Raw genomic sequence first — 53282 nt, forward strand, 5'->3', positions numbered from 1 at the left:
CGGACACCTCGTCGCCACCATAGAACCCGACGAATGCTCAAACTACTTCAACAACGCCGGATACGCTTCCGTCAAAACCTGAAACGCTCTAGTCCCCGGCGATTGCGGTCGAAGCTGCCGGCCGGGATCAATCCGCCGGGAAAAAGGCGGGGCCGACCACCCGCACCCGCCGCGATCCGACCGGCCCGGTCGGCGTCTGGCCCTCCGCCGCACCTGCATCGGCTGCGGCCGCATGGACCTCGGCATCAGCGTCCGAGGGCGATGGAATATCCGAAACCGTGCCGAGATCGGGCTTTGCCGTCGGCAGCGGGATTATGGCGTTTTGCATGTTGCCCGGGGTCACGGTGCGCGCCCTGAGCTCGGCCACGCGCTGATAGTAGCGCTTGAGATCGCAAGACTTGAAATTGGCGTCGTCGCGATACCGGAAAGCGGCTGGAAGCTCGGTGTACGGCTTGCGCGTCTCGACAGCAACCATCTGGTCGGTCTCGAGGTTCGGATCGCTCAGCGTGTAGAGGTCGACGCCCGGATCGTCGCAGATATAGCGGCACTGATCGACCGTGTCCTTGAGATCGGCGCCTCGCGCGAATTGCGAGTTCGGCGCCGGGAAGAAGTAGCCGTCCGAAAGGCGCACACAAAACAGCATCGCATTGCCGCCGAACGTCGTGCCGGAAGATTGCATCGGCGCTGGTTCCGCCGACTGCCGCTTGGGCGCGGACTGGCAGGCCAGCGCGACATATCTCGCCTGCGGGTCGTCGCGGCCCGGGCTGCCGATGGAGGCGATCCGGCGCTGCACTTCGGCCCTGCTCCTGGCAAGGTCGGCGCAGGCATTGAAGAAGCCGCCCATCGCGCTGCTGGCGGTGCAGCGGCGCTGCCTCTCGATGCCCTGGATCGCGGCGAGCTGGCGCCGCAGTTGGGCAAGCTCGGGATTGGCCGAGCCGCGCCCGCCGGCAAGCATCTGGCTTTTGAGCGCGCTGCAAACGTCAGCGTAGGAAACTGTTGCCAATGCCAGCAACGCAGTAACAGCCAAGAGAGAGACCTTGAGGAACCGCAGACACATCATTGGTTGCCGAAATTCTAAAACTCATCCAAGCTCTAAGCATACATAAGCCTTGGCTAAATGAGTTTATCGTCACGTCTTAAAAGGTAAAGCGCCCAACACAGCTTTGCACTATGAGTGTTATTCTCGGTTTTGTAAAATGAATATTACACTTTCATTTCAAGATTGAGACAGTGGCCGAAAAGCCATCGAATCGATCGACGTCTCGTATCGACGTCCGGCCGCGCTCGATCGCGGACTGCCGATGAAACCTTTGACCGGCATCTGACGTTATTCTCGCAGCACCGAGGAGGCTGAAGATGTCTTTTCACTTCACCGTCTCTGGCCTGACCAGGAACCTGATCCATTCGCTTGGACTGGATCACGAGCGGGCGCCGAGGCATCTGACACCGGAGCAAAATCTGCTGCTGGAATGCTATCTGGCCGGGCAGGTTCCGGAATCGGCCTGGAACGACTATGTCTTCGAGATGCCGGAACTGGAAAAGCACGCAAATGCGCGGCGGCCGCGCAATGCGGCGTAGTGCGGTTCCCTATAAAAGCATAACGGCTTTCGGTTCGGAATTGCGCAAAGCTAAATTGAGCCGTTCGGCAATTCTATTGCTGGACTGCTTTGGCGTTATCTTTTGGCGAATTGAACTGAAGTGTAAAGACCTTTCCCGGAATTCCCTGCGCCAGTGCCGGCGAGAAGCTGAGCGGCAGGCAATTGCGCAAGGCGGCCGTCGCCGCGTCGACAAAGGCCTGACGCGCCTTGTCATCGCCGCTGACCTTGATGGCGGTTGGCTTCGGCGGGCCGATCAGCGTGCCGTCGCGCTTGAAGCTGAAGCTCAAGGTGACCGAGGAATTCCCGGAATTGGCAGGCGGGGTCCAGCACGCCTGCAGGGCGGCGCCGACCTCATTCATGGTGTTGAGCGGCGCGGCATTCGCCGGAAGGGGCAGCGCAAGCAGCGCGCCGACAATCGCCGAATATCTTGCCATGCCTCTCATCGCTGATCCTCCTCGCGTTCGCCCATTCGCCCCATTCGCTTGGCGGCATGGTACGATCAACGAGGAGGATGACAATAGGATTTCAACCCGGTTGACCCCGGCAAAATCATGTTGTCGTGATGCCGGCACGACCGTCGCCGAAAAGCAAAAGGCCGGCAATGAGCCGACCTTTCCCTAGCCTCGGCGTCGCGCCAGTACATCCGTGGTCGCGGCGAGGACTGAGACACTAGACGGGCTTTGGTTAACGAACCCCTAACCCGCGGGTTTCTCAAGCCGCGGCCTGCGATTTCACATGGGCGATGTAGCCGCGCACGTCGCCGGCCGGCTCTGCATAGGCATTGCCGAGCTTCTTCTCGATCGCGGCCATATAGTCCTTCGCCCATTTGGGCAGCGCGTAGTCGATGACGGCCAGGAATTCGAGCGTCGCCGCCAGCCGGATGTCTGCGATCGACGGGTTGGCACCGCCGATGAAGGGCTTGCCGTCCCTGAAGAAGGAGTGAAACACCTCCAGCGGCTCGGCGATCGCCGCGGCAGCCGCCTTCTGCGCCTCCGATTTCCTGTCGGGGTGGGCGTCGCTATGGCCGACCTCGCCGGCATATTGCGGAAAGCCGAGCGCCGGATAGGTGGCTCTGGCCACATAGGGATAGAGCGTGCCGACCAGGTAGAACATGGCGCTGTCGACCATTGCCCGCTTGGCCGGCGCCTTCGGATAGAATTTGTCGAGCCCGTGCTTGTTGGCGAGATACTGCATGATGGCGCAGCTCTCCCAGAGCACGCCCCTGGGAAGACCTTTGTCCTCGATCATCGGCGTCAGATGCGCCGGGTTGCGCGCCAGGAATTCAGGCGTGCGCGTCAGTCCCCAGGCGTCGGTCTCGGAATGGTCGAGGCCTGCCGCGCGCGTGAACACCCTGACCGTCATGTTGTTGACGCTCGGCCTCAGCATGCTGAGTTTCACGCCAGCTTTCTTGGCTGGCTTCGCTTTAGGCGCGGCCTTTGCCATAGCCTTCGCCGCAGGCTTGGCTACCTTGGCCGCCCCCTTGGCGGCGGTGGTTGCCTTTGCCGTGGCTTTGGCCGCCGGCTTCGCTGCTGGTTTGGCCGTTACCTTCTTGGTTCCTTTTGTGGCTGTCTTTGCCATCTTGGTCCTCCCTCTGACCTGTTCAGTATGGATTCTTCGCCGCCCGGTTCTCGGACAATGTTTCGCGCGATCGCTCGACCAGCGCCTGGATGGCGTCGGCAAGGTGCACTTCGGCGATGTTGTAGTCGCCGCGCGCGACGCGGATCTTATGCGCCGCCATCAGCACGTCGGCATGGGTAAAACCGGCCGGCGGCTCGAAGCGGTACGAGGCGAGCTCGATCAGAAGGCCGAGCGGATCCTCGAAATAGATCGAATCCATGAAGCCGCGATCCTTGACGCCGCTGTGCTTGATGGCGCGCTCGTCGAGCCGGGCGACCGCCTGCAGGAAGGTCACCCGCGACACGGAGAACGCGATGTGGTGGACGCAGCCCGTATCGGTCGGCGTGCGCCGCTTGACTGGGCTGCGGCTCTCGTCGGTGAAGACCGTGATCAGCCGGCCGTCGCCGGGGTCGAAATAGAGGTGGCTTTCGCTCGCCTTGTCGAGATTGGGCTGCTCGAAAATGAAGGGCATGCCAAGCACGCCTTCCCAAAAATCGATCGAGGTCTGGCGATTGGCACCAACCAGCGTGATGTGATGGACGCCTTGCGATTGTAGTTTCTGCATCTGGCTCCTCCCGGACACCCCGCGCCTTGCCGCCGGTTCAGATGCCCAGTCGCATTTTGATCAGCGCTCGGCACGTGATCGCCGCCCGGCTTCGCTCCCTGCGCTCCGCATTCCGCATCCTGCAGGAATGCGGCCGGAGCTTTTGATGCGCGGATGCTAATTCAATCCGAGGCGTTGCGCCAGAAGCGCTGGTGCTTCAGGACCCAGGCGGCCCGATCGGCGATCCGTGCTTGCCGGCGCCGAAGAATGCGCGACCCTTGGATGTAAATCACATGTTCTTCATCGGCACGTCGGGATCGACATGTCCCCCATCGGCGGTGATCTTCAGCCTTGAGAGGTAGTGCTCCCATCCCTTTCGATGGCTGTCACGCTCCTTTGCGTTCGGCAGTCCGCTGTGCGTGAAGCGGATCAGTGTCCCCGCATCCCTCGCGATCAGGTCGATCTCGACATGGCTGGAGCCGGGCGGCACGGTCTCGTTGTCTTCCCAGCCAAAACTGTAGGCAAGACGGTGGACCGGGATCACCTCGGTGAACTCACCGCGCGCCATATGGCGACCACCGACATTGACGAGGAACAGGCCGCCCGGGGTTGCATCCGAATTCGCTTCGGTCCCGATCCATCGCACGATCTGGTCCGGATCCGTCAAAAGCGCGAACACGGTCGCCTGTGGCGCCGCGACCTCAATCTCTGTGTAAACCGATTCCGCCATTGCTCACTCCAGGTCACATCCGCCCAGGTCACATCCGCATCGAATGCCGTGCATGATTGAAGCGAATGTGGGGAGTTGCAAGAAGATGTTCGAGGCGTAAGCATAAGCCGGTGCCGAGTGACTTCTACCGATGCTTCTCGCAAACTCGCTTTCATTCCTTCTGGACGACGCCGCGCATATTGGCGACGGCGGGCGACTTCTATTGCAGCTCTCGACGCATTTGATGGAAGACGGCTTGCCGATCATTGCCGGCGCGCTGGCGCAGGATGCTCCCAACCCGATCATTTCACGCCGCATCTGGCTCTGGCGAGCGCCTGGCGATGAAGTGGTCGAGGCTTTGGGAATAGGCGCCGACCGCCAGAATGCCGATCCCCGGCTCGTGCTGCGGGAGTGGCTTGGCACGACGCGGGCGATCGTGTTCGACGAGGGAGCGGGCGGTGTCGCACCGACTTTGGTGTGGGCGTTCGATCACACCCCGGATGAGGCGCAGTCAGAGCTGCTGCGGCAAATCTCCCGGTTTGCCGCGGCTCCGATGACCGCACTCGCAGAACGATCTGCGAAACGCGAATTGCTCGAAGCATATTTGGGAAAGCGCAGCGCAGCACATGTGCTCAACGGTCATTCTCGTCGAGTAAAGGGAGAGACGATACGGGCTGCGCTTCTGTGCGCGGACCTTCGAGGTTTCACCGATCTATCCGAGGTTCATGATGCAGACGAGATCGTATCGGTACTTGATGCCTGGTTCGATTGCGTCGCCGGCGCGGTGCACGCATTTGGTGGCGAGGTTCTCAAGTTTATAGGTGATGGCGTCCTCGCGATTTTCCCGATTGGCGAGCGCGATGCAAGGGCCGCATGTGACGCGGCGGTACGCGCCGTGAAGGCCACGCGCGCCGGAATAGATCATCTCAACCAAACTCGCCGCCGCAATGGGGGCCCTGAGCTCGGATATGGCATTGGCCTGCATGTCGGCGAGATACTTTGGGGGAATATCGGCACTGCCGGCAGGTTGGATTTCACCGCGATCGGCAAGGCTGTAAATCTTGTTAGCCGCATCGAAGGGCTGTGCAAGCCGTTAGGACGGACGGTGCTCGCGTCGACAGTGTTCGAGGCAGAAACTACCGAGCCGATGATCGCCATGGGCAGTCATACGCTAAGAGGAATAGCAGGCGCGCAAACGCTTTTCGGCTTGCCGGAATAGAGCCCAGCCATGCGCGTCGCACGCAGCTTCGCTGGCCGGTGCTAAGGGCCGACTATTCCTGGCTTCCACCCTTCGAGGGAGAGGCGCCAACGAGCCCAATCGCGTGAGCTCGCCGAAACGATCCGTCGCCGGCAGCTTTAGCCTGAATCGGCTCCAGTCACTGGGCCGCGTTTCAGATGGTGTCTTCCCTGACGGAACCCCCTACCCGTCCGACCGTTTACGGCTCATGGCACTGGCGAACGACATCCAAATGGCGGAACGGCACGTTCTGCAAGCTGAGCGGCACATCAAGCGCCAGCGCGCGCGGATCGCTGCACTAAAGCACCGTCGGTTGCCGCGAGGGAAGGCGGCCAACTTCCTGCAGTTGCTTGAAGATGCCCAATCGATGCACCTCCAACACCTATCGCGGTTGTTGGAGCAAGCGTCCCGCGAAAAGACCGAAGCCGGCACATAGACTCGGCGCAAATCCTGAGAAAAGCTTGGTACGCCCAAGGGGAATCGAACCCCTGTTCCCGCCGTGAGAGGGCGGTGTCCTGACCGCTAGACGATGGGCGCGCTCAAGAACCGGCTACATAGGATGACGGCATCGAAAAAGCAACTGGGGTTTCGGACTGTTCCCGGACTTTGCAGACTGCCCCTGTCAACCCTGCCGTTTCGGCTCGATCAGGTCCCAGAGATTGCCGTAGAGATCGGCAAACACCGCCACTGTGCCATAGACCTCGAAGCGCGGCGCCTCGCGAAACTCGACGCCCCTGCCAAGCATCGCCTGATGGTCGCGCGCGAAGTCGTCGGTCTCGAGGAAGAGAAACACCCTGCCGCCGGTCTGGTCGCCGATGCGGCTCGCCTGCGTCTCGCCGGAAGCCTCCGCAAGCAACAGCCGCGCGCCTTGTCCATTTGCCGGCGTGACCGTCACCCAGCGCTTGCCGCCGCCGAGGTCGACATCGTCGGTCAGCACGAAGCCGAGCCGCTCGACATACCAGGCGATCGCCTCGTCATAGTTTTCGACGACGAGCGCCACCGTCGCAATGCAGCGTTTTTCGGCAAAGCCGCTCATTTGTTGCGGGCTCATTTGTTACGGATTGGGAACTGGCCGATCATGCGGCGCTCGGCAATGTCGTAGACGAAGATGGAACGGCTGCCGTCGGCAAGCTCGGCATCGATCGACAGCCGATTGCCGGACAGCGACTGGCTGACCACTCTGGCGCGGACCGGCAGCACGATGTCGCCGCTGAGCGGCGCGCCGGCCGGGGCCTGGACGTCGCCGGCGGGTGCCGATCCGGCAACCGGCGCATTGCGGGCTTTGTAGACAAGCGCCCCGATCACCACCATAAGGGCGAGGAACAGCAGGCCGAGATTGACGATCATGAAGCGGATGAGCTTCCTGCGCACCTTTTCGGCAGCGGGGTCGAGCGGCTTCTCTTCATCTTCTTCGTCGATGGGCCGGGCCATGGCTAAACAATCCGCAACGGGTTTCGATGAGCGCTCATAACGAAGAGACCCCGATTTTGATAGGGGATGAATCGACCGGGAACGAAGCCGTCATTCTGGAAGCCGGCGCGGATGCCGCAGGGCAGCGCCTCGACCAATGGCTGGCCGCAAGGCTTGGCCCCGACATTTCACGCAGCCGCGTTCAGGCCCTTATCAAGCAGGGCGCCGTCTCGATCGCCGGCAGACCGGTAGAGGAGGCCAAGCGCAAGATGGCGGTCGGCGAGCACGTCTCGGTCGTCATGCCGGAACCGCAACCGGCCGAGCCGCAGGGCGAGGCGATCCCGCTCGATATCCTCTACGAAGACGACGAGTTGATCGTTATCAACAAGCCGGCGGGTCTGGTCGTCCATCCCGGCGCCGGCAACTGGACCGGCACGCTGGTCAACGCGCTGATCCACCATTGCGGCGACAGCCTCTCCGGTATCGGCGGCGTCAGGCGGCCGGGCATCGTCCATCGCCTCGACAAGGAGACGAGCGGTGTTATGGTGGTGGCCAAGACCGATCGCGCCCACAAGGCGCTGTCGGAGGCCTTCGCCGACCATGGCCGCACCGGCGATCTCGAGCGCGCTTACCTGGCGCTGGTCTGGGGCATTCCGCAGCGGCCGAGCGGCACCGTCGACGCCGCGCTCGGCCGCGCCGCTGACCGCGTCCGCCGCGCGGTGGTTCCCGAAGGACGCGACGACGCCCGCCATGCGGTCACCCATTTCAGCGTGGTCGAACGCTTCGGCGAAGGGCAGAAGGCCTTCGCCACGGCAAGTCTGGTCGAATGCCGGCTGGAGACCGGCCGCACGCACCAGATCAGGGTCCATATGGCGCATATCGGCCATCCCGTGATCGGCGATCCGGATTACGGCCAGGCCTTCCGCACCAAGGCCAACCGGCTGCCGGAGCCGCTGAAAAGCGAGGTCACTGCATTTTCCCGGCAGGCGCTCCACGCCTGGCTCCTTGAATTCCGCCATCCGGCTACCCATCTAACGATGAGGTTCGAGGCGCCGATGCCGAGGGACATGGAGGAACTCGTCGGCGGTTTCCGCAAGCTCTGAGCCGCCATCAAGACGCTTCAAACCAGCCATCAAAAAACCTGACTGGCGTTGTTCACTTAAGCGTGACACACTGTTTTGTGTTGAACAAATGCCTGTCCTTTCTGGTTTTGTTCCTATATACACCCGCTGCCGCGGATGAGCCGATTGGCATTCGCGTCACATGCCCGCCGCGTTTCGGGGGCATCACTCCAATAGAGAGGGGGCGCTAATCATGGCCCAGTCATTACCCAGTATCGTTTCCGGTGAGGGCGGTCTCGCCCGTTACCTGGAAGAAATCCGTCGCTTTCCGATGCTGCAGCCGCAGGAAGAGTACATGCTCGCCAAGCGTTATGCCGAGCATCAGGACACTTCCGCCGCGCACAAGCTCGTCACCAGCCATTTGCGGCTCGTCGCCAAGATCGCCATGGGCTATCGCGGCTACGGCCTGCCGATCGGCGAGGTGATCTCGGAAGGCAATGTCGGCCTCATGCAGGCCGTGAAGAAATTCGAGCCGGAGCGTGGTTTCCGGCTCGCCACCTACGCTATGTGGTGGATCAAGGCCTCGATCCAGGAATACATCCTGCGCTCGTGGAGCCTGGTCAAGATGGGCACCACCGCCAACCAGAAGCGCCTGTTCTTCAACCTGCGCAAGGTGAAGGGCAGAATCCAGGCGCTCGACGACGGCGATTTGAAGCCCGACCAGATCGCCGAGATCGCCACGCGCCTCAACGTGTCCGAGGCTGAGGTGGTGTCGATGAACCGCCGCCTGTCGGGCGACGCTTCGCTCAACGCCCCGATCAGGGCGAGCGAGGGCGAGTCCGGCGAATGGCAGGACTGGCTGGTCGACGACCACGAAAGCCAGGAAGAAATGCTGATCGAGCAGGACGAGCTGGAAAACCGGCGCTCGATGCTGTCGGGCGCTCTGTCGGTGCTCAACGATCGCGAGCGGCGCATCTTCGAGGCGCGTCGCCTGGCCGAAGAACCGCTGACGCTGGAAGAGCTGTCGGCCGAGTTCGACATCAGCCGCGAGCGCGTGCGCCAGATTGAGGTGCGCGCCTTCGAGAAGGTACAGGACGCGGTCAAGGCCGCGGCCAAGCGCCAGGCCCAGGCGCTGCGCACCATCGAGGCGCAGCCGGCCGCTTAACGCACGGCATTAGGCAAAAAGCAAAACGGCGGCGCCAGGCTCTGGCGCCGCCGTTTTTTGTTGTCGTAACTGGCTGGTAAGGCGGGTTGAGATTCAGGTCAGCCCGAGCCGAAAATGGCGGCTTCCGAGAACCGGAGCGGAGCGTACTTGCAGTACGTGAGCACCGGAAGCGCAGGAAGCCACCATTTGCAGGCCGGGATCACCTGAATATCAGCCTGCCGTCGGCTGCTTGGTCTTGCGCAGATACGGCAGCACCGTCTCGTAGGCGCCGAAGCGCTTGATGGCGTCCTCGTTGGAGACGGCGGCAGTGATGATGACGTCCTCGCCCTGCTTCCAGTTCGCCGGCGTCGCCACCTGGTGCTTGGCCGTCAGCTGGATGGAATCGATGACGCGCAGGATCTCGTCGAAGTTGCGGCCCGTGGTCATCGGATAGGTCAGCACCAGCTTGATCTTCTTGTCGGGGCCGATGACGTAGACAGAGCGCACGGTGGCGTTGTCGGCCGGCGTGCGGCCTTCCGAGCTCTCGCCGGCGCCTGCCGGCAGCATCTCGTAAAGCTTGGCGACCTTGAGGTCCTTGTCGCCGATCAGCGGGTAGTTCACCGTTTGGCCGGTAGCGGTCTTGATGTCGGCCTGCCACTTGTCGTGGCTCGATACCGGATCGACGGAAATGCCGATGATCTTGACATTGCGCTTCTTGAAGTCGCCTTCCAGCCCGGCCATCGTGCCGAGCTCGGTCGTGCAGACCGGCGTGAAGTTCTTTGGATGGCTGAAAAGCACCGCCCAGCCGTCACCGATCCACTGATGGAAATTGATCGTCCCTTGCGTGGTCTCGGCCGTGAAGTCCGGCGCGATATCGTTGATACGAAGGCTCATGACGTGTTCCCTACCCTGTGACATGTCGCCGGCATGGGCCAACCCCAGCGGCGGCTCAGCCTTCTATACCGCCGGACGGCCCGGTTCAAAAGGCTTGTGTCTGCAAGCGTGATCGAAGCGGCGGAAAAATTTCGTCTTTTCCTGGAAAAGACAGCAGGAATTTCCGCGATGGACGCTAACGCATGTCTCCCGAAAGTGGGAACCGGTTTCGGGACAAAGACATGCGTAAAATCAAAAACTGACGCGCATGGAGTGAATCTGAAAGATCGCGACGCGCTTTAGGGTCCGGACGAGGCGCGCGTTAAGCCTTCTTCACCGCCAGCGTCGTCGCCAGGTCTTCCATGCGCTGGGCAAGCGCCGCGAGCGCCGTGGTCAGCACGCTGTCGCTCTTGTCGGCCTTGGTCAGCGCCTCGTCGCGCGTCTTGCGCAGCGTCAGCACTTCGCTCTCCATGCCCTTGACGCGCTTGTTGAGCTCCGAGAGCTCATCCATCACCATGATGCCGGCCATCACGGTCAGCCGCTGGTCGCCGATCTCGCCGAAGGAATCCTTCAGATGCGCGACATAGCGGTCGAAGCGCTCGGCGAGGTCGATCAGGTGCTCTTCCTGGCCCTCGTCGCAAGCCATCCGGTACTGCTTGCCGTCGATCGAAACCGTCACCTGTGCCATTGGCTTACCTGTCCAGGACCGCGCGGATGGTCTCCATGGCGGTCACCAGCCGGCGCGATACTTCCTTGTTGGCATCTTCCAGCCGTTCGGCGCGGGCCTCGGAGTTGTCGAGCTCCTGCGCCAGCCGCGAGCGGTCGGCATTCATGCGCTGCACCTCGGCCTCGGCTTCCGAATAGTCGCGCTCATGCTCGAGCCGCGCCGCCACGGCGTTTTCCAGCCCTTCCATGGCCTTGCCGAGCCTGGCGATGACTTCTTTGAGGGTCGTTTCCCCGGTCATGGCCTTCGTCCTATGCCCTGCCCGTCACCGAATCGCTCGCGTTCAGAACGCGTTATGTCGGAAAGATTAGGCGCCGGGTGAAGCGCGCGTCAATAAAGCTCTCGCGACTGTCCCCCGCTAACGCTAATGTAGCGCACCCGCCCCCTTCACAAGCCCGGCAAAAGCCGACCGGATTTGTTGACTAAAAGGCCGCGCCTGCTATGTGTCGCGGCATCCTTTCCAAGGGTTCCCCCAAGGCTCCAACCCACTTCCGGAGGAAGCATGACCTCGCGTGAACAACATGACCGGATGGCCAATGCGATCCGTTTTCTCTCCATGGACGCCGTCGAAAAGGCGAATTCGGGTCACCCCGGCCTGCCCATGGGCTGCGCCGACATCGCCACGGTGCTGTTCACCCGCTTCCTGAAATTCGACGCCAAGGCCCCGCACTGGGCCGACCGCGACCGCTTCATCCTGTCGGCCGGCCACGGCTCGATGCTGCTCTATTCGCTCTTGTACCTCACCGGCTACGAGGACATGACGATCGACCAGATCAAGAATTTCCGGCAGCTCGGATCGAAGACCGCCGGCCATCCCGAATACGGGCATGCCGCCGGCATCGAGACCACCACCGGCCCGCTCGGCCAGGGTCTTGCCAACTCGGTCGGCTTCGCGCTCGGCGAGCGCATCATGAACGCCGCCTTCGGCAACGACCTCGTCAACCACTATACCTATGTGCTGGCCGGCGACGGCTGCCTGATGGAAGGCGTCTCCCAGGAAGCCATCGCGCTTGCCGGTCACCTCAAGCTCAACAAGCTGATCGTCTTCTGGGACAACAACAACATCTCGATCGACGGCCCGGTCTCGCTCGCCGACAACACCGACCAGGTCGCCCGCTTCCAGGCCAGCGGCTGGAACGCCAGCCACATCGACGGCACCGATCCGGAAGCGATCGCCTATGCCATCGAAGCTGCACGCCATTCCGACAAGCCGACGATGATCGCGTGCAAGACGACCATCGGCTTCGGCGCCCCGACCAAGGCCGGCACCAACAAGGCGCATGGCTCGCCGCTCGGTGCCGAGGAAATCGCCGGCGCGCGCAAATTCTTCAACTGGGAGTCGCCGCCCTTCGAGGTTCCGGCCGACATCCTCGACGCCTGGCGCGCTGTCGGCACCGGCGGCGCCAAGGCGCGCGCCGATTGGGAAGGCCGCCTCGCCAAGGCAGATGCCCAGCTGAAGGGCGAGTTCGAGCGCCGCCTCGCCGGCAAGCTGCCGTCCAACTTCGATGCCGTCATCGCCGACTACAAGAAGAAGCTCTCGGCCGACAAGCCGAAGGTCGCGACCCGCAAGTCGTCGGAGATGGCGCTGGAAGTGATCAACGGCGCGGTTCCCGAAACCATCGGCGGCTCGGCCGACCTCACCGGCTCCAACAACACCAAGACCAGCCAGACCAAGAACATCACGCCGGACGACTACGGCCAGCGCTATGTCCACTACGGCATCCGCGAGCACGGCATGGCTGCCGCGATCAACGGCTTGACGCTGCATGGCGGCCTCATCGCCTATGGCGGCACCTTCCTGTGCTTCTCCGACTATGCCCGCCCCTCGATGCGCCTTGCCTCGCTGATGGGCATCCGCTCGATCTTCGTCATGACGCATGACTCGATCGGCCTCGGCGAGGACGGCCCGACCCACCAGCCGGTCGAGCATCTGGCCGCACTTCGCGCCATTCCGAACCACAATGTGTTCCGTCCGGCCGACGCGGTCGAAACCGCCGAATGCTGGCAGTTGGCCCTGGAGTCCGAAAAGACGCCGTCGACGCTGGCGCTGACCCGCCAGAACCTGCCGACCGTGCGCAACGAGTTCAGCGAGAAAAACCTCAGCGCCTCCGGCGCCTACGAGCTCGCCGCGGCAAATGGCGAGGCGGCGGTGACGATCTTTGCCACCGGATCCGAGGTCGAGATCGCGCTTGGCGCCCGCGAGCTGCTCGAGAAGCACGGCCATCCGACCCGCGTCGTCTCGGTGCCCTGCTTCGAGCTGTTCGACCGGCAGAGCGAGGACTATCGCAAGAAGACGATCGGCAACACCAAGGTGAAGGTCGCCATCGAGGCGGGCATCCGCCAGGGCTGGGACCATCTCATCGGCACTGGCGGCATCTTCGTCGGCATGCACGGCTTCGGCGCCTCCGGCTCGATCGAGCAGCTCTATCCGCATTTCGGCATCACCGCGGAGGCCGCGGCGAAGGCGGTGGAAGCGCGCCTGCACGGCGACTGAGCCGTTGCACGTCGCTCAAAAGCGCACAGCGGCTTTGAGCGACATATAGAAGCAGGAAGCCCGTCCGGCGAAGCCATTCAAGGGTTTCGCCGGGCTGGACCAACCTAATCGATTTAAATCTGGGCTCCTGCGGCTAGATTCTTGTGCCATCCGCCGCTATGAAGCTGCGGGCCCATCCGCTTTCCAGCCCCAGGGAGAGAAAAATGACCGTCAGAGTTGCCATCAACGGATTTGGCCGCATCGGCCGCAACATCCTGCGCGCCATCCATGAATCCGGTCGCAAGGACATCGACGTAGTCGCCGTCAACGACCTCGGCCCGGTCGAGACCAACGCGCACCTGCTGCGCTATGACAGCGTGCATGGCCGCTTCCCGCACGAGGTGACGGTCGACGGCGACCAGATCTCGGTCGGCAAGGAGAAGTTCAAGGTCACCGCGATCAAGGATCCGACCCAGCTGCCCTGGAAGGAGCTCGGCATCGACATCGCGCTCGAATGCACCGGCATCTTCACCGCCCGCGACAAGGCCGCCGCGCATCTGACCGCCGGCGCCAAGCGCGTCATCGTCTCGGCTCCAGCCGAAGGCGCCGACCTCACCGTCGTCTACGGCATCAACCACGACAAGCTGACCAAGGACCACGTCGTCATCTCCAACGCGTCCTGCACCACCAACTGCCTGGCGCCGCTTGCTGCCGTCCTGCACGAGACCGTCGGCATCGAGAAGGGCATGATGACGACGATCCACTCCTACACCGGCGACCAGCCGACGCTGGACACCATGCACAAGGACCTCTACCGCGCCCGCGCGGCGGCGCTCTCGCAGATCCCGACCTCGACGGGTGCTGCCAAGGCGATCGGCTTGGTGCTGCCCGACCTCAAGGGCAAGCTCGACGGCATCTCGATCCGCGTGCCGACCCCGAACGTCTCGGTCGTCGACTTCAAGTTCATCGCCAAGCGCTCGACCACCGCGCAGGAGATCAACGAAGCTCTGATCGCCGCCTCCAAGGGCAAGCTGAAGGGCATCCTGGCGGTCACCCATCACCCGAATGTCTCGATCGACTTCAACCACGATCCGCATTCCTCGATCGCGGCGCTCGACCAGACCAAGGTCATGGACGGCAACTTCGTTTCGGTGCTGTCCTGGTACGACAACGAGTGGGGCTTCTCCAACCGCATGGGCGACACGGCCGTCGCCTTCGGCAAGACCATCGCCTGATCGCAGGCTGCCTTTGATCGTGTGAAACGCCCGGCTTCGGCCGGGCGTTTTTCGTTCGACGCCAGCGGCATGGGGCAAAAAACCACGCTGCCGCCTTGCACTGGTCATGTCTTCGCCCCACTCTGCCGTAAAGCGGGAGGGACGGGGATGTGAGGGGCGATTCCGGATGGAGCATGCGATCTATCTTGTAACGCTGGTCGGCACCGCGCTTGTCGTGGCCGCCGCGTTTTCGAGCCTGATCGCCTTCCGCTTCGGCGCCCCCCTGCTGCTCCTCTTCCTCTGCATCGGGCTCGCCACCGGCGTCGACGGCCTCGGTATCGAATTCGACAATGCGCGGCTGGCTTACTTTGCCGGCTCACTGGCTCTAGCCATCATCCTGTTCGATTCCGGTTTCGGTACGCCGCTCAACGCCTTGCGCCAGGCGGCCGGGCCGGCGCTGTCGCTGGCGACCGTCGGCGTCATCCTCACCACCGGCATTTTCGGCGTCGCCGCCTTTTATCTGCTCAACCTCAGCTGGCTGGAATCTTCGCTGCTCGGCGCCGCCGTCGCCTCGACCGACGCCGCCGCCGTCTTCTTCCTGCTGCGCGCCGGCGAGATCCACCTGCGCGAGCGCGTACGTTCGACGCTCGAGGTCGAATCCGGCACCAACGACCCGATCGCCATTTTCCTCACCATCACTTTGGTCGAGATCATAGCGGCCCACGCAAATCCGCAAGCGGATGTTCTCGCCACCAACCTTGCGCTCGGCTTCGTCGTCAATATGGGGCTCGGCGCCGTCATCGGCGTGCTCGGCGGCTTCGCCATCGTGCGCCTCGTCGAGCGGCTGAATCTCGACCACGGCCTGCTGCCGATCTTCGTGCTGACGCTCTCGCTGATGGTGTTCGCGGCGGCCGGCGCCGTCGGCGGCTCCGGCTTCCTGGCCGTCTATCTCGCCGGCCTCGTCGCCGGCAATTCCGACATTCGCGCCGTCACCATCCTGAAACGCTTCCAGGACGGCATGTCGTGGCTGGCGCAGATCATCATGTTCCTGATTCTCGGCCTTTTCGCCACGCCGTCGCAGTTCCCGGCGATCATGGTGCCGGCGATTCTGCTCGGCCTTTTCCTGATCTTCGTGGCGCGGCCTTTAGCCGTCTGGCTCTGCCTGACCCCGTTCCGCTTGCCGCGCCCCGAGGTCGCCTTCGTCTCCTGGGTCGGCCTGCGCGGCGCCGTCTCGATCCTGCTTGCCATCACGCCGCTGCTCGGCGGGCTGGCGAACGGCCGCCTGATCTTCAACGTCGCCTTCATCATCGTGCTCGTGTCACTGGTGGTGCAGGGCTGGACCGTCGGACCGCTGGCCCGCCGCCTTGGCTTGATCGTGCCGGCGCGGCTCGGGCCGCTCGACAAGGTCGAGCTCGAGCTGCCGGGCTCGGCGCACCATGAGCTGCTTGCCTATCGCGTGGCGCCAGGCAGCCCGGTGGCTCGCGGCGAGCGCATCCCGCGCTGGGCGCGGCCTTCGCTGGTGCTGCGCGATGGCCGCTCCATGCGCTTCCAGGACATGGGCCGGCTGACCGCGGGCGACCAGGTCTATATCTTCGTTCCGGACCGCTATCCGCGCCTGCTCGACAAGCTTTTCGCCAGCCGCGCCGTGGTCGACCCCGAGGATGCGGATTTCTTCGGCGCCTTCGCCGTCGATCCGGCCCGCTCGGCCGGAGAGCTGGAAGCCGCCTACGCGCCAGGCCTCACCGAGGCCGAGCAGAAGCTCACCGTCGCCGCACTTGTCACCGAGCGGCTCGGCGGCCACGCCGAATATGCCGACCGCGTGATGATCGGTCCGATCGAGCTGATCGTGCGCGATGTCGACGAAAAGGGCCGCATCACCGGGCTTGGCCTGTCCTTCGAGCCGACCGCGCCGGTGGCGCGAGTGCCGGTTTTCCTGAGCGCCGGCGAGATCGCCGACCGCATCGCCGCCTTCATCCGCGACTGGCGCAAACCCGCAGAAGCGCCTGTCGCGGTGCCCTCCGCCGAGGACGCTCCGGCGCCCGACCCTGTGGCGCAAAAAGCGGCAAGCGAGAGCTGACGTCACACAACGACATCATTTTTGCGCGCGCCCTTCAATGCAGCCCTTGCATCGTCGCCGGTGCCGGGTAAGGTCCCCGCGTTTTCGCGGAAAGGAACGACCATGGCCGGCTTCAAGACACTCGACGATATCGGCGCCGTCAGCGGCAAGCGCGTTCTGGTGCGCGTCGACCTCAATGTGCCGGTAGCGGACGGCAAGGTGACCGATGCCACGCGCATCGAGCGCATCGCGCCGACCATTTCCGAGCTCTCCGGCAAGGGCGCCAAGGTGATCCTGCTCGCGCATTTCGGCCGTCCCAAGGACGGCCCCTCGGCGGAATTCTCGCTGGAGCCGATCGCCCGCGCGACGGCGCAAGTGCTTGGCCGCCCGGTCCGCTTCGCCGCCGACTGCATCGGCGACAAGGCGGCGGAAGCGGTCGCCGCCATGAAGGACGGCGACGTCCTGCTTTTGGAAAACACCCGCTTCCACAAGGCCGAAGAGAAGAACGAGCCGGCCTTCACCGAAAATCTCGCCGCCAATGGCGACATCTACGTCAACGACGCTTTTTCCGCTGCGCATCGCGCGCACGCGTCGACCGAGGGCCTGGCGCACCGGCTGCCGGCCTATGCCGGCCGCACCATGCAGGCCGAGCTCGAAGCGCTGGAAAAGGGTCTCGGCAATCCGGTGCGGCCCGTGGTGGCCATCGTCGGCGGCGCCAAGGTCTCGACCAAGATCGACCTTCTGATGAACCTGGTGAAGAAGGTCGATGCGCTGGTCATCGGCGGCGGCATGGCCAACACCTTCCTGGCCGCGCGCGGCACCGATGTCGGCAAATCGCTCTGCGAGCATGACCTGGCCGGCACCGCCAAGCAGATCATGATCGAGGCGGCGGAAGCCGGCTGCGCCATCATCCTGCCCGCCGACGGCGTCGTGGCGAAGGAATTCAAGGCCGGTGCCGCGAGCGAAACCGTCGCCATTGCGGACGTGCCGGCCGACGGCATGATCCTGGATGTCGGCGCAAAGACCGTGAAAAGCGTCACCGACTGGATCGACCGTGCCGCGACCCTGGTGTGGAACGGCCCGCTCGGCGCCTTCGAGATCGAGCCTTTCGATCACGCGACGGTGGCTGCGGCCAAGCACGCTGCGGCTCGCACCAGGGAAGGCAAGCTTGTCTCGGTCGCCGGTGGCGGCGACACGGTGGCAGCGCTCAACCATGCCGGCGTCGCCGACGACTTCACCTATGTCTCGACCGCCGGCGGCGCTTTCCTGGAATGGATGGAAGGCAAGCCGCTGCCCGGCGTCGAGGTGCTGAAGCAATAGCCTATCAACATTCGGCGAGAACGTTCGCAGCTCGAAGACTTTCAATCGATTCACGCTTTCCGGCGTCATTCCTTTGGCGGTAGTGTTCTGCTGAAGCAATTCCAGGAAAAGTGCGCAGCGGTTTTCCGTCCGGAATTGCGGGAAAACGCAGGCCTGAAGCGGTCAGCGGGCTGACCGCCCCAGGCGCGGAATGAAACCGTCAAGGAGAGCACCATGAGCGAACGCCTCGAAGACATAGCCGCCGCGATCGTGGCCGATGGCAAGGGCCTTTTGGCCGCCGATGAGAGCTCCGGCACCATCAAGAAGCGCTTCGACGTCATCGGCGTCGAATCGACCGCCGACAGCCGGCGCGACTATCGCGAGATGATGTTTCGCGCCAAGGAGGCGATGACCAAGTACATTTCCGGCGTCATCCTCTATGACGAGACGATTCGTCAGAAGGCCGCCGACGGCACGCCGCTGATCGACATCATCAAAGCCTCCGGCGCGATTCCGGGCATCAAGGTCGACCTCGGCGCCAAGCCTCTCGCCGGCTTTCCCGGCGACACCATCACCGAGGGTCTCGACGGCCTGCGCGAGCGGCTGGCGGAGTATTACAAGCTCGGCGCCCGCTTCGCCAAATGGCGCGCGGTGATCGACATCGACATCGCAAAGGAGGTGCCTTCGGCGACCTCGATCGGCTCCAACGCGCACGCGCTTGCCCGCTACGCCGCGCTTTGCCAGGAGGCCGGCATCGTGCCGATCGTCGAGCCGGAAGTGCTGATGGACGGCGCCCACTCGATCGATACCTGCTATGAGGTGAGCAAGGCGACGCTGCTGAAGCTCTATGGCGAGCTCTATGCGGCGCGCGTCGTGCTGGAAGGCACCATCCTCAAGCCCAACATGGTCATCTCCGGCAAGAAATCGGGCAAGAAGGACAATCCCGAGGAAGTCGCAGAGAAGACGATCAAACTGTTCCGCGAAACCGTGCCCGTGGCGGTGCAAGGCATTGCCTTCCTTTCCGGCGGCCAGGACGACGAGGAGGCGACGGCCAATCTCAATGCCATCAACGTGATCGGCCCGCATCCGTGGAAGCTCTCCTTCTCCTATGGCCGCGCCTTGCAGGCCGCCGCGCAGAAGGCCTGGAGCGGCAAGGCCTCGAACGTCGCCGCCGGCCAGGCGGCCTTCATCCACCGCGCCCACATGAACCATCTGGCGGCGCTGGGCAAATGGCGGCCGGCCCTCGAAAAGGCCGCCTGACACCTCGCTTTTCTCAATGCACCGAAAACCCGGACCATTGGCCCGGGTTTTGTTTTTCGCGACCGCCATCCCCACTTTTGAAGCTGCCGAAAGCGCGCAGGCCATGTCGGGTCGCGCCCATGTCGAACGTCCTTGGCAGGAGAGGACAGGAGATGGTCATGCATCGCAACACCGTGGTTTCGCGGGAGGACTGGTTCGAGGCGCATAGAAAACACCTCGAGCGCGAGAAGGAGCTGACGCGGTTGCGCGATTGCATCGCCGCCGAGCGGCGGCAGCTGCCCTGGCTCAAGCTCCGCAAGGATTATGTCTTCGAAAGCGAACAGGGACCGAAGCGTCTCGCCGAGCTGTTCGCCGGCAAGAGCCAGCTGATCGTCTACCATTTCATGATGACGCCGGGCTCCGACCACCGCTGCGAAGGCTGCTCGTTCCTGGCCGACCATATCGATGCCGCCGATCAGCATCTCAAGCACCACGACGTCTCGCTGGTCGTCATCTCGCGGGCGCCGCTGGCCGAGCTCCTGCCCTACAAGCAGCGTATGGGCTGGAAATTCGACTGGGTGTCGTCCTACGCGTCCGACTTCAACTTCGACATGCAGGTCTCCTTCACCGAAAGGCAGATCGCGGCCGGCGAGACGATCTATAATTTCGAGAAACGCCCGCTGCGATCGAAGGACCTGCCCGGCACCAGCGTCTTCTATCGCGACGAATGCGGCGACATCTTCCTCACCTTTATGTCGCGCGCCCGCGGCGGCGACGCGCTGATCGGCGCCTACCACTATCTCGACATGACGCCGAGAGGGCGCAACGAGACCGGCCCCTATCATGGCCTGATGGACTGGGTGCGCCTGCACGACGAATACCAGGACAGGACCAAGGATCGGCCGGACTGCTGGGAGTGACCTGCCTCGTTCACCTCCGTCGAAACATGCGCTAAGAGCAATTCCAGGAAAAGTGTAACGGTTTTCCGTCCGGAATTGCGTAAAAACAAATGGTTAGAGCAGTTCAGCGTTTCCGTGAAACGATGAACTGGTCTAACGCTTCCCACTATTCAATGGATTTGGCATGCAGCGCCTGCTCGCCCTCGTCACCTGGCTCGCTTTTCCGATCTATGTCTGGCAGGGCCTTGGCGTGCGCCGCCGCACCAGCCGCATGCTACCGGCGCAAGGCCCGATCTTGCATGAGATACCCGGCACGGCCCCGGGAATCGCATTGTTGGTCCTGGGCGATTCCTCCGCCGCGTCGGTTGGCATCGAACAATCGGAGCTCGGGCTCGCCGCGCAGCTAGCCGGCCTGATTGCCGAGCGCACCGGCAGCAGCGTGCGTTGGCGCGCCGCCGGCTTCAACTCGGCGACATCCGGCCAGATCCGCGATTACGTCCTGCCCAACCTGTCGGCCGATCCGTGGACGCATATCGTGCTTGCCATCGGCACCAACGACACCAAGAATTTTCATTCCGTGCCGCGCTTCAAGAAGGAGTTCGGCGGTCTGCTCTATGCGCTGCGCGCCAAGTGGCCGCAAGCGCGTGTGGTCTGGTCGCCGGTGCTGGAATTCACCCGCGCGCCGGCGATGCCGCCATTGCTCGGCAAGATCCTCGAAATCCGCGCTATCGCGATGAACCGGATGGGCGAGCGCCTCTGCAACGAGCGCGGCGCGGTTCCGGCCGCGCGCCTGCCGATCACCGATCCCCAAGCCGGTTTTGCCTCCGATGGCTTTCATGCCTCGGAAGCGGGCTATCGCGCCTGGGCCGAGCACCTGGTGGATTTTGTGCTGGGAGACGAGGTCCCCATCCCGATTTGAGGTATTCAGGCCCAATGGCCTAACACGGCCGCCAGCGAGATCGCGGCCATCGCAAGCAGCGCCAGCTTCCAGAAATCGCTGCGGCGCTTCAACCCCGGCCAGCCGAGCGGCTTGATGATCTGGATCAGCATGATGCCGATGATGACAAGGGTCAGCAGTTTCGTCATGCCGCCTTTGACCAGTATCGCCGGCGGCTGTCAAAGCCGTTCTTGGCGCTTCCGGCAGCCGCGTCGCTCCTGACAAACAGGCGGTTTCGCGGTGCTTCGCCAACCTTTCTGGCGTCTGCTCCGTCGGCCTGCCAACCTCCTGACAGACTGCTGTCAGGAGGGGTGTGAGATACTGCTCCCATCGAAAAAGAGGAGCCTGGTCATGAACGGTTTTACGCTACTGCGCAGTGTGCAGCACTATGTCGGCAAGATCCGCACCGTGCGGAATGAGATTCGCACGCAGCGCTTCCTGAACACTTTGCCGGCGGACATCCGCAAGGACATCGGTTGGCCGGACCTTTATGACGGCCGCGTGCGTAAGAACTGAAATTTTTCGGCGCACGACTTGGATAGTGACTGTGTCGCGCCCAGATGTAATGTCGGTTGAAACGCCGGATTTCAGGAAAAACATGGCTGTTGTCTGGTGGATAGGACGCAGCCTCCTGACAGTATGTTGTCAGGAGGCATGCGGTAGTTGGAGCAGCCTCGAACCTGACAGCAACGATATCGGTCCGTCCATCAGAGTGACCTTCGCATGGTGAAAAGCTGGAACGACAGGCTGAACACGCCCGGCATCAACGGCATCAAGCCGTCGCCACGCACTGTCGGCGACGTCGTCGAAGGCCAGTCGATGCTGGTGCCGACGGCGCGGCAAGTCGATGATTTCATCCGCTCGATCCCCGAAGGCGTTGAGATGGATGTGCGCACGCTGCGCACCGCTTTGGCCATCGAGCACGGCGCCGAAGTGACATGTCCTTTAACCATCGGCTATCATTTGCGCACTGTCGCCGAGGCCGCCAACGAAGATCTTGAGCGCGGCATGGCGTTGAGCGATGTCGCCCCCTTCTGGCGCGTGCTCGACGCGAAGACGCCGACGACGGGCAGATTGTCCTTCGGTGCACAATTCGTCGCCGCGCAGCGCAAGCGCGAAGGGCTGAAGCCATAAACCCCCTGGGAGAAATCGATGCGCCGCGCCGACAGACTTTTCCAGATAGTGCAGCATCTGCGCGGGGGCCGATTGGTCACTGCGCAGAAGCTCGGCACGTGGCTCGAGGTTTCCGAGCGGACCATCTACCGCGACATAGCCGACCTGCAGTCGACCGGCGTGCCGATCGACGGCGAGGCGGGTGTCGGTTACATGATGAGGGAGGGCTTCGACCTTCCGCCGCTGATGTTCACGCGTGACGAGATCGTGGCGCTGGTTGCCGGCGCCCGCATGGTGCGCGCCTTCGGCGGCGCCGCCATGGCGAGGGCCGCCGACGAGGCGCTGGTCAAGATCGGCGCCGTGCTGCCCGATACCGAAAAGGACCGCATTGCCCGCACCGAGATTCACACGCCGATGTGGGTGGTGAGCGATGCCGCGCGCGAAGCGATCGACCTGATCGAACGCGCCATCGAGAAGCGCCAGGTGCTGACCATAGACTACTCGGACGAGGCCGGCCGCGGCACCGCGCGCGACATCCGGCCCCTGGGCCTCTGGTTCTGGGGCAAGGTCTGGACCCTGGTCGCCTGGTGCGAGATGCGCGACGATTTTCGCGCCTTCCGCATCGATCGCATCGCCTCGGTGGTCATCGCCGGCCGCATCTACAAGCCGGAGCGCGGCAAGCAGCTCGCCGACTTCTATCGCGCCGTGGAGCGCAGCGAGGACTATGGCATGGCGCCCGACCGCGCGGCGCGGACCTGATCCTCCCCAGCCGCCGCCGACAAAAAAGCCCGCTCGAAGCGGGCTTTTTTGTCGGGTTTAGAGACCCTTATTCCTCTTCCTCGTCGTCTTTCTTGTCTTTCGACTTCAGCGCCGAAAGCTTGGCGAAGACGGCGTTGGCGTCGAGCTCGGCATCTTCGTCCTTCGGCTTCTCCGGCGCCGGCGTCAGCCTCTCGGTCAGCGCAGCCGGCAGCAGTGTGTCGCCGGCAACCGGCTGTGCCTGCTCGCGGCCGCGCGAGGCGCGGTTGACTTCCAGGTCGAGGTCGATCTGCGAGGTGAGACCCAGCGTCACCGGGTCCATCGGCTGCAGGTTGGCCGAGTTCCAGTGCTTGCGCTCGCGGATCTGCTCGATCGTCGACTTGGTGGTGCCGACGAGACGGGCAATCTGGGCATCCTTGAGCTCGGGGTGGTTTCGCACCAGCCACAGGATGGCGTTCGGCCGGTCCTGGCGCTTCGACAGCGGCGTATAGCGCGGACCCTTGCGCTTCGATTCCGGCACCCGCACCTTGGGGTCGGACAGCTTCAGCCGGTGGTTCGGCTCCTTCTCGCCGCGCGCGATCTCGTCGCGGGTGAGCTGGCCGGTCATGATCGGGTCCATGCCCTTGATGCCTTGCGCCGACTCGCCGTCGGCGATCGCCTTGACCTCCAGCGGATGCAGCCCGCAGAACTGCGCGATCTGCTCGAAGGAGAGCGCGGTGTTGTCGACCAGCCAGACGGCGGTCGCCTTGGGCATCAGCAGCGTATTGGCCATATCAAAAATCCTTCTCGTTCGCCCGCGTTCCCGCGCGGGCGGTGGTTTTAGAGCCACCAAAATGGGAAATTCGCGGCCTGTATAAACGCTCCGTCACGATTTCGCAATGTTTTTGGGAGGGAAGGGTCTGCGGCCCGAAAAAGACAAAACCCGCTGGACAGGATCCAGCGGGTTCGGAACCGGAGACGAGCAAGCGTCTGCGACGGCTCTGGCTTCGATGCCGCAGCCGGCCTTGCGGCCGGGTCGCGCTTGAAATCAAAGAGCCTGGCGGGCGATCTTCTCGATGTCGGCGCGGTTGATGCCGAGATCGTTCAGCTGACGGGCGTTGAGCCGGTTCAACTCACGCACGGTTTCGTTGTACATACGCCAGTTGCGGAAAGCGCGGATCGGGTTCATGTCAGTCCTCCATTCGTGGGGTTCAATTGTTTCGATGCCGTGTAAATAGGCACCCTTGCCCACAAATTGAACGGACGCTTTTGCATGGCGGCAATGCATTTTGTGCAATGCAGCATTAAGCATTGTTGAACCTGTCGCTGGCGATGCCTGAGGTCTGTTGAGATTCAGGTCAGGCCGAGCCGAGAATGGTGGCTTCCGAGAACCGGCCTACGCCGGCCGTAGCCTTCATAGAGCGGAACACTTATGAGGGCTTCGGCCGGCGAAGGCCGGAAGCGCAGGAAGTCACCGTTCGCAGGCCGGCATCACCTGAATATCGACGGACCTCAGCCGACGTCGAGCACGATCTTGCCGATATGCTCGCCCTCTTCCATCCGCTCATGCGCCCGCCAGGCTTCCGTCAGCGGAAAGATCATGTCCATGACCGGAGCGACCTTGCGGGTGCCGAGCAGCGGCCAGACCTGGGCCTCGAGAGCGGTCGCGATGGCCGCCTTGAATTCGACGGTGCGCGGGCGAAGCGTCGAGCCGGTATGGACAAGGCGCTTGACCATGAGCTTTGCGAAGTCGGCGCTGGCGACAGCGCCGGCCTGCACGGCGATCTGTACGATACGGCCCTCGATGGCGGCTGCGTCGTAGTTGCGCGCCACGTAGTCGCCACCCACCATGTCGAGGATGACGTGGGCGCCTTTGCCGCCGGTCGCGTCCTTGACCTCGGCTACAAAATCCTGCTCGCGATAATTGATCGCCCGGTCGGCGCCGAGCTTCAGGCAGGCGTCGCACTTCTCCTTGCTGCCGGCGGTGGTGACGACATAGGCGCCGAAGGCCGACGCCAGCTGTATGGCGGTAGTGCCGATGCCGGATGAGCCGCCATGAACGAGCAGGGTTTCGCCTTTCTTCAGCCCGCCCCGCTCGAACACATTATGCCAGACGGTGAAATAGTTCTCCGGCACGGCGGCGGCCTCGGAATAGGTGAAACCGGCCGGGATCGGCAGCACGCTGCCGGCATGGACCTTGACATATTCGGCATAGCCGCCGCCCGGCGTCAGCGCGCAAACCCGGTCGCCGATGCGCCAGCGCGATATCTCGTCGCCGAGCGCAGCGACTTCGCCGGCCGCCTCGAGGCCGGGCAGGTCCGAGGCGCCCGGCGGCGGCGGGTAGGCGCCCTTGCGCTGCTGCACGTCCGGCCGGTTGACGCCGGCGGCGTGCACGCGGATGAGGATTTCGCCGGGACCAGGCGCGGGCACGTCGCGCGTCTCCGGCTTCAGCACCCTGGGGCCGCCCGGCTGCGAGATCGCGACAGCCGTCATCTTTGCCGGAATCTTCTGCCCGCTTGCCATGGCTTCCCATCTCCTTGTGCCGGCATCCGAAAATCAGAATCGATTTTCGGAGAAGCGCGAAGCGCGACACAAAAACTACCTTGGCCGGTTATTTGCATCGGCGCCCCTGCCCTATGTATGCTGATTGCCAAACCAGGCAAATGGCCAATGAGGGAGGAGCGACGATGGCGATCTTCGACGACGAACCCAGGAAGAAGCCGCGCCCGCATGAGATCGGCCAGGATCTCTCGCTGCTGTCCGTCGACGAATTGTCCGAGCGCATTGCCCTGCTGCGCGAAGAGATTGCCAGGCTGGAAGCCGAACGGACGGCCAAAGGCTCCACCAAATCCGCTGCCGAGGCGCTGTTTCGCCGCGGATAATCCGGCCGGCGTGTCCGCCCGCCCCGGAAAAGCCTGAAAGCGACTGCCAGACCTGTACTCTGAAGCAGAGCTGCGCTCTGAAATTTCCAGCCGGATCAGCCCATGTTCGCAACCTACCGACCGATCCTCTCGCTGCTGCGCGGCACTGCGTTCCTGCTGGCGGCGTCGGGCCTGCACGGCTTGCTTTTGCCGCTGCGCGGCCAGGTTGAAGGGTTCTCGACCGCCTCGCTCGGCCTGATGGGCACGGCCTGGGCCGGCGGCTTCGTCACCGGCTGCTTCTTCGCGCCGCGGCTGGTGCGCCGGGCCGGCCATGTCAGGGCCTTCGGCGCCTTCGCCGCCTCGGGGGCGATCATCGCGCTGCTCACCGGCCTCATCATCGACGAGTATTTCTGGATCCTGCTGCGCGCCTTCACCGGCTTCACCATGGCCGGCGCCTTCATGGTCATCGAAAGCTGGCTGAACGAGAAGGCCACCAACGAGAACCGCGGCACCGTCTTCGGCCTCTATATGATGGTCACCTACGCTTCCATCATGGGCGGCCAGATGATCGTCGCCGGCGGCGACGTAAGATCGGCCTCGCTGTTCATGATCACCGGCATCCTGTTCTGCCTGTCGCTCATTCCGACCGCCGTCTCGACGCAGTCGCATCCCAAGCCGCTGCAGGACGTCAAGCTCGACGTCAAAGGCCTTTATGCCAATTCTCCGGTGTCGGCGGTGGCCTGCCTGCTGATCGGCATCGCCAATGGCGCCTGGGGCACGCTCGGCGCCGTCTATGGCGCCCGTATCGGCATCTCCACCGCCGAGATCGCGCTGATGATGAGCCTTGTGGTCGTCGCCGGCGCGGCCATGCAGCTTCCCGCGGGGCGGCTTTCCGACACCACCGACCGCCGCTTCGTGCTCGCCGGCGCCGCCTTCGGCGCGGCGCTGGTCGCGGTGCTGATCTTCCTGATCGAGCCGCATGCGGGCGTCTTCGTCATCGTGCTGACCGCCGCCTACGGCGCCTTCGCCTACACGCTCTATTCGATCGCCGTCGCGCATGCCAACGATCACGCGCGGGCGGAGGATTTCGTAAAAGTGTCGGGCGGCCTGCTTCTGCTTTACGGCTTCGGCACCATGATCGGGCCGCTGCTGGCCGCCGCCCTGATGGGCTGGCTGCGGCCGGAAGGGCTCTTCCTCGCAACCGCGCTCGCGCATCTTAGCCTGGCCGGCTACACGCTGCTGCGCATCCGCGCCCGTGCGCCGGTTCCGATCGAAAACCGCGATGCCTTCAAGACGCAGCCGGCCGACCGCGCCGTCACGCCCGAAGCCCTGCGGCTCGATCCGCGCACAAAGGTTGAAGCCGATAGTTGAGATTTGGAAAACTTTGCCTCACAAATAAGGCATGATGTTTTCCGACGCCTTCGTGGCGATAGCCGATCCCAACCGGCGCTATCTGTTGGAGGAGCTCCGGCGTGGCCCCAAGACGGTGAACGAATTGGCCGCCGGGTTGCCCGTTTCACGCCCGGCCGTTTCGCAGCACCTGAAAGTCCTGCTCGACGCCGGCCTGGTCAACGCCAAGGCGGAGGGCACCAGACGGGTCTATGCCGTCAGCGCCGCCGGTTTCCTCAGGCTCAACATCTGGCTCGACCAGTTCTGGGAAACAGCGCCGGGGGAATAGTCTTTGGCCGTGAATGCATGTCGCTCAGAAGTGTGCAGCGGTTCTGACACAACGACATGCATCAAAGTCGATTCCGCCATGCTAAGGTTTCCGAGCGTTCCGTAAAAACGTCACGTCCGGTTTTTCGTTGCGCCGTGCCGAGAGAGATGGGCAGTGCTTTGAAACTATGGCGCCTTTCGGCGAAGCTGACGGGGGACGACCCGACTGACACTGGTGTCGAACAGGCGCGGCTCTCTCGATGAAACCGGTGGCGACCCATAGCTTGAGAGCGCTTCAGGCGGGGTTGCTCACTGCCACGTCGGCACCATCCGAGAACCGCGAACGCGCATTCGCGCAAGATCGGAATCGTGCGTCTTTGAGGATCGAATTTCCCGATGGAGAATTGCGGACAGGCTGCGAGGAGCTAATGCAAATCGTATCGCTGGTCCAAGCGATCTACATGCCGCAAGAGCAGGCGGCCATGTCCGGTGGCAATGCCCCTGCGTACTCCCGCATCGACGAAAACCATCCGGCATAGATGTCTGGAAAGATGCGCGCCTTTCAATTCCTTCCGATCGATGGTCTGGCTCCCTATGTCGACAGGATTTGGGGATGGGAAAGTGTCGGCGGCGAGCGGGTCGACTTGCCTGTGCTGCTTCCCGGAACCGGGGCGGAACTGTATTTCCACTACCGTACGCCGTTCAGGCGATCGGTGAGTGATGGCGCGCCGGAAACCTGTTCCGTCGCCCACTTGTTCTACATTCGCCGCCGGCCGTTGGCATTGTTGCCATCAGACGACGTTGGTTTCGTCGCTGTGCGCTTCCGGGCCGGCATGATACATCGATTTGTCGACATGCCGGGCAGGGACATGATGGATCGTGCGCCTTCCGCGGAGGACCTGTGGGGTGCGGCGGGCCAAGAGTTGGCCTGGCGTGTAGCCGGCGCGGAGGCGCTGTCCACCCGGCTCCGGCTGATCCAGCGCTTCCTTGCAGAACGCCTGTCCCGAGCGGCGCCGGACTTCGTCTTCGAACGCGCAATGGGCATGCTGTATGGCGATCCTGCCAACCTTGCGATCGACCGATTGACGGACTGCATCGGACTCGGGCGTCGTCAGTTGGAACGCCGTTTCGCTAGCATTGCCGGGCAGACACCAGTCGAGATTCGTAGTCTGGGACGCTTCCAGAAGACGGTTCGCGCCCTGATGCTGAATGATAGCGCAAGGACCACAGACACGGCGCTGGCATACGGCTATTATGATCAGGCTCACTTTATCCGCCACTTCCGCGAGCTGGTTGCGGAGTCTCCGCAGCGCTACCTCAGAGAGGCTCGCGCCAGGACGCATTTTTACAATACTTCCCGCTGGGCTGGAGCGATGGTGATGGCTCCTTCACACCTCTAGGAGATTGTCATCATGCATCTTTTGCTGGCGGAATTGAGTGCCCGTCCGGCCTGTGCCGGCGAAGTCGAAGGGATTCTGCGCAAGCTAGTGGATATCGCAAGCGGCGAAGATGGGAATGTGCGCTATGCCGTGCATCGGCGGAAGGAGGATCCCAATGCCTTTGTCGTCTACGAGCTCTATCGAGACGCGGGGGCGTGTGACGCGCACCTCGCATCTCAGCCGGTGAAGGAGGCGTTGGAGCGTTTCGAGACGCTGCTGAGTGCGCCGCCGCGGCTCGTTTTCTGTGATTTGGTCGCCGCGGCGGAGTAGGACTGCTTAGCTGGACCGGCTTTCCCCATGCAGCGACGATACGCGAAGCATTTGACAGGTAGAGGGCGGCTCGCCGTTTCCGTGAAATGGTGAAACGCTCTACTGCTTCATGTCGCCAGTTCCAGTGCCGCCCCGAGCGCGTCGAGCAGTTCGCCGGTGCCGTGCTCGCGGGTGGCCGGTGAGTCGATGCCGTCGAAGAAAGCCCCCTGCTCCGTCAGGATCAGTCGCGTACCCTTACCCTCCGCGATGAGCTCGATCGTCGCGAGCGACACCGAGACGCGGGTTTCGCCGAACAACAGCTCATAGCTGTAGACGATGCGCTGGTTGGGCACGATGTCCTGATAGACCGCATTGAAGAAATGCATCTGCCCATCGCTCGGGCAACCGGCATTCATCTCCTTGCCGCCAATACGAAAGTCCATTTCATGCCGGCTCGGCATAGGATTGTCGGGATCGACGAACCAGCGCTTCTTGGCCGCCGGATCGCTTAGCGCGAAATAGACCTTTTCGGGCGCCGCCGGATAGACGCGCTCGATGACGAAGGTGGAATGGACGACGGATCGTTCGGTCATGCGGGCCCCTTCAGGTTTCGTCTTTGGTTTCAGTGAGAAAATCGCCGAGCCGATCGAGCCTACGCTCCCAGGCGAGCCGCCGCTCGTTGATCCAGCGCTCGGCGGCGCTCAACGCCTTCGGTTCGATCCGGCAGGTGCGCACCCGGCCAAGCTTCTCGGTGCTCACCAGGCCGCTCGCCTCGAGGACGTTGAGATGCTGGACGACGGCCGACAGCGACATCGCCAGCGGTTCGGCCAGCTGGCTGACCGAGGCCGGCCCGCGCGACAGCCGTTCCACCATCTGGCGCCGCGCCGGATCCGCGAGCGCCTGGAACATCAGGTCGAGCTGGGCGGGATCGTGCAGCATCGCCGGCTAGCCGTTGTTGTACGGAAAGAACTTGAAGTAAGGTCCCGCTTCCTCGATCACGCGGGCGAAGGATGGGCGTTCGAGCAGCCGGTCGTGATAGCGCCTGACGGCGGGGAACTCGTCGCCGAACGGCTCGACCTTGTTGGCGTAGAACAGCGCCGGCGAGGCCGCGCAGTCGGCCATGGTGAAGGTCTCGCCGACCGCCCAGGTCCTCGCTCTCATCTCCTGTTCGATGATGGCGTAGGAATTGCGCAACTGCGCGCGCGCCTGCTCGACCCCGAACGGATCGGTCTTGTCCTTTGGACGCAGCCGGTCGCCGACGATCTTCTGCATCGGCTCCTGCATGTAGAAGTCGTAGAAGCGGTCGGCTTGGCGGACCTTGATGGCGAGGTCGATGTCGGCGGGGACGAGCTCGACCGGCCCGGGGTAATAGGCGGCGAGATATTCGATGACGATGGTCGATTCCAGCACCGTGCGGTCCCTGGCGTCGTCGCGCAGGGCCGGCATCTTGCCGGTCGGCGAAACCTTCAGGAATGCCGCGCGCGACTGCTCATCGCCGAGATCGACGATCACCGGCCTGAAGGGCGTGCCGTTCTCGTAGAACGCGATCAGCGGCTTCCAGCAGAAGGAAGCGAGCGGATGGAAATGCAGCGTCAGGGACATTTTTTCTCCTGTCGTCGGATACAATACTGAAGTGACAACTTAACTATTTTTGTAGACCGCCGGAGTCAAGGCCGGCCCATTCGACTAGCGATGCGTCGCGATGGCTTCGATGATTTGCGGCCAGTCGTTGCGGTGCAGTTCGTGGCCGCCGCCTTGGATCCGCACCAGCCGGGCGCCGGGAACCGCCTTGCTGAGCGCCTCGCCATGCTCGATGGGGAAGATCGGATCGGCGGTGCCGTGGATGACGAGCAGCGGCACCGTCAGGTCCTTTATCCGCCGCTCCGGCCCGCCGCCTTTGAGCAGGAAATGGTTGGAGGCGCTGCCGAGACCGCCGGAACGGTCGTAATCCTCCTCGATCGCCGCGCGCGTCCGCCCCTCGTCGAATGGATGCAGGGAGCTGGCAATGGCGCGAGCGTCCTTGACCATGAAGTCGAGCACCTGATCCCGATTCGACCAGTCGACATCGGCGCCTTCGGCGGAATGCTCCTTGTAGGCCTGGCTCGTCCCCGGCAAACCGGACGTGTCGATGCCGAGCGGCGAGCTGGAGATCACGGTGAGCGCGCCGACGCGCATCGGATATTTCAGCGCCACGATCTGCGCGATCATGCCGCCCATCGACATACCGACGACATGCGCCTTGCGGATGTCGTGATCGTCGAGCACGCGGATGGCATCGTCGACCATGTCCTCGAACGCATAGGGCGGCTCGCCCGGTGTGTATTTGGTCGAGAGACCCGTATCGCGATTGTCGTAGCGGATGACGAAACGGCCGCGCTCGGCGAGCTGCCGGCAGAAGGCTTTCGGCCACCAGAGCATTGAGGCCATGGCGCCCATGATCAAAAGGATCGCCGGATCGGCCGGATTGCCGAAACTCTCCGAGACGATTTCAGGACGTGGCAAAGCGGACATCATGCTCTTCCTTCTCTCAATCCGATTGCATTTTGCAATCAGTTGCACGATAATGAAACCGATATAATAATGCAACCGGTTTTGGGAGACTGTCATGAACACCGAGCACCGCTCCGGCTGCCCGATCAATCTATCGCTCGAGGTTTTCGGCGATCGCTGGAGCCTGATCATCCTGCGCGACATGATCTTCGGCGGCCGGCGCCATTTCCGCGAACTGCTCAATGGATCGCTGGAAGGCATAGCCTCCAACATCCTGGCCGACCGACTAAGGCGGCTGATGGAACTCGGCCTGCTGACCAAGGCCGACGATCCCAGCCACAAGCAGAAAGCGATCTACAGCCTGACCGAGATGGCGATCACGCTGGTGCCGATCATGGCGCATCTCGGCGCCTGGGGGCGGGTATGGCTTCCGGTCAGCGAGGAACTGTCGATCCGCGCCGAGCTTCTCGAAAACGGCGGCCCGCCGCTGTGGGAGCAGTTCATGGACGAGCTTCGCCACGAACATCTCGGCGCGCCGGTGAGGACGCCGCCGGGCACACCGACCGTGCGCCAGCAACTGCGCGCTGCCTACGAGGCGGTGGCCGCGCGAAAGGCTGAGGCTACTGCGGATTGACCGCTTTCGTCTCGGTGGCCTTGGAGATTGGCCGAAACGTCCCTCGCGTCGTCATCCTCTGGCGGAGCACGGAGCGAAGCGACGCGGCGCAGACCATAAGATCCATTCCGTGACTTCCAAGCGTTGCAAAGGTGCAGAATTCTGCTCCGCTGCGCTCTTCGGCCAAGGTCACGGCATGGATTCCAGGGTCTCCGCGACGGAGCTTCGCTCCTGCTTCGCCCTGGAATGACGACATTGGAAGACCTAGTTCAAATTGATGTCGCGGCTCGCCGATCGCATCGACACCGAGAAGCCGGCCAGCACGTCGAACAGCGCAATGATCATCAGCGTGAAAAACACCGAGTGCGCCGCGCCCTTCACCAGCAGGAACTCGACCAGGAAGGCGACGAAGACCAGCGTCGACAAAAGATGATCCAGGATCGATGCATTGGTGGTGCGCACCGATTTTGAGATCTCGATGAACAGGAAGACCAGGCCGATCAGCACCATCAGGCCGCCGAGCGTCATCGAGAACACGCCGCCCGACATCATGCGGAAGGAAAACATCTCGGTCATCCATGGATCGTCGCCGCCGCCGAACAATCCCAGCAGTCCGAGATTGTAGAGGACGAAGGGCACGATCAGCAGCGGGATGGCACCGAACATCTGGGCAACTCCAATGAGGCACCCTTTTGTAAAATCCGCGGCAGGCGCGCCGTCAAGAATTTTCGAGCCCTGCGACGAACACGGTCTGAGACCTAATGAAATAACGATGTCAGCCGGTTGTCTTTGCTTTTCCGCAACCTCCGCGATCCACTCCGCAATCCATCAACCATGCGCCAAAAACAAAAAGACCGGCCAGGGGCCGGTCTTTTGAAGATCACAAACCGTGGAAGCTGCTCAGCTTTCCTTCGGCTCCAGAACCTGGCGGCCGCGATACATGCCGGTCTTCAGGTCGATGTGGTGCGGGCGGCGCATTTCGCCGGAATTCTTGTCCTCGACATAGGTCGGGGCCTTGAGGGCGTCGGCCGAGCGGCGCATGCCGCGCTTCGACGGAGAGGTTTTTCTTTTTGGAACGGCCATGGATATGCTCCACTACATGGTCAAAATGCCCCGGCAACCCTCGCAAAAGGGCCGCATCAAGGCCATAATCTGAGAAAGTCGGGTGCCTATACACGCCTTGCGCCGTTTTGGCCAGCGCCGCTCGCGAAATTTTTTGCGCCGGCGTCGCTTCGCCCTAACTCTTCCGCAGGACAGAGTCCGCTGGCTGCACGGTGGTTATCGGATCGGCGTGCCGATGGATGAGCTTCCAGCCGCCTTCTTCGTGGCGAAAGATGCTCGTAGCCCGAAGATACACCGGGGAGACATCCTTGCGGCCGCTCACCTTGGATTCGAGCCGCTCTACTTCGACGATGTAGGCGAGACCGGGGGTTACATATTTCGAGATGGTATCGCAGCCGACAGCATCGCCATCCCGGTAATTCGATGCTGCACGCTTCATCGTCTCAACAACTTGCGTCAATCCGCGCGCGAAAGGCCCGAAGGGGTTGCCGAGGGTGACATCGTCTTGTTCGGAGAACAGTTGCTTGGCGGGCTCGTAGTCTCCCTGCATGAACGCGCCGAGCGCCCGGTGGTATTGCTCGACGACCTGCTCGAGATCGTTGGCGGTATTCATCGATCCGCTCCTTCTGATCGCGGATAAGGCTGACGCGAGGTTCGTTATGCCACCCCGTCAGCGCTGCACGAATCCCCCTTGAGCGAATGAATGTCAACCGGCCTTAGTCAAGACAACCGACATAGGCTCCGGACCTGCCCGCGCGCCGCTCGATCAGATTGGCGAGCCGCCTCAACCCCGGGCCAGGCCTGGCCGGATTGCGCGCGATCGGGTTGGGCAGGCTGACGGCGAGAAGCGCCGCCTGCCGGCGCGACAATTGCTTGGCCGAGACGCCGAAGTGATGCTGCGCGGCGGCCTCGATGCCGTAGATGCCCGGCCCCCACTCGGCGATGTTGAGATAGATCTCCATGATCCGCCGCTTCGACATCACCGCGTCGAAATAGATGGCCAGAGGCAGCTCGACCACCTTGCGCACGCTGCCCAGCGGCCGCGACCACAGGAACAGGTTCTTCACCGTCTGCATGGTGATGGTGGAGGCGCCGCGCGTCGCCTCGCCGGCCAGCGCATCGTCGACGACGCCGCGCAATTCGCCGAGATCGACGCCACGGTGGAAGCAGAACTGCCCATCCTCCGACATGATCACCGAATGCGCCAGCACCGGCGCCACGTCGTCGATCGACACCCAGCGCCGGTCGTAGCCGGAGAAGGTCGCGAGATCCTTCAGCATCAGCGTCGAGATAGGATGCACGAAGGACGGCAGATAGAGGAAGGTGAGCACGACCGGTATCGCCGCCAGCACGATCGCCGCGACCAGGCAACGCCGGCCAAGGCGCTTGAGACCGGCGCGATTCAGGCGCCGCGGTCGCGCCATGTCCAGCCCTTCGCTTTCATGTTCGACGATCGGTTCCGTCAAGCCGCCCCACCCGTGCCACGCGCTCAACGGCATAAAGGTGCCGGGCTTCTTGCGCAATGTCTGAGTGTCGGCTACCGGTCCCGGCCATGATGAAAGACGACCAGACGGCCTTCGAAACCGCGCTTTTCGCGCACGCCGCCGCAATCGAGGTTCTGCTGCGGCAGATCCTGGATGCGCCCCTGCTTTCCGGCGAGATAGCCCGGCCGGAGCGCCTGATGGCGGCCATGCGCCATGGCGTTCTCAACGGCGGCAAGCGGCTCCGCCCTTTTCTGGTCATGGAAAGTGCTGCGCTTTTTTCCGCCGATGGCGAGCCGGCGCTGCGCATAGCTGCGGCGCTCGAATGCGTGCATTGCTATTCGCTGATCCATGACGATCTGCCGGCGATGGACGACGACGATCTGCGTCGCGGCCAGCCGACGGTGCACAAGGCCTTCGACGAGGCGACCGCGATCCTTGCCGGCGACGCGCTGTTGACCTTGGCCTTCGACATCGTCGCCGACGAGGCGACCGTGCTGCCGGCCGAGCGCCGGGCAGCACTCGTGCTGGCGCTGGCGCGCGCCGCCGGAGCGGGCGGCATGGTCGGCGGCCAGACGCTCGATCTCGAGGCCGAGCGCAAGCGGCCGGATGAGGCCGGCATCATCAGGCTGCAGGCGATGAAGACCGGCGCGCTGATCCGCTTCGCCTGCGAGGCGGGCGCCATCGTCGCCGGCGCGCCGGCTGCGGATCGTGAAAGACTGGCGGAATTCGGCTCGGCCATCGGCCTTGCCTTCCAGCTTGCCGACGACCTGCTCGATCTGACGGCCGACGAAAAGCGGATGGGCAAGGCGACGAAGAAAGACGCAGCCGCCGGCAAGGCGACGCTTGCCGCACTCAACGGCCCGGACTGGACGCGCGAGCAGCTCCACGGCCTGATCGATCAGGCGCATGCGCTGCTGGAGCCCTATGGCGAGCAGGCGGCCCTGCTCAAGGCTGCGGCGACTTTCGTGGCGACGCGCAACAGCTGAGCTGCGGCGCAGGCGGGGCGGCGATGCCGGCCAGCATCGATCCTCACAGCCTCGCCTCGGCAAAGAATGCGCGATGCCCCGCTCCAGGAGGAACGTAGCCGCGGAGCAAGCTGCCGGTTTCGCGGATCGATTGTTCGCCCTGCCTGAATACTGCTGTCGACAACCAGGTGATTATTCGGCGTCCGAGGCAATCTATATCCGCTCCGGGACAGCGAACGAAGATCGATCCGGCCGATGACGCCTCGCCGGCTTCTTCGTCCAGCGCCGTGAAAATCCAACCCGGAAGGAACCTGGAAATGCCCTTTGCCAACTTCAAGATGCCCGAGGCCGCCCTCACAAAGGCGCAGAAGGAAGACCTCGTCCACAAGACCACGCAGATGTTCGTCGACTATTTCGGCGAAGGCGTGCGTCCCCATACCATGGTGCTGATCGAAGAAGTTCCCGATGGAGGCTATGGCCGCGCCGACGAGGTCTTCATTCTTCCCGACGCCTACCGGGCCAAGGATAGCGCCTGACTTGAACCGGGCGGGTCGCTTGTCGAGCGGCTCGCCCAACTTTCCGTGTCGGAGCCGATACTCGCTTTCCCTTGGATCAGCCCCGGTTCGGCAAGCTCCGGAGGAATTCGATCATCGCGGCGTTGACCTTGTCCGGGCGCTCCTGCTGGGTCCAATGCCCGCAGCCGGGCAGCATCAGTGTATCGCGGATTTGCGGAACGAACTTCCTGAGATTGGCCAACAGTTGATCCATGCCGGGGAAGGCGATCACCAGGTCGCGGTCGCCTGCTATGTAGAGCGCGGGAACCTTGATCCGCGCGCCCGCAAAGGGCGCCATCAGCTCCCAGTTCCGATCGATGTTGCGGTACCAGTTGAGACCCCCGGCAAAACCGGTGCGCTGAAACTCGCCCGTGTAGAAATCGAGGTCGCTTTCGCTGAGCCAGTGCGGCAGGTTCGGAGGCGCCTCGACGGCTTGCAGGAGACCTCTGCCGTGCGGGACCATGCTGATTCCAGCGCCCGCTGTCGTGCTGACGGCCGAAGCATCTCCCGATGCAGCGTAAAGCATGGTGTGCACCGTGGCGCGGGGGTCCCGTTCCAGCTCTGCCTCAGCAACGCCGGGTTGTTGGAAATAAAGCTGGTAGAATTGGGAATCCGCCGTTCGCGGCATGAGGCTGGTCGGGCGCGCATTGCCGCGCGGCCGGAACGGCACGCTGAGGCCGATGACGGCGTGGAAGCGGTCCGGTCGCAGCAGCGCCGCATACCAGGCGACGACCGCGCCCCAGTCGTGGCCCACGATGACGGAGGTGGGGGCTTCAAGGGCGTCGAGAAGGCCAACCATGTCGCCGACCAGATGAAAAAGCGTGTATTGGTCGATCGCTTCCGGCCGATCGCTCTTGCCGTAGCCTCGCATGTCGGGGGCGACGGCGCGAAAGCCCGCCGCAGCAAGCGCGCCCAACTGATGGCGCCAGGAATACCAGGATTCGGGAAAGCCGTGGCACAAAAGCACCACCGGCCCTTCTCCCTGCTCCGCGACATTGAGGCGGATGCCGTTGGTCTCGACCGTTCGCTGTGTAGGTTCGCTCACGACCGCTTCCCGTGCTCGTGTTTCCACCTCCGATCAATGGCAGGCGGCCAGACGCCGCAACGGGTGGCTGGGCCGACGGAGTGCCAGGTTTCGGAAGCGCGCATCTTTTATTGACTGTCTCAGGGGCGGTCGCGGCAGTCAATGTCCGACATGGTCACCCGGCCGTCAGCGCCGCGAGGATCAAGGTCAATGGGCTTCTTTCTTCCAACCGATCCCCAACGGTGCATATTCCAATCGAAAAATCGGGCAGGCGCCCATGCATTCGAATAGTTCTGGTGATGCGCGTCCATTCGTGCAGGATCGCCGACTGAGGAAGCGGGGAACCAAATGCTTAAACTGCAAGGCTGGCTAGCCGACTATTGGGTCGTTGGCGCAGGGTTCATGGCGGCATCGCTTATCGCGGTTGCGCCAGTGATGCCGCTTTCGTGGCCGGTGTTCCTGATCTTCTTGCACAGCCCGCTTTACATGGTCCATCAGGTGGAAGAACACACCGGCGACCGATTCCGCAAGTTCGCGAACGAGAATGTTTTCGGCGGCCGTGACGCTCTTACCGTCGCCTCGGTTCTCGTCATCAATCTGCCGTTTGTCTGGGGCATCAACCTGCTGGCCCTTTACGCGGCATTCATATGGGGACCCGCTTGGGGCCTGGTCGCCCCGTATGTCATGATGGTGAACGCGCTCGCTCACCTCGTCACATCGGCGCGGCTCCGCAAATACAATCCCGGCCTCGTCACCAGCGTCACTTTGTTCTTGCCGCTGAGCGTTGCCACCATCTGGATGATTGGCCGAACGGGAGGTCTTGTCCCGCAATTGATCGGAGCAGCTCTCGCGATCCTGCTTCACCTGGCGATCATTGCGGTGGTGGCTGCTCGATACCGCTCTCTCATAGTCAACCCATAGCATCTCCGGCGAACCACCATTGCGATTTCGAGAAAGCCGATAAAACGCCAGTTGGGGCCGAACGCTCAGTTGTTGCCGATCAGAACGAGCACGGCACCAAAGCTGTCAATGACATCTGGCCACCCATCGCCAACGAAATCTTAATGTAAATCAAGCGTAATCCCGACCATTAAAATCGTGCGTATGGGTTTGGGGTTGCGCATGCCGGAATATTCCTCCTTCATCCGGTCGATCCGGATTCGTTACTTTTCGGGATTGCTCGTCTTTGCGCTGGCCTCGGCCGCCGTCATGTTCGCGCTCAACCGAGTGAATTCATACCGCCACGAGGTCGACGCTCTCAGCGGCAATTTCGTCATCTTCTCCCGCGATCTGCGCAACGCCACCAATTTCGCCGAAACGACGGGAACGGCCTGGCGGGCCGAGACCCGCGATGCGCTGGCCGCCGCCGCGCGTGGCCATTCCGAACGGCTGATGGGCGAGATCGGGATACTGAACGCGCAGCTTGCGGCGATCAGGCCGCGCCTGTCGAACAACACCCTCAACGCGCTGGAATCGGCTTCGGTGAACGGCGATCTGTTCTGGTCGACGCGCGACATGGTGCGCAACTTCAACCTGATGTCGGTGGCCCAGAAAGTCGATGAGTGGAGCTATCGCGAGATCCGCAACCAGAACGACCTTTTCGCCCAGCCGATGCTGGTGCGCGTGCGCACCGCGCTCGATGAGGAGCGGCGCCTCGCCGACGCCTCCAGCGACCGGCTGCTGTTGTGGGCGAGCGGCCTGCTGGTTGCCGTGATCGGCGTCGCCGCGGTTCTGATCTTCCGGCCGATGGAGAACGCGATCCGCCGCGCCTTCGCCGAAACCGCCGCGTCGCTGTACAAGGCGGAGGCCGCCGACCGCGCCAAGTCGGAATTCCTCGCCAATATGAGCCATGAGATCCGCACGCCGATGAACGGCGTGCTCGGCATGGCCGAGCTTCTCGCCAAGACCGAGCTGACGCCGCGCCAGAAGACGTTCACCGACGTCATCGTCAAGTCCGGCAACGCGCTGCTCACCATCATCAACGACATCCTCGATTTCTCGAAGATCAATGCCGGCCAGCTGACGCTCGACCCCGCCCCCTTCCGCCTGGCCGAAGCGGTCGAGGACGTGGCAACGCTGGTGTCGGCCCGCGTTGCCGAAAAGAACCTCGAGCTCATCGTACGCGTCGATCCGCGCCTGCCGGCCTTCGTCGTCGGCGACGCCGGGCGCTTCCGCCAGATCGTCACCAATCTGCTCGGCAACGCGGTGAAGTTCACCGAGAAGGGGCATGTGCTGATCGATGTCGGCGGCGATGTCGTCGACGGGGTGGTCCAGTTGAAGGTCCGCGTCGAGGACACCGGCATCGGCATCCCGGCCGAGAAGCTGCAAAGCGTGTTCGAGAAATTCGCCCAGGTCGACGGCTCGTCCACCCGCCGCCACGAGGGCACCGGCCTCGGCCTCGCCATCTCCGCCCGCCTCGTCGACCTGATGAGCGGCAAGATCGGCGTCGAAAGTGAGATCGGCCGCGGCTCGGTCTTCTGGTTCGCCGTGCCGCTGCCGGTGCAAAAACAACAAACGCGCGACGAGATCGTGCCGGTCGACGTCACCGGCGCGCGCGTGCTCGTCATCGACGATAACCCCGTCAACCGCGAGATCCTGCTGGAGCAGCTGAGAAGCTGGAGCTTCGACTGCGCCGCGGCCGAAAGCGGCGCCGTCGGCCTTGCCTTCCTCGATCGTGCCTGCCAGCTCGGCGCCTCGGTCGACTGCATCATCCTCGACTATCAGATGCCCGGTATGAACGGAGCCGATGTCGCGAGAGCCATTGCCGCCGACAACCGCCTTTCTTCCATTCCGGTCGTGCTGCTGACCTCGGTCGACCAGGTCGATTTCGGCAGGATGGTGATCGATTTCGGCATCGCCGCGCATCTCACCAAGCCGGCGCGTTCGGCGGTGCTGCTCGGCACCGTGATCTCCGCCATCCAGAAGGCGCGCACGCAAGGCGCCAAGGCGCAGTTCGTTCGCGAGCCGGTCGCCGCCCAGCCGGCACCTCCCGCCTTCACCGTAATCCGCGGCCCGGCTGTTCCCGTGCCCGCGGCGCCAGAATCGACCGCCACGCCGAGCGGCCCGATCGATATCCTGATCGCCGAGGACAATGACGTGAACCAGCTGGTCTTCGGTCAGATCCTCAACGGCCTTGGCTTGAGCTACCGTATCGCCGGCAATGGCCGCACCGCGGTCGAGATGTACCGCTCGCTGCGGCCGCGGCTGGTGCTGATGGACGTGTCCATGCCGGAGCTGAACGGCTATGAGGCGACGCGCGCCATCCGCGCCATCGAAGAGCAGAACGGCAGCCATACGCCGATCATCGGCGTCACCGCGCACGCGCTGAAGGGCGATCGCGAAAAATGCATCGAAGCCGGCATGGACGATTACCTGCCGAAGCCGGTCTCGCCCGACCGCCTCGGCGCCAAGATCGGCACCTGGCTCAGCGAGACGGTGGCGGCGAAGACGGCCTGAGCGTTTGCTGACTAAAGACGGGTCTCAAAAACCAACTGCCGAGTGCCCGCCACCCCCCCTCTGTCCCGCCGACATCTCCCATTTTCTTTGTGCTACCGGTTGCGCAGCACCACGCATGCCCCGCCGACGCTTTGCAGCTTGTTGCAAATGCCGTTGGCCTCGGCGCGCGAGTCGGCGCCGATCCTGACCGCGTAGATGCCGCGCCGGCCGATCGGCGTGCGCACGCGGCTCACCACCGGATCATGGCTGGCGAGCAGGGCCGGGAACCGCCCACGCACGCGCAGCCATTGGCCGATTGCGGCGGAGCGGCGGAAATTGCCGGCCACCTGCACGCCCCATGGCTTGACGTTGATCGAGGCCATGGCGACCGTCCGCGACATGATCACCGGCAGCCGGCGGCAAGCGACAGCGAAGCTCGTCTTCGGATCGAGCGGCTGGATGGCGCTGGCGTAAGCGGCGTCGGAAAACTTGTCGACCGGCTCGCCCATGACGTCGAAGACATAGCTTTCCGTCTCCATCGGCAGAAAGCCGCCGGAGGAGAGCCAACGCGACACTCGGTTCTCGCCGGCATTGTAGGCGGCCGCTGCGAGGCCGAGATTGCCGTAGCCGGCCTTCATTTCGGCAAGATATTTCGCCGACGCCGGGATGGCCTGCTCGATGTCGAAGGGATCTGCGAGACCACGCAGCTTGGCCGTGCCGGGCATGAACTGCGCGATGCCTTCGGCGCCCACCGGACTGACCGCATTGGGGTCGAAGCGGCTCTCCTTCCAGATCAGCCGGGCGAAAAAATCCTTGGGCAGGCGGTTTTGCTCGGCCTGGGTCTCGATCAAGTCGCAGACGCGGGAAATCAGCCGTTTGGCGGCCGATTGCGGCGGATCGGCCAGCGCCTGGCCGGCCGAGTTCAGCCCTAAAAGTAGGAAAAGCGTCGCCTTCAACAAACGACGCATGGGCTCATTCCGCGGCGGCTTTGCCGTGTCCGTAACGCTGCTCGATATAGTCGGCGACCATTTTCTCGAAATCCTGCGCGATCGAAGGGCCGCGCAGCGTCGCCGCCTTCTTGCCATCGATGAAGACCGGCGCCGTCGGCGTCTCGCCGGTGCCCGGCAAAGAGATGCCGATATCGGCATGCTTGGATTCGCCCGGGCCGTTGACGATGCAGCCCATCACAGCGACCTTGAGGTTCTCGACGCCGGGATATTTTTCGCGCCATACCGGCATGTTCTTGCGGATGTCGGCCTGGATGCTCTGGGCCAGTTCCTGGAACACGGTGGAGGTGGTGCGGCCGCAGCCGGGGCACGCGGCGACGATCGGCACGAACTGCCGGAAGCCCATCGTCTGCAAAAGTTCCTGCGAGACCTGCACCTCGCGCGTGCGGTCGCCGTTCGGCTCGGGCGTCAGCGAGATGCGGATCGTGTCGCCGATGCCTTGCTGCAGGAGGATGCCCATTGCAGCGGACGAGGCGACGATGCCTTTCGTGCCCATCCCGGCTTCGGTCAGGCCAAGATGCAGCGCATGGTCGGAGCGCGTCGCAAGCGCGGTATAGACGGCGATCAGGTCCTGCACGCCGCTGACCTTGGCCGACAGGATGATCTTGTCGCGGCCGAGCCCGATCTCTTCCGCCATCTCGGCCGACAGGATCGCCGACTGCACGATCGCCTCGCGGGTGACTTCCTGCGCGGTGAGTGGCGAGCCCCGGGCCTGGTTCTCGTCCATCAGCCGGGTCAGGAGCTCCTGGTCGAGGGAGCCCCAGTTGACGCCGATGCGCACCGGCTTGTCGTACCTGATCGCCATCTCGACGATCGCGGCGAACTGGCGGTCCTTCTTCTCCTTGAAGCCGACATTGCCGGGATTGATGCGGTATTTCGCCAGCGCCTCGGCGCAGGCCGGGTGATCGGCGAGCAGCTTGTGGCCGATATAGTGGAAATCGCCGACCAGCGGCACGTTGACGCCGAGCCTCAACAGCCTCTCCTGGATGCGCGGCACGGCGGCAGCGCTCTCGTCGCGATCGACGGTGATGCGCACGATCTCCGAGCCGGCGCGATTGAGCGCCGCGACCTGGGCGACGGTCTGGTCGACATCGGCGGTGTCGGTGTTGGTCATCGACTGCACGACGACCGGCGCGCCGCCGCCGACCGTCACGCCGCCGACGTCGACGCCGACTGATGCCCGGCGCGGGAAAGGAGAAGAAAAATATCCGGTCATGCCGGCCGCCTTCATCTGGAAGTTCCGGGCATGAGGTGGCGGAGCAAAGATGGCTTGTCAATGGCAAGCGGCAGCCACGGTCCGCAAATCGGCTGACCTTGATCGGCGGCCGCGCAACTCAACCAACCACATCGGGTTGCGAGACGCGCCCCGAAAATGGTCAGGTAATTTCGGTGTAAAGCACCAACCCGGCGGCATTTCTTGCCACCGGTGGGGTTGCACCACGACGGGTGCGGTGATGTTGCCTAGAGGAGCTTCAGTGTGCCGTCGGTTTCGCCTTCAGCTTTTCAATCTCGTCCTTGATTGCCAACTTGCGCCGCTTGAGATTGGCGATTTCGAGGTCGTCTACCGAAGGATGCATCATCGCATCGGTGATTTCGCGCTCGATGTCGCCGTGCTTCCGCTGCAGCTCATCAAGATGGGATGCAAGAGACATGATTGGTTCTCCCTTTCATGGTTTCCTCGATTGCAGCCGCCGCAGGCTCGTCCACCGCAGGTCGCTACTGTGACGGCACAATGACAGTCTGCCACCAACCAATCTCGATGTCGAATGCCCAGTGGTAGCATTCCACGACAATGTGAAATGTGATATCAGCGGCGCGCCGGTGACAAGACCGACAAGTCACAAACCCCACCGGCCCCGCCCAAAGGCCCATCCCTGGGCGACGCATACGCAGACGGTAGATAATGTCCGAACAGGAACAGGCTGAGATACGCCTAGAATATTCCCGGCTCAAACAGGAACACGCCGATTTCGACGCCGCCATCAACGCGATGATCGCCATGGGTTGCGACCCGCTACAGATCCAGCGCATGAAGAAGAAGAAGCTTCTGCTGAAGGACCGGCTGATGGCGCTCGAAGACCGCATCATCCCCGACATCATCGCCTAATGCATGTCGCCCAGGATTGAAGCGCGGCGCCTGGATCCATTTCAGCGCGACGCGCTTTAGCCGAAACTTTTCGCTCGTCCTACGAGATCGAAAGCCGCGCCGCGCGCTCGCGCAGCAGCGCGACCAGTTCGCCTGTCCGCTCCTGCGAGGTGTCGATCGGCACCACCAGGCACATCGTCGCCTCGACCGTGCCGGGCGCTGAAAAGACCGGCGCCGCCAGGCATTTGGTATAGGCGTCGACGAGGCCCGACGTCACGCAATAGCCGGTGACGCGGGCTTTTCCGATGTCGTCGATGAAATCCTCGAGCTCGATCTTGCGGCCGTCGGGCAGCACGAGATCGTCCTCGCAGATCATGGCTTCGATCCGATTGCGTTCGAGGCCGGCGAGCAGCAGCCGGCCGGAAGCTGTCCAGGGCAGCGGTATCTGCAGGCCGGTGGCGGAGCTGATACGGAACGGCCGGGTGCCTGGGCTCGAATGGACGATCGTGTAGCGGCCGCTCTGCAGCATGCAGAGCTCCGAGGTCTCGCCCGTCTCGCGCGACAGCGCGTCGACCTCCTGCCGTCCGCGCCGCAACAGGTCGTTGCCGCGCATATAGGCCATTCCATAGAGGTAGAGCTTCTTGCCGAAATAGACGCGATTGCCGTCGCCGGCCATCTCCAGCAGGCCGGCATCGACCAGCTCGCGCACCAGCGTGTAGGTCGTCGAACGCGGCGCGTTGAGCCCCTTGGCCAGCTCGCCGATGCCGATCGCGCGCTGCGTGGCATGCAGGAACTCCAGAATGTGCAGCACGCGGTTGAGGCCCTTTTCGCGCGAGTTCGCGGGCTTCTCTTCGTCGGTGCCAATAGCTGGCCATTCGCTGAGCGTTTCGCCGTCTTGCATTGTCGATTCCTAATGCTAGTATCTGTCTTGTACAGGATACATGCGTCTCTTATAAGAGACAATACCTATCGACCATCGGCGCATGCATCGCTGCTTCATTGGGGAATAACCATCAAAGGAGGTCGCCGTGAACGACACATCCGGCAGACGTGATTTTCTGAAATTGGGCATGGCAGGATTGGCCACCGCCGGCGCGCTCACCGCAGTCAGCGCCGAAAAGGCGGCCGCGCAGGCCGCATCCGACAGCGTGCTGCGCACCGCGCTCGATCGCGGCAAGCTCATCGTCGGCACCGGCAGCACCAATGCGCCCTGGCATTTCGAGAACGATGCCGGCGAGCTGGTCGGCATGGACATCACCATGGGCCGCATCCTCGCCAAGGGCCTCTTCGACGATCCGACCAAGGTCGAGTTCGTCATGCAGGACCCGGCGCAGCGCATCCCGAACGTGACCACCAACAAGGTCGACATTACCATCCAGTTCATGACCATGACCGCGCAGCGCTCGCAGCTGATCCACTTCTCGCGGCCCTACTATGTCGAAGGTGTCGCGCTGCTGACGCTGCCCGGCTCCGAGAACAAGACCTTTGACAAGCTGCTTGCCGGAGGCTCGGCCACACGCATCTCGATCCTACAGAATGTCGATGCCGAAAGCTCGGTCCATTTTGCCCTGCCGCAGGCGCAGGTGATGCAGATCGACACCCAGGCCAACGTCCTGCAGGCACTGGAATCGAAGCGCGTTGACGCCGCCGCGGTCGACCTCTCCACCGTGCGCTGGCTCGCCTCGCGCAATCCGGACAAATATTTCGACGCCGGCAAGAGCTGGTACTCGATGCTTTACGGCGCGGCGGTCCGCCAGGGCGATCTCGACTGGCTGACCTATGTCAACCAGACCTTCACCATCGCCATGTTCGGCCACGAGACGGCGCTCTACGACGCCGCCTTCAAGGAATATTTCGGCCAGGAGCCGCCGCCACGTCACCCGGGCTTCCCGGTCATCTGACCAGGCCCGTCAGACAAAGTCGGCGGAAGGGCGCGGCAAACGCTCTTCCGCCTGTTTCTCCTCGACACGGGCCACGCGGAGGACGAATGCTGTGTTCGTCACCGCGGGCCATTGAGACGGACGCATGGGCTACACGCTCAATTTCAACCTGATCTGGCGGCATTTCGACAAGCTTTCGGGCGGCCTGCTGCTCAGCCTCGAGCTTGCCTTGATCTCGATCGCCATCGGCATCGTCATCGGCCTGGTGCTGGCGGTCTGGTACGTCTCGGCCGGGCGCGTCGCGCGCGCCATCATCGCGGCTTACGTCGAATTCATCCGCAACGTGCCGCTGATCCTGCTTGTCTATCTGGTCTTCTACGGCCTGCCGACCGTCATCGACGTCGCCTACAGCGCGCAGACCTCATTCGTTGCGACGCTTGCGCTCTACAGCGGCGCCTATCTGGTCGAGGTGTTTCGCTCCGGTCTCGAGGCCGTGCCGCGCGGCCAGATCGACGCCGGCAAGGCGATCGGCCTCACCCCCTGGCAGCGGCTTATCCATGTGCGCCTGCCGACGATGATGCGCATCACGCTGCCGGCGCTCTCCAACACCTTCATCTCGCTGTTCAAGGACACGTCCGTCGCATCCGTCATCTCGGTACCGGAGCTGACCTACGGCGCGCAGTGGATCAACTTCAACACCTTTCGCATCGTCGAGGTCTATCTCGTCGTCACTGCGATGTATCTTGTCACTGGCTACGCCCTGCTCTTCGCACTGCGGCTGGTCGAGCGCTGGTACAGGACGGCGCACTGATGCTTGGCCAGATCGCCTATGCCCTGCCGTTCCTCGCCGAGGGCTTCGCGCTGACGCTCTGGGTGTCCTTGCTGGTCGTGGTGCTGTCGCTGATTGCCGGCGTCATCCTCGGCGTCGGCCTCGTCTACGGACCGGCGCCGCTGCGCTGGGCGGTTCGCATCTTCAGCGACACCATTCGCGGCATCCCGATCCTGGTGCTGATCTTCTTCGTTTATTACGGCCTGCCGGCGGTTGGCGTGCATCTCCAGTCCTTCTGGGCCGCGGTGCTGGCGCTCACTCTGTTCAAGACCGCGCAGGTCGTCGAATATCTGCGCGGTGCGGTCGCTTCCATTCCAAAGGGCCAGTCCGAAGCGGCGATGGCGATCGGCCTGACCTTCCGCCAGCGGCTCGCCTACGTCATCTTCCCGCAGGCTTTCCGCCGCTTCCTGCCGCCCTGGATCAACGGCGTCACCGACGCGGTGAAGGGCAGCGCGCTGGTCTCGCTGCTCGGCATCACCGATCTGATGCAGGCCATCAACCAGGTCATCGGCCGCACCTATGAGGCGATGCCGCTCTATATCCTCGGCGCCCTTCTCTATTTCGCCGTCAATTACGCGCTTTCGCTCGCCAGCCGCCGGCTCGAGCGGCGTTTCGCCTTCATCCGGGAATAGCACTATGGCCAGCAGTTCCAATGACATGCCAGCGCTTCTCGACATTGCCGAGGTCTCGAAATCCTTCGGCTCCGTCGAGGTGCTGCGTTCGGTCAGCCTCAAGGTGGCGAAGGGCGAGGTCGTCACCGTCATCGGCCCGTCCGGCAGCGGCAAGACCACGCTGCTGCGCTGCGTCAACTTCCTGGAAAGCTACGACAGCGGCTCGATCGGTATCGACGGCAAGGAGGTGGGCTTCCGCGACGGCGGTGCGCGCCAGCGGCGCAGCGAGCGCGACCTGGCCGCCATGCGCGCCGAGACCGGCATGGTGTTTCAGAGCTTCAACCTGTTCCCGCATCTCACCGCCGCCGGCAACATCATGCTCGGCCTCACCAAAGTGCGCGGCAAGAGCAGTGCGGAAGCGCGCTCGATCGCCGAGCATTGGCTCGGACGCGTCGGCCTCGCCCACAAGGCCGACAGCCTGCCGGCGGAGCTTTCCGGCGGCCAGCAGCAGCGTGTCGGCATTGCCCGCGCCGTCGCCATGGAGCCGAAGATCCTGCTGCTCGACGAGATCACCTCGGCGCTCGACCCCGAACTCGTCGGCGAAGTGCTGGCCGTGGTGAAGAGCCTGGCCGAAGACGGCATGACCATGGTGATGGTCACGCATGAAATGGCCTTCGCCCGCGATGCGTCGAGCCGCATCGTCTTCATGGCCGATGGCGGCGTCAGCGCCGTAGGGCCGCCGAAAGAGGTTCTCGCCGCGGAGACCACCAACGAACGCCTCCGCACCTTTCTGGCGCGCTTCCGCGCCTCGCATTTTTGAAATCGGATGGCATGAAGCCATCCATTGTCGACAACGGATGGCTGAAGCCATCCTAGGGAGCCTTCTTCCATGACGCCTTACACCCGGCTCGCCGAACTCGGCCTGACGCTGCCCGAGCCGCCGACGCCCATCGCCAACTTCGTCACCCATGCCGAGAGCGGCCGGCTGATCTTCCTGTCCGGGCAAGGGCCGCTGCGCGCCGACGGCACGCTTTGCACCGGCAAGGTCGGTGAGGACGTGACCGTCGAGCAGGCCTATGAGCATGCCCGCCTCACCGGCCTCAATTTGCTTGCCGTCATGCATGCGGCGGCGGGCGACCTCGGCCGCATCGTGCGCGTCGTCAAGCTGCTCGGCTTCGTCAACGCGACGCCGACCTTCAGCGACCACCCCAAAGTGGTCAACGGCTGCTCCGACCTCTTCGCCGACGTCTTCGACAAGATCGGCGGCCATGCGCGCTCGGCGATCGGCGTCGGCTCGCTGCCTGGAAACATCACCGTCGAAATCGAAGCGGTCGTCGAGATCGCCGCCTGACTTTCATGGAGTCCACTCAAATGAAGACCTATTCCGACACCGGCTCCAACACCACGATCCGCGAAAGGCTGGGCTTGCGGCCGATCATCAACGTCTCCGGCACGATGACGTCGCTCGGCGCCTCGATCATCGTTCCGGAAGCAATCAGCGCCATGGCCGAGATCGCCTCGCAATGGGTGGAGATGGACGATCTGCAGCGCGCTGCGAGCGCGGTCGTGGCGCGTCTCACCGGCGGCGAGGCCGGCTTCATCACCGCCTGCTGCGCCTCAGGCATCACCATGGCAATCGCCGGCGCGATGACTGGTACGAACCTTCTCGCGGTCGAACGGCTGCCGGACGACACCGAAGGCCTGAAGTCGGAGGTGGTGATCCAACTCGGCCATATCGTCAATTACGGCGCGCCGATCGACCAGTCGATCAGGGTGGCCGGCGCCAAGGTGATCCCCGCCGGCACCGTCAGCGTCACGCAGGATTATCACGTACGCGAGGCGATCAACGAGCGCACGGCGGCAGCGCTCTACGTCGTCGCGCACCACACCGTGCAGTACGGCATGCTTTCGCTGGAGGAATTCTGCGAGATTTGTCACGCCAAAAACATTCCGGTGATCGTCGACGCCGCCTCGGAATACGATCTGCGCAGCTTCCTGGCGCGCGGCGCCGACATCGTCGTCTACAGCGGCCATAAGTTCCTGAGCGGCCCGACCAGCGGCATCGTCACCGGCCGCAAGGACCTGGTGCGTGCCGCCTATCTACAGAACCGCGGCGTCGCCCGCGCCATGAAGGTCGGCAAGGAAAGCATCGCCGGCACCATGGCGGCGCTCGAGGCCTGGGAAAAGCGCGACCATGCCGGCATCCGCCGGCGCGAGGAAGCGGCGCTCAATCTTTGGAAGGATGCCCTCCAAGGCATTCCCGGCATCGGCGCTCAGATCGTGCCCGACCCGACGACCAATCCGCTCGATCGCCTGCAGGTCTTCGTGCGCCCGGAAAGCCGCTTCACCGCCGCCGGTCTCGCCTCCGCCTTGGCTGCCGGCTCGCCACCCGTCATCGTCCGCAACCACGAGGTCGAGCGCGGCCACTTTTTCCTCGACCCGTGCAACCTCCATCCCGGCGAGGCGGAGATCGTTGCCGAGCAACTGCGCGCCGTGCTGACCGCGAAGGACCGACCGGCGGATGCAATGAAGGCGGCACGCAAGGATTCGGCGGGCGCACTGCGCTGGCCGGACTAGAGCATGATGCCGAAGAGTGTGAAGCGGTTTTCGGGCGACATTATGCTCTATCTCTTTGATTTAGAGCCGGATTCAGATTTCAGGTCGGTTCGACCTGAAATCATCCGGCTCTAGCACCGGCCTGCAACTACCTCGACAGTGCAGCCATCCGGCCTGCGAGGAAATCAACGAACAGGCGGGCCCGGACCGGCAGCTGCCGCCCGAACGCGTGCACGATATGGACCGGCATGGTCGGCATCGCCGCCCGGGGCAAGATGCGAACCAGGCGACCGGCATCGAGATCATCCTGCACCGCAAACTGCATCAGATGAGCGATGCCGGCTCCGGCAAGCGCCGCCTGCCGGATGGCGCCGCCGTCGTCGGTGTCCAAGCGCCCGTTCGGCACGATCTGTGTGCCATTCGCGAAAACGACGGGATAGGGTCTCCCTGCCATCTGGTGGCGGATAAAGTCGTGGTCCTGCAGTGCATCGATAGAGGCCGGTTGGCCTCGCCGCTCTATATAGACGGGCGCGGCAACCAGCACGACCGGTAGATTGGCGATCCTGCGGGCGACAAGACCGGTGTCGGACAGGTCGCCTATTCGCACCGCCATGTCGTAGCCCTCGCGGATCAGGTCGGCATGGCGGTCGGTGACGCTGAGCTCCAGTTTCAGCTCGCTATGTTGCGAAAGAAAGAGCTGCGCCCAAGAGGCGATCAGGCCGCGCCCGAGCTCGAGGGGTGCGGTGACTCGCAACAGGCCCCGGGCCGTATCGGCCATCTGGACGATATCTTCAGCATCGTCGAGCGCCCTTAGCAGCGGCGCGACCCGCTCGTAATAAGCGATGCCTTCGCTGGTCAGGCCGAGGCGGCGCGTCGAGCGTTGGACCAATCGCACGCCCAGCCGCCGTTCCAGTCGCGCCACGCTTTTCGATACCGCCGACGGGCTGGAGCCGAGTAGTCGGCTGGCAGCGTGAAAGGAACCGGCATCGACTGTACGAACGAAGGCGACAAGACCGGCGGTCTTTTCGAGGATTGTCGTCATTCCAGAATTCCAGGCACGAAAGAAATGATCAGGCTGATCCTAATACGCCTTCCGATCATCACCAGATACGGCTCATCATCAACACAAGGAGAGATTTGATGAGCAGACTGGCCGAAAAGGTCGCAATCGTTACCGGCGCTTCGAAAGGCATCGGCGCCGCCATCGCCAGAGGATTGGCGGCAGCCGGCGCTGCCGTGGTCGTCAACTACGCCACTTCCAAGGAAGGTGCTGACCGCATCGTTGCCGAGATCAAAGAAGGCGGCGGCCGGGCGATAGCCATCCAGGGCGACGTCTCGCTGGGCGACGACGTGCGCCGTCTGTTTGAGGCGGCGAAGTCGTCCTTCGGCACCATCGACATACTGGTCAACAATGCAGGCGTGTTCGAATTCAAGCCCCTGGAGGCCGTAACCGAAGCTGAGTTCCACCGCCAGTTTGACACCAATGTGCTGGGCACGATCTTGACCATCCAGGAAGCAGCGAAACATTTCGGCCCAGCGGGCGGCAGTGTCATCAACATCAGCTCGATAGCCAGCCAGAACCCGCAACCCAATTCGCTCATCTATGCCGCAACCAAGAGCGCGGTGGATTCGATCACGCTGTCGATGTCCCGGGAACTCGGGGTTCGCAACATCCGCGTCAACGCAATAGCTCCGGGCGGCGTCGACACCGAGGGGCTGAAACGGGTCGGCGTCGTAGGCAGCGAGTTCGAAAAGGAAATCATTGCGAAGACCCCACTCGGCCGTTTCGGCCAGCCCGAGGATGTCGCCAGAATTGCGGTCTTTCTCGCTTCCGATGACGCGTCGTGGCTGACCGGCGAGCGCATTGCCGCCTCTGGCGGGTGGCGATAGACGTCAGCCGGAGCATCGATCGGGCCCAAACCGAATCCTTGCGGCTCCTGGCGTTTTCCGCTAAGGCGCGCCTTTGCCGCCGGGAGCGAAAACCTTGACCGATCAGCGTGCCGACGTCGCCATCATCATGGGCAGCCAGTCCGACTGGGCGACGATGCGCCAGGCGGCCGAAACGCTGGACGCGCTGGGCATTCCGCACAGGCGGCTGATCGTCTCGGCGCACCGCACGCCCGACCGCCTCTATGAATTCGCCAAGGGCGCCAAGGCTGCCGGCTACAAAGTGATCATCGCCGGCGCCGGCGGCGCCGCGCACCTGCCCGGCATGACGGCGGCGATGACGCCGCTGCCGGTTTTCGGCGTTCCGGTCGAATCCAAGGCGCTGTCCGGCCAGGATTCGCTGCTTTCCATCGTGCAGATGCCGGCCGGCATTCCGGTCGGCACTTTAGCCATCGGCAAGGCGGGTGCCGCCAATGCAGCCCTTCTCGCGGCGGCCGTGCTGGCGCTATACGATGAAAAGCTTGCCGCCCGGCTCGACGCCTGGCGCGCGGCTCAGACCGCCAAGGTCGCCAGCGAGCCGGCGGATACGCCGTGAGCCTGCCCATCGGATCGACCATCGGCATCATCGGCGGCGGCCAACTCGGCCGCATGCTGGCGATGGCCGCGGCCCGACTTGGTTATCGCATGATCGTGCTGGAGCCGCAGGCCGATTGTCCGGCGGCGCACGTCGCCAACCGGCAGATCGTCGCCGCCTTTGACGATCCGGCAGCACTTGCCGAACTGGCCAGCGCCAGCGCCGTCGTCACCTACGAATTCGAAAACGTCCCGGTTGCGGCCGCGGAGACGCTCGCCGCGCGCGTTCCCGTCTATCCGCCTGCCCGCGCGCTCGAAGTCGCGCAGGATCGCGTGACCGAGAAGAGTTTCCTGAACGGCATCGGCATTCCGACGGCGGAATTCTGCCCAATCGACAATGACGATCAGCTCACCGTGGCGCTGAAAAAGTTCAGCGGCAGCGGCGTGCTGAAGACGCGCCGCCTGGGTTATGACGGCAAGGGCCAGCGCGTCTTCCGCAACATGGAGACGGGCGGCTTTGCCGGCACCTGCGAGGCGATGGGCAATGTCCCGTTGATCCTCGAATCGCTGGTCGCCTTCGAGCGCGAGATTTCGGTGATTGCCGCGCGAGGGCTTGACGGAAGCATCGCCGCCTACGATCCAGCGGAGAACGTTCATCGGGAAGGCATCCTGCGCAGCTCGACCGTACCGGCCACGATCAAGCCGGAAACCGCCGCGGCAGCGAAGGAGGCGGTAGCAAAAATTCTCTCGGCGCTCGGCTATGTCGGCGTCATCGGCGTCGAGTTCTTCGTGCTTGCCGACGGCGCGCTGCTCGCCAACGAGCTGGCGCCGCGTGTCCACAATTCCGGCCACTGGACGGAAGCCGCCTGCATCGTCTCGCAATTTGAGCAGCATGTCCGCGCCGTCGCTGGCCTGCCGCTGGGCTCGCCCGCACGTCATTCCGACTGCGAGATGGAAAACCTGATCGGCGACGACATGCTGACGGTGCCGGCGCTGCTCGCCGAGCCGGACCTGATGCTGCATCTCTACGGCAAGACCGAGTCACGCCCCGGCCGCAAGATGGGCCATTTCACGCGGATCAGCCGCAGGAGCTAATCGCGCCGCGCCTATTGCATGTCCTGGTCTTCGTCTTCGTCCGG

General features: G+C 63.5%; 64 protein-coding genes and 1 tRNA gene (1 of these 65 running past the window's edge). 35 read left to right on the forward strand and 30 right to left on the reverse strand.

Going from position 1 to position 53282, the window contains the following annotated elements; translation table 11 throughout:
* Positions 1-127 precede the first annotated feature (127 nt).
* Complete coding sequence (locus ABID26_RS33085; protein WP_292343956.1) at positions 128-1027, reverse strand: DUF2865 domain-containing protein; 900 nt, start codon at positions 1025-1027, stop codon at positions 128-130.
* A 329-nt stretch (positions 1028-1356) separates the two neighbouring features.
* Here ABID26_RS33085 and ABID26_RS33090 point away from each other — a divergent pair, with 329 nt between their 5' ends.
* Entirely contained in the window at positions 1357-1578 is a 222-nt protein-coding gene (locus ABID26_RS33090; protein ID WP_292302821.1) for a hypothetical protein, read from the forward strand.
* A gap of 73 nt (positions 1579-1651) precedes the next feature.
* Here the strand turns inward: ABID26_RS33090 and ABID26_RS33095 are convergent, their stop codons facing one another.
* From ABID26_RS33095 to ABID26_RS33110, 4 genes are all read right to left on the reverse strand, one after another.
* On the reverse strand, positions 1652-2032 hold the full coding sequence (locus ABID26_RS33095) for a hypothetical protein (protein ID WP_435528635.1): 381 nt from the start codon (positions 2030-2032) through the stop codon (positions 1652-1654).
* 277 nt (positions 2033-2309) lie between these two features.
* The gene (locus tag ABID26_RS33100; RefSeq protein WP_292302823.1) at positions 2310-3176 is read right to left on the reverse strand and encodes a glutathione S-transferase family protein; all 867 of its coding nucleotides are present in this window, start codon (positions 3174-3176) and stop codon (positions 2310-2312) included.
* A 22-nt stretch (positions 3177-3198) separates the two neighbouring features.
* A complete protein-coding gene (locus tag ABID26_RS33105) occupies positions 3199-3780 on the reverse strand; it encodes a VOC family protein (RefSeq protein WP_292302824.1) in 582 nt (193 codons plus the stop codon).
* A gap of 268 nt (positions 3781-4048) precedes the next feature.
* Positions 4049-4489: an SRPBCC family protein gene (locus tag ABID26_RS33110; RefSeq protein ID WP_292302825.1), complete on the reverse strand. Its 441-nt coding sequence runs from the start codon at positions 4487-4489 to the stop codon at positions 4049-4051.
* A gap of 130 nt (positions 4490-4619) precedes the next feature.
* On the opposite strand from ABID26_RS33110, the gene ABID26_RS33115 reads away from it, so the two are divergent.
* Both ABID26_RS33115 and ABID26_RS33120 read left to right on the forward strand, forming a co-directional pair.
* A complete protein-coding gene (locus tag ABID26_RS33115; protein ID WP_292302826.1) occupies positions 4620-5687 on the forward strand; it encodes an adenylate/guanylate cyclase domain-containing protein in 1068 nt (355 codons plus the stop codon).
* A 103-nt stretch (positions 5688-5790) separates the two neighbouring features.
* A complete protein-coding gene (locus ABID26_RS33120) occupies positions 5791-6141 on the forward strand; it encodes a hypothetical protein (RefSeq protein WP_126097544.1) in 351 nt (116 codons plus the stop codon).
* Between the two features lie 26 nt (positions 6142-6167).
* Here ABID26_RS33120 and ABID26_RS33125 read toward each other — a convergent pair.
* The 3 genes from ABID26_RS33125 to ABID26_RS33135 all read right to left on the reverse strand — a co-directional run bounded on the left by ABID26_RS33125 (position 6168) and on the right by ABID26_RS33135 (position 7136).
* Positions 6168-6242, reverse strand: a tRNA-Glu gene (locus ABID26_RS33125).
* 85 nt (positions 6243-6327) lie between these two features.
* Positions 6328-6741, reverse strand: coding sequence for a VOC family protein (locus ABID26_RS33130; protein ID WP_126097543.1), 414 nt, complete (start codon positions 6739-6741; stop codon positions 6328-6330).
* 11 nt (positions 6742-6752) lie between these two features.
* Positions 6753-7136, reverse strand: coding sequence for a fimbrial protein (locus ABID26_RS33135; RefSeq protein ID WP_292372901.1), 384 nt, complete (start codon positions 7134-7136; stop codon positions 6753-6755).
* A gap of 26 nt (positions 7137-7162) precedes the next feature.
* Between ABID26_RS33135 and ABID26_RS33140 the strand changes: the two genes are divergently transcribed.
* Positions 7163-8218, forward strand: coding sequence for an RluA family pseudouridine synthase (locus ABID26_RS33140; RefSeq protein ID WP_126097541.1), 1056 nt, complete (start codon positions 7163-7165; stop codon positions 8216-8218).
* A gap of 211 nt (positions 8219-8429) precedes the next feature.
* A complete protein-coding gene (gene rpoH, locus ABID26_RS33145) occupies positions 8430-9341 on the forward strand; it encodes an RNA polymerase sigma factor RpoH (RefSeq protein WP_126097540.1) in 912 nt (303 codons plus the stop codon).
* Between the two features lie 210 nt (positions 9342-9551).
* Here the strand turns inward: rpoH and ABID26_RS33150 are convergent, their stop codons facing one another.
* The 3 genes from ABID26_RS33150 to ABID26_RS33160 form a co-directional block, all read right to left on the reverse strand.
* Positions 9552-10214 (reverse strand): peroxiredoxin, encoded by a 663-nt coding sequence (locus ABID26_RS33150; RefSeq protein WP_292302828.1) that lies wholly within the window; start codon positions 10212-10214, stop codon positions 9552-9554.
* Positions 10215-10515: 301 nt separating this feature from the next.
* A complete protein-coding gene (locus tag ABID26_RS33155; RefSeq protein ID WP_126097538.1) occupies positions 10516-10881 on the reverse strand; it encodes a cell division protein ZapA in 366 nt (121 codons plus the stop codon).
* Positions 10882-10885: 4 nt separating this feature from the next.
* Positions 10886-11158, reverse strand: coding sequence for a DUF4164 domain-containing protein (locus tag ABID26_RS33160; protein ID WP_040973690.1), 273 nt, complete (start codon positions 11156-11158; stop codon positions 10886-10888).
* 261 nt (positions 11159-11419) lie between these two features.
* Between ABID26_RS33160 and tkt the strand changes: the two genes are divergently transcribed.
* From tkt to ABID26_RS33195, 7 genes are all read left to right on the forward strand, one after another.
* On the forward strand, positions 11420-13411 hold the full coding sequence (gene tkt / locus ABID26_RS33165) for a transketolase (RefSeq protein ID WP_292372899.1): 1992 nt from the start codon (positions 11420-11422) through the stop codon (positions 13409-13411).
* Between the two features lie 203 nt (positions 13412-13614).
* Positions 13615-14625, forward strand: coding sequence for a type I glyceraldehyde-3-phosphate dehydrogenase (gap, locus tag ABID26_RS33170; RefSeq protein WP_126097536.1), 1011 nt, complete (start codon positions 13615-13617; stop codon positions 14623-14625).
* Positions 14626-14791: 166 nt separating this feature from the next.
* Positions 14792-16681, forward strand: a complete 1890-nt coding sequence (locus tag ABID26_RS33175) for a potassium/proton antiporter (RefSeq protein ID WP_292302831.1) — start codon at positions 14792-14794, stop codon at positions 16679-16681.
* A gap of 102 nt (positions 16682-16783) precedes the next feature.
* Positions 16784-17980, forward strand: coding sequence for a phosphoglycerate kinase (locus ABID26_RS33180; RefSeq protein ID WP_126097534.1), 1197 nt, complete (start codon positions 16784-16786; stop codon positions 17978-17980).
* A gap of 213 nt (positions 17981-18193) precedes the next feature.
* Positions 18194-19219, forward strand: coding sequence for a class I fructose-bisphosphate aldolase (locus ABID26_RS33185; protein ID WP_292372897.1), 1026 nt, complete (start codon positions 18194-18196; stop codon positions 19217-19219).
* 158 nt (positions 19220-19377) lie between these two features.
* The gene (locus tag ABID26_RS33190) at positions 19378-20118 is read left to right on the forward strand and encodes a DUF899 domain-containing protein (protein ID WP_292302833.1); all 741 of its coding nucleotides are present in this window, start codon (positions 19378-19380) and stop codon (positions 20116-20118) included.
* A gap of 163 nt (positions 20119-20281) precedes the next feature.
* Positions 20282-21016, forward strand: coding sequence for an SGNH/GDSL hydrolase family protein (locus tag ABID26_RS33195; protein WP_292302834.1), 735 nt, complete (start codon positions 20282-20284; stop codon positions 21014-21016).
* A 5-nt stretch (positions 21017-21021) separates the two neighbouring features.
* Here ABID26_RS33195 and ABID26_RS33200 read toward each other — a convergent pair whose 3' ends face one another.
* Entirely contained in the window at positions 21022-21183 is a 162-nt protein-coding gene (locus ABID26_RS33200; RefSeq protein ID WP_292302835.1) for a hypothetical protein, read from the reverse strand.
* A gap of 202 nt (positions 21184-21385) precedes the next feature.
* Here ABID26_RS33200 and ABID26_RS33205 point away from each other — a divergent pair, with 202 nt between their 5' ends.
* The 3 genes from ABID26_RS33205 (at position 21386) to ABID26_RS33215 (ending at position 22906) form a co-directional block, all read left to right on the forward strand.
* The gene (locus ABID26_RS33205; RefSeq protein WP_126097530.1) at positions 21386-21550 is read left to right on the forward strand and encodes a hypothetical protein; all 165 of its coding nucleotides are present in this window, start codon (positions 21386-21388) and stop codon (positions 21548-21550) included.
* 207 nt (positions 21551-21757) lie between these two features.
* Positions 21758-22168 (forward strand): hypothetical protein, encoded by a 411-nt coding sequence (locus ABID26_RS33210; protein WP_292302836.1) that lies wholly within the window; start codon positions 21758-21760, stop codon positions 22166-22168.
* Between the two features lie 18 nt (positions 22169-22186).
* Entirely contained in the window at positions 22187-22906 is a 720-nt protein-coding gene (locus ABID26_RS33215) for a helix-turn-helix transcriptional regulator (RefSeq protein ID WP_059189944.1), read from the forward strand.
* Between the two features lie 67 nt (positions 22907-22973).
* Here the strand turns inward: ABID26_RS33215 and ABID26_RS33220 are convergent, their stop codons facing one another.
* From ABID26_RS33220 to ABID26_RS33230, 3 genes are all read right to left on the reverse strand, one after another.
* The gene (locus tag ABID26_RS33220) at positions 22974-23675 is read right to left on the reverse strand and encodes a DUF1013 domain-containing protein (protein WP_126097528.1); all 702 of its coding nucleotides are present in this window, start codon (positions 23673-23675) and stop codon (positions 22974-22976) included.
* 255 nt (positions 23676-23930) lie between these two features.
* On the reverse strand, positions 23931-24071 hold the full coding sequence (locus tag ABID26_RS33225; protein ID WP_292302837.1) for a DUF1127 domain-containing protein: 141 nt from the start codon (positions 24069-24071) through the stop codon (positions 23931-23933).
* A gap of 323 nt (positions 24072-24394) precedes the next feature.
* A complete protein-coding gene (locus ABID26_RS33230) occupies positions 24395-25405 on the reverse strand; it encodes an NAD(P)H-quinone oxidoreductase (protein WP_292302838.1) in 1011 nt (336 codons plus the stop codon).
* Between the two features lie 164 nt (positions 25406-25569).
* Here ABID26_RS33230 and ABID26_RS33235 point away from each other — a divergent pair, with 164 nt between their 5' ends.
* The 5 genes from ABID26_RS33235 to ABID26_RS33255 all read left to right on the forward strand — a co-directional run bounded on the left by ABID26_RS33235 (position 25570) and on the right by ABID26_RS33255 (position 29108).
* The gene (locus ABID26_RS33235; RefSeq protein ID WP_126097525.1) at positions 25570-25764 is read left to right on the forward strand and encodes a DUF1192 domain-containing protein; all 195 of its coding nucleotides are present in this window, start codon (positions 25570-25572) and stop codon (positions 25762-25764) included.
* Positions 25765-25866: 102 nt separating this feature from the next.
* A complete protein-coding gene (locus ABID26_RS33240) occupies positions 25867-27114 on the forward strand; it encodes an MFS transporter (RefSeq protein ID WP_126097524.1) in 1248 nt (415 codons plus the stop codon).
* Positions 27115-27145: 31 nt separating this feature from the next.
* A complete protein-coding gene (locus ABID26_RS33245; RefSeq protein WP_126097523.1) occupies positions 27146-27421 on the forward strand; it encodes an ArsR/SmtB family transcription factor in 276 nt (91 codons plus the stop codon).
* A gap of 529 nt (positions 27422-27950) precedes the next feature.
* Positions 27951-28799, forward strand: coding sequence for an AraC family transcriptional regulator (locus tag ABID26_RS33250; RefSeq protein WP_292343939.1), 849 nt, complete (start codon positions 27951-27953; stop codon positions 28797-28799).
* 12 nt (positions 28800-28811) lie between these two features.
* Entirely contained in the window at positions 28812-29108 is a 297-nt protein-coding gene (locus ABID26_RS33255) for a putative quinol monooxygenase (RefSeq protein ID WP_126097522.1), read from the forward strand.
* A 107-nt stretch (positions 29109-29215) separates the two neighbouring features.
* On the opposite strand, the gene ABID26_RS33260 is transcribed toward ABID26_RS33255, so the two are convergent.
* From ABID26_RS33260 to ABID26_RS33275, 4 genes are all read right to left on the reverse strand, one after another.
* On the reverse strand, positions 29216-29680 hold the full coding sequence (locus tag ABID26_RS33260; protein ID WP_292302840.1) for an SRPBCC family protein: 465 nt from the start codon (positions 29678-29680) through the stop codon (positions 29216-29218).
* Between the two features lie 10 nt (positions 29681-29690).
* Positions 29691-30026, reverse strand: coding sequence for an ArsR/SmtB family transcription factor (locus ABID26_RS33265; RefSeq protein ID WP_292302841.1), 336 nt, complete (start codon positions 30024-30026; stop codon positions 29691-29693).
* A gap of 6 nt (positions 30027-30032) precedes the next feature.
* Positions 30033-30689 carry a glutathione S-transferase family protein gene (locus ABID26_RS33270; RefSeq protein WP_292302842.1) on the reverse strand — a complete coding sequence of 219 codons (657 nt, stop codon included), beginning with the start codon at positions 30687-30689 and terminating at the stop codon, positions 30033-30035.
* Positions 30690-30773: 84 nt separating this feature from the next.
* Positions 30774-31598, reverse strand: coding sequence for an alpha/beta fold hydrolase (locus ABID26_RS33275; RefSeq protein WP_292302843.1), 825 nt, complete (start codon positions 31596-31598; stop codon positions 30774-30776).
* Positions 31599-31692: 94 nt separating this feature from the next.
* On the opposite strand from ABID26_RS33275, the gene ABID26_RS33280 reads away from it, so the two are divergent.
* Positions 31693-32211 (forward strand): winged helix-turn-helix transcriptional regulator, encoded by a 519-nt coding sequence (locus ABID26_RS33280; RefSeq protein ID WP_292302844.1) that lies wholly within the window; start codon positions 31693-31695, stop codon positions 32209-32211.
* 243 nt (positions 32212-32454) lie between these two features.
* Here ABID26_RS33280 and ABID26_RS33285 read toward each other — a convergent pair whose 3' ends face one another.
* From ABID26_RS33285 to ABID26_RS33300, 4 genes are all read right to left on the reverse strand, one after another.
* Complete coding sequence (locus ABID26_RS33285) at positions 32455-32856, reverse strand: hypothetical protein (protein ID WP_292302845.1); 402 nt, start codon at positions 32854-32856, stop codon at positions 32455-32457.
* 234 nt (positions 32857-33090) lie between these two features.
* Positions 33091-33273 (reverse strand): 50S ribosomal protein L32, encoded by a 183-nt coding sequence (gene rpmF, locus ABID26_RS33290; RefSeq protein WP_006203806.1) that lies wholly within the window; start codon positions 33271-33273, stop codon positions 33091-33093.
* A gap of 154 nt (positions 33274-33427) precedes the next feature.
* Complete coding sequence (locus ABID26_RS33295; protein ID WP_292302846.1) at positions 33428-33865, reverse strand: YybH family protein; 438 nt, start codon at positions 33863-33865, stop codon at positions 33428-33430.
* Between the two features lie 103 nt (positions 33866-33968).
* The gene (locus ABID26_RS33300; protein ID WP_292302852.1) at positions 33969-34676 is read right to left on the reverse strand and encodes a transglycosylase domain-containing protein; all 708 of its coding nucleotides are present in this window, start codon (positions 34674-34676) and stop codon (positions 33969-33971) included.
* A 128-nt stretch (positions 34677-34804) separates the two neighbouring features.
* On the opposite strand from ABID26_RS33300, the gene ABID26_RS33305 reads away from it, so the two are divergent.
* Both ABID26_RS33305 and ABID26_RS33310 read left to right on the forward strand, forming a co-directional pair.
* A complete protein-coding gene (locus ABID26_RS33305; protein ID WP_354417766.1) occupies positions 34805-35722 on the forward strand; it encodes a polyprenyl synthetase family protein in 918 nt (305 codons plus the stop codon).
* A gap of 296 nt (positions 35723-36018) precedes the next feature.
* Positions 36019-36237: a tautomerase family protein gene (locus ABID26_RS33310; protein WP_292302849.1), complete on the forward strand. Its 219-nt coding sequence runs from the start codon at positions 36019-36021 to the stop codon at positions 36235-36237.
* A gap of 76 nt (positions 36238-36313) precedes the next feature.
* On the opposite strand, the gene ABID26_RS33315 is transcribed toward ABID26_RS33310, so the two are convergent.
* Positions 36314-37300 carry an alpha/beta fold hydrolase gene (locus ABID26_RS33315; RefSeq protein ID WP_354417768.1) on the reverse strand — a complete coding sequence of 329 codons (987 nt, stop codon included), beginning with the start codon at positions 37298-37300 and terminating at the stop codon, positions 36314-36316.
* Between the two features lie 327 nt (positions 37301-37627).
* On the opposite strand from ABID26_RS33315, the gene ABID26_RS33320 reads away from it, so the two are divergent.
* Together ABID26_RS33320 and ABID26_RS33325 are read left to right on the forward strand one after the other, a co-directional pair.
* Positions 37628-38200: an HXXEE domain-containing protein gene (locus tag ABID26_RS33320; RefSeq protein ID WP_292343935.1), complete on the forward strand. Its 573-nt coding sequence runs from the start codon at positions 37628-37630 to the stop codon at positions 38198-38200.
* A gap of 201 nt (positions 38201-38401) precedes the next feature.
* Positions 38402-40735 (forward strand): response regulator, encoded by a 2334-nt coding sequence (locus tag ABID26_RS33325; protein ID WP_292372879.1) that lies wholly within the window; start codon positions 38402-38404, stop codon positions 40733-40735.
* 92 nt (positions 40736-40827) lie between these two features.
* Here the strand turns inward: ABID26_RS33325 and ABID26_RS33330 are convergent, their stop codons facing one another.
* The 3 genes from ABID26_RS33330 to ABID26_RS33340 form a co-directional block, all read right to left on the reverse strand.
* The gene (locus ABID26_RS33330; RefSeq protein WP_126097510.1) at positions 40828-41682 is read right to left on the reverse strand and encodes a lytic transglycosylase domain-containing protein; all 855 of its coding nucleotides are present in this window, start codon (positions 41680-41682) and stop codon (positions 40828-40830) included.
* Positions 41683-41686: 4 nt separating this feature from the next.
* Positions 41687-42937: a flavodoxin-dependent (E)-4-hydroxy-3-methylbut-2-enyl-diphosphate synthase gene (ispG, locus tag ABID26_RS33335; protein WP_126097509.1), complete on the reverse strand. Its 1251-nt coding sequence runs from the start codon at positions 42935-42937 to the stop codon at positions 41687-41689.
* A 256-nt stretch (positions 42938-43193) separates the two neighbouring features.
* Complete coding sequence (locus ABID26_RS33340) at positions 43194-43373, reverse strand: YdcH family protein (RefSeq protein ID WP_126091508.1); 180 nt, start codon at positions 43371-43373, stop codon at positions 43194-43196.
* Positions 43374-43624: 251 nt separating this feature from the next.
* Here ABID26_RS33340 and ABID26_RS33345 point away from each other — a divergent pair, with 251 nt between their 5' ends.
* Positions 43625-43828 carry a YdcH family protein gene (locus ABID26_RS33345; protein ID WP_027166663.1) on the forward strand — a complete coding sequence of 68 codons (204 nt, stop codon included), beginning with the start codon at positions 43625-43627 and terminating at the stop codon, positions 43826-43828.
* Positions 43829-43907: 79 nt separating this feature from the next.
* Here ABID26_RS33345 and ABID26_RS33350 read toward each other — a convergent pair whose 3' ends face one another.
* On the reverse strand, positions 43908-44708 hold the full coding sequence (locus tag ABID26_RS33350; protein ID WP_292304418.1) for an IclR family transcriptional regulator: 801 nt from the start codon (positions 44706-44708) through the stop codon (positions 43908-43910).
* A 127-nt stretch (positions 44709-44835) separates the two neighbouring features.
* Between ABID26_RS33350 and ABID26_RS33355 the strand changes: the two genes are divergently transcribed.
* The 6 genes from ABID26_RS33355 to ABID26_RS33380 all read left to right on the forward strand — a co-directional run bounded on the left by ABID26_RS33355 (position 44836) and on the right by ABID26_RS33380 (position 49704).
* A complete protein-coding gene (locus ABID26_RS33355) occupies positions 44836-45708 on the forward strand; it encodes a transporter substrate-binding domain-containing protein (RefSeq protein ID WP_126097507.1) in 873 nt (290 codons plus the stop codon).
* Between the two features lie 124 nt (positions 45709-45832).
* Complete coding sequence (locus tag ABID26_RS33360; protein WP_126097506.1) at positions 45833-46498, forward strand: amino acid ABC transporter permease; 666 nt, start codon at positions 45833-45835, stop codon at positions 46496-46498.
* Positions 46498-47148, forward strand: coding sequence for an amino acid ABC transporter permease (locus ABID26_RS33365; protein WP_126097505.1), 651 nt, complete (start codon positions 46498-46500; stop codon positions 47146-47148). Before ABID26_RS33360 ends, ABID26_RS33365 begins: the two co-directional genes overlap by 1 nt.
* A 4-nt stretch (positions 47149-47152) precedes the next feature.
* Positions 47153-47947 (forward strand): amino acid ABC transporter ATP-binding protein, encoded by a 795-nt coding sequence (locus ABID26_RS33370; protein ID WP_292304411.1) that lies wholly within the window; start codon positions 47153-47155, stop codon positions 47945-47947.
* A gap of 69 nt (positions 47948-48016) precedes the next feature.
* Complete coding sequence (locus ABID26_RS33375; RefSeq protein WP_067001934.1) at positions 48017-48478, forward strand: RidA family protein; 462 nt, start codon at positions 48017-48019, stop codon at positions 48476-48478.
* Between the two features lie 20 nt (positions 48479-48498).
* Entirely contained in the window at positions 48499-49704 is a 1206-nt protein-coding gene (locus tag ABID26_RS33380) for an aminotransferase class V-fold PLP-dependent enzyme (protein ID WP_292372875.1), read from the forward strand.
* Between the two features lie 127 nt (positions 49705-49831).
* Here the strand turns inward: ABID26_RS33380 and ABID26_RS33385 are convergent, their stop codons facing one another.
* On the reverse strand, positions 49832-50725 hold the full coding sequence (locus ABID26_RS33385; protein ID WP_292372873.1) for a LysR family transcriptional regulator: 894 nt from the start codon (positions 50723-50725) through the stop codon (positions 49832-49834).
* 98 nt (positions 50726-50823) lie between these two features.
* Between ABID26_RS33385 and ABID26_RS33390 the strand changes: the two genes are divergently transcribed.
* The 3 genes from ABID26_RS33390 (at position 50824) to ABID26_RS33400 (ending at position 53238) form a co-directional block, all read left to right on the forward strand.
* Positions 50824-51573 (forward strand): SDR family NAD(P)-dependent oxidoreductase, encoded by a 750-nt coding sequence (locus ABID26_RS33390; protein ID WP_292372872.1) that lies wholly within the window; start codon positions 50824-50826, stop codon positions 51571-51573.
* Positions 51574-51667: 94 nt separating this feature from the next.
* Positions 51668-52165: a 5-(carboxyamino)imidazole ribonucleotide mutase gene (gene purE / locus ABID26_RS33395; RefSeq protein ID WP_292372871.1), complete on the forward strand. Its 498-nt coding sequence runs from the start codon at positions 51668-51670 to the stop codon at positions 52163-52165.
* Positions 52162-53238, forward strand: a complete 1077-nt coding sequence (locus tag ABID26_RS33400; protein WP_292372870.1) for a 5-(carboxyamino)imidazole ribonucleotide synthase — start codon at positions 52162-52164, stop codon at positions 53236-53238. The genes purE and ABID26_RS33400 overlap by 4 nt, the downstream gene beginning before the upstream one ends.
* Positions 53239-53249: 11 nt before the next feature.
* On the opposite strand, the gene ABID26_RS33405 is transcribed toward ABID26_RS33400, so the two are convergent.
* A protein-coding gene (locus ABID26_RS33405) for a lysozyme inhibitor LprI family protein (protein WP_292372869.1) crosses the window boundary here: on the reverse strand, positions 53250-53282 show its final stretch. Its footprint extends 390 nt past the window's final position; 33 of the gene's 423 nt are visible here — the last part of the coding sequence; its start codon lies off the right edge, out of view; it ends in the stop codon at positions 53250-53252.

The organism is Mesorhizobium shonense (assembly GCF_040545255.1).
Lineage (GTDB): Bacteria > Pseudomonadota > Alphaproteobacteria > Rhizobiales > Rhizobiaceae > Mesorhizobium > Mesorhizobium shonense.

Bases quoted from the DNA above. Each gene is read 5' to 3' on its own strand.
- ABID26_RS33090 (WP_292302821.1), top strand. From the start codon at position 1,357: ATGTCTTTTCACTTCACCGTCTCTGGCCTGACCAGGAACCTGATCCAT.
- ABID26_RS33095 (WP_435528635.1), bottom strand. From the start codon at position 2,032: ATGGCAAGATATTCGGCGATTGTCGGCGCGCTGCTTGCGCTGCCCCTT.
- ABID26_RS33100 (WP_292302823.1), bottom strand. From the start codon at position 3,176: ATGGCAAAGACAGCCACAAAAGGAACCAAGAAGGTAACGGCCAAACCA.
- ABID26_RS33105 (WP_292302824.1), bottom strand. From the start codon at position 3,780: ATGCAGAAACTACAATCGCAAGGCGTCCATCACATCACGCTGGTTGGT.
- ABID26_RS33110 (WP_292302825.1), bottom strand. From the start codon at position 4,489: ATGGCGGAATCGGTTTACACAGAGATTGAGGTCGCGGCGCCACAGGCG.
- ABID26_RS33115 (WP_292302826.1), top strand. From the start codon at position 4,620: ATGCTTCTCGCAAACTCGCTTTCATTCCTTCTGGACGACGCCGCGCAT.
- ABID26_RS33130 (WP_126097543.1), bottom strand. From the start codon at position 6,741: ATGAGCGGCTTTGCCGAAAAACGCTGCATTGCGACGGTGGCGCTCGTC.
- ABID26_RS33135 (WP_292372901.1), bottom strand. From the start codon at position 7,136: ATGGCCCGGCCCATCGACGAAGAAGATGAAGAGAAGCCGCTCGACCCC.
- ABID26_RS33140 (WP_126097541.1), top strand. From the start codon at position 7,163: ATGAGCGCTCATAACGAAGAGACCCCGATTTTGATAGGGGATGAATCG.
- rpoH (WP_126097540.1), top strand. From the start codon at position 8,430: ATGGCCCAGTCATTACCCAGTATCGTTTCCGGTGAGGGCGGTCTCGCC.
- ABID26_RS33150 (WP_292302828.1), bottom strand. From the start codon at position 10,214: ATGAGCCTTCGTATCAACGATATCGCGCCGGACTTCACGGCCGAGACC.
- ABID26_RS33155 (WP_126097538.1), bottom strand. From the start codon at position 10,881: ATGGCACAGGTGACGGTTTCGATCGACGGCAAGCAGTACCGGATGGCT.
- ABID26_RS33160 (WP_040973690.1), bottom strand. From the start codon at position 11,158: ATGACCGGGGAAACGACCCTCAAAGAAGTCATCGCCAGGCTCGGCAAG.
- tkt (WP_292372899.1), top strand. From the start codon at position 11,420: ATGACCTCGCGTGAACAACATGACCGGATGGCCAATGCGATCCGTTTT.
- gap (WP_126097536.1), top strand. From the start codon at position 13,615: ATGACCGTCAGAGTTGCCATCAACGGATTTGGCCGCATCGGCCGCAAC.
- ABID26_RS33175 (WP_292302831.1), top strand. From the start codon at position 14,792: ATGGAGCATGCGATCTATCTTGTAACGCTGGTCGGCACCGCGCTTGTC.
- ABID26_RS33180 (WP_126097534.1), top strand. From the start codon at position 16,784: ATGGCCGGCTTCAAGACACTCGACGATATCGGCGCCGTCAGCGGCAAG.
- ABID26_RS33185 (WP_292372897.1), top strand. From the start codon at position 18,194: ATGAGCGAACGCCTCGAAGACATAGCCGCCGCGATCGTGGCCGATGGC.
- ABID26_RS33190 (WP_292302833.1), top strand. From the start codon at position 19,378: ATGCATCGCAACACCGTGGTTTCGCGGGAGGACTGGTTCGAGGCGCAT.
- ABID26_RS33195 (WP_292302834.1), top strand. From the start codon at position 20,282: ATGCAGCGCCTGCTCGCCCTCGTCACCTGGCTCGCTTTTCCGATCTAT.
- ABID26_RS33200 (WP_292302835.1), bottom strand. From the start codon at position 21,183: ATGACGAAACTGCTGACCCTTGTCATCATCGGCATCATGCTGATCCAG.
- ABID26_RS33205 (WP_126097530.1), top strand. From the start codon at position 21,386: ATGAACGGTTTTACGCTACTGCGCAGTGTGCAGCACTATGTCGGCAAG.
- ABID26_RS33210 (WP_292302836.1), top strand. From the start codon at position 21,758: ATGGTGAAAAGCTGGAACGACAGGCTGAACACGCCCGGCATCAACGGC.
- ABID26_RS33215 (WP_059189944.1), top strand. From the start codon at position 22,187: ATGCGCCGCGCCGACAGACTTTTCCAGATAGTGCAGCATCTGCGCGGG.
- ABID26_RS33220 (WP_126097528.1), bottom strand. From the start codon at position 23,675: ATGGCCAATACGCTGCTGATGCCCAAGGCGACCGCCGTCTGGCTGGTC.
- ABID26_RS33225 (WP_292302837.1), bottom strand. From the start codon at position 24,071: ATGAACCCGATCCGCGCTTTCCGCAACTGGCGTATGTACAACGAAACC.
- ABID26_RS33230 (WP_292302838.1), bottom strand. From the start codon at position 25,405: ATGGCAAGCGGGCAGAAGATTCCGGCAAAGATGACGGCTGTCGCGATC.
- ABID26_RS33235 (WP_126097525.1), top strand. From the start codon at position 25,570: ATGGCGATCTTCGACGACGAACCCAGGAAGAAGCCGCGCCCGCATGAG.
- ABID26_RS33240 (WP_126097524.1), top strand. From the start codon at position 25,867: ATGTTCGCAACCTACCGACCGATCCTCTCGCTGCTGCGCGGCACTGCG.
- ABID26_RS33245 (WP_126097523.1), top strand. From the start codon at position 27,146: ATGATGTTTTCCGACGCCTTCGTGGCGATAGCCGATCCCAACCGGCGC.
- ABID26_RS33250 (WP_292343939.1), top strand. From the start codon at position 27,951: ATGCGCGCCTTTCAATTCCTTCCGATCGATGGTCTGGCTCCCTATGTC.
- ABID26_RS33255 (WP_126097522.1), top strand. From the start codon at position 28,812: ATGCATCTTTTGCTGGCGGAATTGAGTGCCCGTCCGGCCTGTGCCGGC.
- ABID26_RS33260 (WP_292302840.1), bottom strand. From the start codon at position 29,680: ATGACCGAACGATCCGTCGTCCATTCCACCTTCGTCATCGAGCGCGTC.
- ABID26_RS33265 (WP_292302841.1), bottom strand. From the start codon at position 30,026: ATGCTGCACGATCCCGCCCAGCTCGACCTGATGTTCCAGGCGCTCGCG.
- ABID26_RS33270 (WP_292302842.1), bottom strand. From the start codon at position 30,689: ATGTCCCTGACGCTGCATTTCCATCCGCTCGCTTCCTTCTGCTGGAAG.
- ABID26_RS33275 (WP_292302843.1), bottom strand. From the start codon at position 31,598: ATGTCCGCTTTGCCACGTCCTGAAATCGTCTCGGAGAGTTTCGGCAAT.
- ABID26_RS33280 (WP_292302844.1), top strand. From the start codon at position 31,693: ATGAACACCGAGCACCGCTCCGGCTGCCCGATCAATCTATCGCTCGAG.
- ABID26_RS33285 (WP_292302845.1), bottom strand. From the start codon at position 32,856: ATGTTCGGTGCCATCCCGCTGCTGATCGTGCCCTTCGTCCTCTACAAT.
- rpmF (WP_006203806.1), bottom strand. From the start codon at position 33,273: ATGGCCGTTCCAAAAAGAAAAACCTCTCCGTCGAAGCGCGGCATGCGC.
- ABID26_RS33295 (WP_292302846.1), bottom strand. From the start codon at position 33,865: ATGAATACCGCCAACGATCTCGAGCAGGTCGTCGAGCAATACCACCGG.
- ABID26_RS33300 (WP_292302852.1), bottom strand. From the start codon at position 34,676: ATGGCGCGACCGCGGCGCCTGAATCGCGCCGGTCTCAAGCGCCTTGGC.
- ABID26_RS33305 (WP_354417766.1), top strand. From the start codon at position 34,805: ATGATGAAAGACGACCAGACGGCCTTCGAAACCGCGCTTTTCGCGCAC.
- ABID26_RS33310 (WP_292302849.1), top strand. From the start codon at position 36,019: ATGCCCTTTGCCAACTTCAAGATGCCCGAGGCCGCCCTCACAAAGGCG.
- ABID26_RS33320 (WP_292343935.1), top strand. From the start codon at position 37,628: ATGCTTAAACTGCAAGGCTGGCTAGCCGACTATTGGGTCGTTGGCGCA.
- ABID26_RS33325 (WP_292372879.1), top strand. From the start codon at position 38,402: ATGCCGGAATATTCCTCCTTCATCCGGTCGATCCGGATTCGTTACTTT.
- ABID26_RS33330 (WP_126097510.1), bottom strand. From the start codon at position 41,682: ATGCGTCGTTTGTTGAAGGCGACGCTTTTCCTACTTTTAGGGCTGAAC.
- ispG (WP_126097509.1), bottom strand. From the start codon at position 42,937: ATGACCGGATATTTTTCTTCTCCTTTCCCGCGCCGGGCATCAGTCGGC.
- ABID26_RS33340 (WP_126091508.1), bottom strand. From the start codon at position 43,373: ATGTCTCTTGCATCCCATCTTGATGAGCTGCAGCGGAAGCACGGCGAC.
- ABID26_RS33345 (WP_027166663.1), top strand. From the start codon at position 43,625: ATGTCCGAACAGGAACAGGCTGAGATACGCCTAGAATATTCCCGGCTC.
- ABID26_RS33350 (WP_292304418.1), bottom strand. From the start codon at position 44,708: ATGCAAGACGGCGAAACGCTCAGCGAATGGCCAGCTATTGGCACCGAC.
- ABID26_RS33360 (WP_126097506.1), top strand. From the start codon at position 45,833: ATGGGCTACACGCTCAATTTCAACCTGATCTGGCGGCATTTCGACAAG.
- ABID26_RS33365 (WP_126097505.1), top strand. From the start codon at position 46,498: ATGCTTGGCCAGATCGCCTATGCCCTGCCGTTCCTCGCCGAGGGCTTC.
- ABID26_RS33370 (WP_292304411.1), top strand. From the start codon at position 47,153: ATGGCCAGCAGTTCCAATGACATGCCAGCGCTTCTCGACATTGCCGAG.
- ABID26_RS33375 (WP_067001934.1), top strand. From the start codon at position 48,017: ATGACGCCTTACACCCGGCTCGCCGAACTCGGCCTGACGCTGCCCGAG.
- ABID26_RS33380 (WP_292372875.1), top strand. From the start codon at position 48,499: ATGAAGACCTATTCCGACACCGGCTCCAACACCACGATCCGCGAAAGG.
- ABID26_RS33385 (WP_292372873.1), bottom strand. From the start codon at position 50,725: ATGACGACAATCCTCGAAAAGACCGCCGGTCTTGTCGCCTTCGTTCGT.
- ABID26_RS33390 (WP_292372872.1), top strand. From the start codon at position 50,824: ATGAGCAGACTGGCCGAAAAGGTCGCAATCGTTACCGGCGCTTCGAAA.